Here is a 57,671-nt window from a genome sequence, read left to right on the forward strand (position 1 = left end):
GGCCACCGAAGAAGTGGTGACGATGTTGTTGGTTAGCGTAATGGCGCCTGCTCGGGTGAGGCCCCGGCCCTGGAGCGTGGCATTGGTCAGTAAGTTGATGCCGCCATTGCCAAGAATAATGCCTTTGAAGGCCGCATTAGCCCCGATATCAACTTGCCCGTTCACCACCCAATAAACGTTTTCCCACGCCGTGGAATTGATGAGTCGCACGTTGGAGGCGGCCGCAACGGAAAGCGGGCCATCAATTTTAATGATAAATACGGCGTTGGGGTTACCCTCTCCGTCCAGGTTCATATTGCCTGCTAGGGCAGTGGCGGCACCGATGCGGTAGGTTCCAGCGGTAAGCACCTGGCCGCTGCCTAAGGGGGTCGTGAGCACGTTCCCGGAAGCAAAGTCTGCCAAATAAGCGTAAGCGCCGTCTACATCTTTGGCAGCATCCTCAGAAATCAGGTCTACGACGTGGCTGGTGCCCGTCAGGACTCCGGGCGGAAAGCCGGTCAGTGTTCCGGCGTTGGTGCCAATATCCCCCGTAACCGCGGTTGTGCCCGTGCTACCAAAATTGCCAATGGCCGTGAATAAGGCAAAAGAGCCGGCCGCCCCCAAAGCAACAGTTTGCCCAAAGCTGTCCTGAGCACCGGCCAGCAGGCCGATTGAAACCAGAGCAGACATTATTAATTTTTTCATGTTGATTCAAATTTTAACAGCCTAATGTGTTGGCTCATAGCAAGGCCCTCAGATGGCAAATGCCCTCCGCAAAACCTTAGTATCCGTTGTGTAATGGTATTATTGGCTTAGGGCTGCGGCACGGAGGCCCGCCCCACGCAGACCTGCGCGGCTGGGGTGCCCGACTGGAGCTGCGTAGCGCCAAACGTGGCCGCCGAGCTAAAATCCCCGCCCACGAACACCTCGCCGCCCGGGGCCAGGGCCAGGGCCTGCGTCTGGTCGGCGGCCGCCCCGCCACCGGCGGCCAGGCCCAGCCAGGCGCCCTGGCGGTCGAGGTAACCCACAAACACGTCCTGCTGGCCCCGGCTGGTGAGCTCAAAGGTCCCACCCTGAATGGTGCGGCTGAAGGTGCCGGCCACGTAGAGCTTGCCCATTTTATCCAGGGCGATGCCCGCAATGCTCTCCAGGTAGTCGCTGGCCAGCACGGCCACCCACTGCCACTGGCCCGCGTCGTCGAGGCGGGCCACAAAGCCGTCGTCGCTGGAGTTGCTGGCGATTTTGGTTTCGCCAAACTGCGCATTGCCCGAGAACGAGCCCGTAACGAAAACCCCACCGGCGGGGTCGGCGGCAATGCCTTTGCCGTAGGCCGTGTTGGTGCCGGTGGCCGCCGTGGCCCACAGCCACTGCCCGCGGCGGCTGAGCTTGCCCACGAAGGCATCGTCCATGCCCTGACCGGTGAGCACGGAAGCCCCAAACCGGGCGCTGTTGCTAAAGTAGCCAGTCGCGTAGATATCGCCGGCCGCGTTGATTGCCAGGGCGCTGGTTTCGTCATTTTCGGGGCTCCCGGCCCCAATGGCCCATTGCCAGGTGCCGTTGGGCGTGAGCGCGGCCACGAAGGCATCTTCTCCGCCGTGGCTCACCAGCCGGTGGGAGCCGAATGCAGCCGTTTTGGCAAACTGGCCGCCCACCACCACTTCGCCGGTGGCGCTGGTGGCCAGGGCGCAGGCGCGGTCCAGGCCGCTGCCGCCCACCGCCGTGGCCCACTGCCAGGTGCCCTGCGGGCTAATCTGGGCTACAAACACATCCATACTGCCCTGGCTGGTGAGCGCCACCGTGCCCAGGTGCACCTGGTCGCTAAAGCTGCCGCTGATGAAGATGCGGCCGGCGGCATCAATGGCCACGCCAGCGGCATTGTCGCTGCCAGTTCCGCCCACGGCCACAGCCCAGTCCCAGGTGCCGGCCGGGGAGAGCTTGGCCACGAAAACATCGCTCCGCCCCTGGCTCACCAGCGTGGTGTTGCCAAACTGGATGCTTTCCGTAAAAAATCCTACTTGATACGAATTGCCCTCGGCATCCACCGCTAGGCTTTTGAGCTGGCCAATGCCGCTGCCCGTCGACTGCGCCGCCCACTGCCACTTGGGGCTCTGGGCCTGGCTGGGCCGCGCTACCAGCAGTGAGCAAAGCACTACCGCCAGTCCGGCCCCTTTTAGCAAGCTAAACCTCCATTTTTTGGCTAATTTGGCACTTACTGCGTCGTAATGCCGGGGGGTAGCGGCATGAGCGGGGAAAGTAAAGTATGGTTTCATAGGGAACGGAGTTAGGTGGAGACAAAATTATTTGTTCCCCTCCCCGCTATCCCGCAAAAGTTCTACCCGAAATGCGGTAGCTCCCCCACCCCAACGCTATGCGCCACCCCTGCCAATAGGCGTGATGATTTTACGCGCCGCCGCCGGCACCGCTCTGTTTCGTTCCTGCACGGCCGCCCGGATGGCGTCCTCGTCGAGCGGCTTGTGGATGACGCCCTGCACCAGCGCGTGGCCCCGGGCCTTCTCCGTATCGACCAGGGCCAGCGAGGAGGTGAGCAGATAAATCCGGCACCAGCCTTTCAGGGGGGCGGCGTGTGGAGTCAGCGCTTCCAGAAATCCCCACCCGTCCATCACGGGCATGTTCAGGTCGAGGAAGATGAACTCGGGTGGGTCAGAAACTATGCGGGGCAGCAGATACGCCAGGGCTTCTTCGGCTCCCATAAATGGGATAATCGGGGCCAGGAAGCCTTCCAGGCGTAGCGTTTGCTCGGCTACGAACAGGCTGACGGCATCGTCGTCGATGAGGTAGGTGAGCATATGAGCAGAATTAGCGCTTATCCAGATAAATGGTGAAGCGGGTCCCGAAGTTTACTTCGCTGGTTACCTCAATCTTGCCGCCCATGGCCTCGACGTGGGTTTTGACGAGGAACAGGCCGATGCCCCGGCCCTGCTGGTTGGTGTGGAAGCGCTTGTAGAGTTGAAAAACGTCGGAGCCGGCCTTGAACATGTCGAACCCGGAGCCGTTGTCGGTGAAGGTGATGGTGGCCCCGCCGTGCGCCCCGGTGCTGCACACAATCTCGACCTGCAAGGGGCGTTGCTCGGACCGGTACTTGATGGAGTTGGACAGCAGGTTGTAGAAAATGCTGTAGAGGTAGGCCCGGTTGCCCCGGGTGATGAGCTGTTCTTCGATATCCAGCGCTACCTGGCCGCCGCACGCGCGCAAGGCATCTTCCAGGTCGCGCACGGCTTGCTGGCAAACGTCCTTCATCACCAGGGGCTCCAGCGCCAGCATATCCTTCTTGTCCCGGATGGAGAGCACCAGGTTCAGGTCTTTGAGCACATCGTCGGCCTGCACCATGCTGTGTTGCAGGTTGGTCAGGGTCGTAGCAAACACGTCCGTGTTTTTGTCCACCTTCAGCAGCACCTTGGCCAGCCCCAGGGCGTTGGCCAGGGGTGCCCGCAGGTTGTGCGAAATGACGTAGGTGAACTGCTGCAGGTCGCGGTTGTGGCGGTACAAATCCTGGGTCATGGCGGCTTGGCTGGCTTCCACTTCCTTGCGGTAGGTGATGTTTTGCTGGATGGCCACGTACTGGGTAATTTCCCCCGCTTCGTTGTGAATGGGCGTGATGTCCATGGCAAACCACAGCTTCTTGCCCGACTTCTTATAGTTAAGAATAGTGGCCGAGAATGGCGCGGGCTGCTGCATGCGCTCCCGGATGAAGCTCACCGTGGTGGGGTCGGTTTCGGGCCCCTGCAGCACCGCGCCGGGCGTGCGCCCCACCAGCTCTTGCCAGCTGTAGCCCGTGTGCTTCATGAATGCCTCGTTGACCCACTCAGTACGCCCCTGCGCATCGGTGATGACCACGCCATTATCGGTGCCACGGGCCACCAGGGCCAGTAGCTTGAGTTGTTTTTCGTCTTCCACTCGTTTGGTAATGTCGGTAAAGAGCACCGACAAGCCATCGGCAAAGGGATATGCTTTCAGTTCCAGCCACAGCTGCTCTCGCTCAAAATAGGCTTCAAACCGCACGGTTTCACCCGTGTCGATGGCGCGTTGGAAGTGTTGGTAATAAACACCGCCCGCTTCTTCGGAGAAAAAACGCCAGAAATTGATACCGAGCCCCCCCTCTCGGCTTATTCCCAGCAGCTGCTCGGCCTGGCTATTGATATAGGTCAGCTTCCAGTCTTTATCGAGCGAGATAAAGGCGTCGTTGATGCTTTCCAACAAGGTGTTGAGCTGTGCGGCCTGGTGCTTGATGAGGCGCTGGGCAGTGGCCATTTCGGTGATGTCGCGCACGGTGCCGTGCACACTGATAAGCTCGCCGTTGACCACCAACGGAGTCTTGGTCACCTTCAGCGTTTTTTCCGCTTCGCCCTCAATCTGCACCCGCGTTTCGAATGCCACTTTGGCCCCCCCGGCAGCTTCAAGATGCGCCTGCTCGAACAGCGGGCGGACCTCTTCGGGCAGCAAGCCGGCCAGCGGCAGGTTAATAACGTCCTTCTTGGCCTTTTTCAGAAAAGTGAGCAAGGCGGGGTTGGCATCAAGAATCCGGCCGTCGGGCGTCAGAAACACCGTCAGGGCCGAATCGTTATCAAACAAGGCCCGAAAGCGCTGCTCGCTTTCGGCCTGCGCCAAGCTGCTGAGCTTGCGCTCCGTGATGTCGCGCGAGTTGACGATATAGCTTTGGTTGCCGTCCTGCACGAGGGCACTCACCGACGTTTCCAGCCACCGCCACTCGCCACTGGCGGCACGGAAGCGGAAGTCGGGAATTGCAACAACGTCCTGAGTGGCCAGCAGCGCGAAGCAGGCCAGCCCCATCGCCAGGTCGTCGGGGTGAAAAAAGTCGAACCCTGAACGGCCCACCATTTCCTCGGGCCGGTAGCCCAGGATGCGCTGGGTAGCGCCGCCCACATACGTGTACACCCCCTGCTCGTCGACAATCCCCACCATGTCGAAACCGTTTTCGATGATGGCCCGGTGCTGCAGTTGCTGCTCGCGGGCTTGCTGAGCGGCCTGGCGCTGCTGGGTGATGTCGCGCCCTACGCAAATCAGCAGCTCGTCGGTGGCCGCCCGCAGCGCCGACCAGGCGATGTGGACTTCTTGGCCGTTTTTGCTCAGGCAGCGGCTTTCGAACCCCACCGGGTCGGCATGACCAAAGGCGACCAGGAATTTTTCCAGGGCGGTGGCAACGTCATCGGGATGGATAATCTCGGAGAGGTGCTTGCCTATCATTTCGTTCGTGTCGTATCCCAGGGCCCGGTGACAGGCGTCGCTCACCTGCCGAAACTGGCCGTCGGGGCTCAGCGCACAAATCATGTCCGGGGAAGAGCTCACCATGGTTTTCAATATTCTGAAGTCTTTTGGGGTGCTCATCGGAGTTGGTTGAGGAATTCATCGTGCGGGGCCACTACTCCTAACGGGAACGGTCCATTTCGGCAAGGTAACGGCGCGGGCACCGCTTCCTTGCATTAAGCGCAACACAAATGAAAGCCTACCCAAGCCGAAGGCGTTCAACTATTCAGCTGTTAATCACTAATTTTTCACTGGCCGGTACTGGCTTGGAAGCAGCGCGCAAGCCCCCCCGCCTCTACTGACTCGCATAAACTATAAACTGTGGCCGGACGCTCACGCCGCGCCGTTCTCCAGCCAGTACCGGTACGGTCATTGTTCGGGGCGCATTGTTGGAACTCATTGTTGGGACTAATTAGCAACTGGCAAAACGGAATGGCCGGCCGTGGGCCGATAGCAGGGCTGTTACAAAATTCCGTCCTTGCGTGCTCACTTTCCGGCAAAAAGCCTACCCTAGATGCGGGTGCTGTCCTACCAGCTCCTTCCTGCTGCTCCATGGGGTATTTTCGAAAAGGATTCTTATTTTGAGAAAGGTACCCCTTTCGTACTTCCCCCCCATCCCGTTGTCCAAGCTGCGCCCTGAAGGCAGGTTTCAAGGCGGTCGGTCATAGGGCCGGGATTAGCCGGTTACGGCTTCCTGTTTTTTTGCAGGTTCTCCTATAAGGCATCGGCGACATCCTGAGCGACAAGCAATTCTGCCCCTCACCGTCCGAACGCACGTCAAGCACGTCTACCGCAAAATGCTCGTCAACTCTCGAACCCAACTCCTCTCCCAGCACCTAATTGGTGTAGTCCCAATAAAGTCATTTCAACGGTGCAGCCAGTGGCCGAAATAACCAAAAAAGGGCTGGCCACTGGCCAGCCCCTTTCAAGCGGAATGTGGACATGCACCACCTTCTTAGTTAACCACCAGGCGCTGGCTCAAAGCACCACAGTGTAAGATGTAAAGGCCGGCGGGCAGGCCTTGTAATGATATTGAAGTATCGGCATCGGCAAGCGGCTGGGTGCGCACCAGGCGGCCCGTCGCATCAAAAAGCTGCATAGGAGCCGTGGGTACTGTCCCCAGAATGCGAACCGACACGTTGCCGTGGGCGGGATTGGGGTAGGCCTGCAGCTGTGGGGCGACGTCCGCCTGGCCCAGCAGCACCGAGCGCACGGGCGAGTAAGAGGCCTGGCCGTTGGTGTCTACCTGGCGCAGGCGGTAATACAGAAGGTTAGCGACAAAAGGCAGCCTGGCATCGCGAAAGCCGTAGGTGTGCGCGGTGCTGCTGGAGCCCGCTCCGGTCACGGTGCCCAAGGTCGTGAAGGTTGTTCCGTCCAGGCTGCGCTCCACGTCGAAGTGGTCGTTGTGCAGTTCCTGGGCGGTGGTCCAGGCCAGCTGCACGGCCGTCGTGCCTTCGGCTTTGGCCGTGAAGGCGCTCAGCTCAACGGGCAGCGGGGTGGAGCCAACTAGGGCAGCTCCGAAAATGGTGGACTGCGCCGGGCCTTTGTAGTTCTCGGCGTTGTTGATGAAGGTGGTCGAGTTCAGGTTCGTGCTGTTGTAGTCGAACACGTAGGCGTAGTAGGTCGTGTTGGCCGCCAAGCCGGTGATGGTGGCCGTAGGTGCGCCACCCGAGAATACGACGTAGTATTTGTTGCCCTGCGTGTCCTGCAGCGTGCTTTGGCCGACACCTTGGTAAGCGCCGTTGCCGGCATTGTAGTCCGTGCCATCCACGGGCAGCACGTCGGGGAGCACCAGCGTGGCGCTCGTGCTCACCAGCACAATGTGAAACTCGCCGTAGCCCGAAAGCCCGCTGTCGGGGTTGAAGGTGATGGATGCCGAAGCCGCGCCCGTGGTGCGGGCCGCCGTGAAGGGCGTGTCGCGCGTGGGCTCCGTGTCGATAGCCGTGCCACGCAGCTTGTTGGCATCCACGCCCGCCAGGCCGCTCACGATGGTGGTAACGGTGTTGGCCGGTGAGGCCGTCACGTCGGGCGTCAGGTATTGCAGCACGGCCTGGGCCGCTCCCACGCGGCTGGGCGCATAGGCCACGTAAATGTCCTGGTCGATGATGTTGGTAACCGGGTCCGGGGTGAGCTGAATGAAGCTGGTGCTCGGGCTGGTGGGGTCGGTGTAGGTGACCCCGTCAGTTGAAATCTGGAACTGGGCATAGCCGTTGGGGTTGCCCAGCGCGCCGGCCGACTCGCCCGAAACCAGGATTTTGGTGGGGCTGCGCAGCAGCTCCGCATGAATGCGAATAAGCTGGGGCGCGGTGCGCACAACGGACCCGATAACCAGCGGGCCTTCCGGGCTATATACTGTGCGCGATTCGATGGTGCCGATGCTGTTGGCCCGCACAATGGCGGCTATCGATGTGGCCGGGGCGCTATCGAAGGTAATGCCCGTGCCGCTTTCCGTGCTCGCCACCAGCGGCACGTAGCGGATGTACACCGTCGTGTTGCTCACCGTGCCACCCACTGCCGCAATGGCGATGGAATTGCCCGTAATCGTGCCCACTCCACCGCTGCCCAGGCCGGTAAACGCGGCATCAAGCGACACCTGAAAGTTGTTCGGGGCCTTCACCGCAATGTCCTTCACGAGGAAGCTGCCGCTCACCACCAGCGTCTGGCTGGCCGAGGCTTTTTCCGGCACTGTGTTGAAGGGCAGCAAGGGCTGGCCGCCGCTGGGGTAGCCCGGCGTTATGGGGTTGCTGGGCGGCGTGCTCACGGTAAACGTGGAGGACGTATTGGTACCCGTGAATGGGTTGTTGGCCGTCACCTGCACCACGTTGTTGGGCGCGGCTACGGCCGCGCCGCTGGTGGCCGTAATGGTGCCCGTGAAATTGCTCTTGCTCGGAATCGGGCCCACGATGCGGGCTTCGAGGGTAGTTTCGGGCACCTGGCCGCCCACCGGGGTCAGGGTGAGCGAGGTCGTGAACGGGCTATTCGCCACCGCCGGGTTGCGAATCTGCACATTGCCCGAAGTGGTGCCGCCGGTGAGCGCCGTTGCCACCGTAATAGCCGTGCTGCCGAGGTTGCCCCCGCCCACCACAAACGTCAGCACCTGGCCCGACCCGCTTTGGGAAACCGAGCCAAAGGCCAGCGTGGCTGGGTCAACAAACACATACGGTCCGGCCGGAGACGTACCGGCCACGGCCACCGTTTCGGAGGCCGTGCTGCCGCCGCTGGGGGTCGAAACCACCACGTCGGCGGCGTAGGTGCCCGTGCCATCGGGCCGGGTGCCGGAAGCCACCGGCGCAAACCGGACATCAACCGCCGTGGCGCTGAGCGTGCCCGCTGCAGGGCTGAAAACAAGGTTGCTGGTGGAGAAGGCATTATTGCCCGTGCGCAGTTGGAAGCCCTCGGGCGCGGCTATCGTCACGTTGCCCGTCAGGTTATCGCCGCTTACCAGAAACGACTGGAGCACCGAGGTGCGGTTAACCGGTACGTTGCCAAAGCTTTGCAGCGGCAGCGTGTTGCCCGGGGCCGGCTGCACCGTTACGGACTGGGCCCGCAGAGCCGCCGGCAAAAGCAGGCACAGCAAAAAGAAGCCAAACAGGTGCTGCCAGCGAGCAGCCCATACACTCAGGTATTTATTTTTCATCGGAAATAGCTAGAAATAGAATGTGGAGTTATTGAATCACGAGGCGTTGGGGCCGGCCTAAAAAGCCGGTGGCCTGCACTTGCAGCAGGTAGATGCCGGCCGGCAAAGCAGCCGGCAAACTCACTTCCGGGGCCGCCCCCGCGCGCAGGGTTTGGGCATGCACCCGGCGGCCACTCAGGTCGGTGAGCTCCACCCCGACATCGCCACGCACTGCGGCTGGGAGCGCCAGGGTTACCCGGCCATGGGCGGGGTTGGGGAACATGGTGAACTGGTCGGCCACGGCCGTGGCAGGGGCGATGGCTAGCGGGCCACTGGTCAGGAACACCGAGGCCAGGGACGAGTAGCGGACCTGCCCGGCCGCGTTGGTTTGGCGCAGCCGGTAGTAGGCTTGGCCCGGACTCTGGGCGCGCTGGTCCTGGTAGGTGTAGGTGCGGGACTGGGCCGTAAGGCCCTGGCTGGCCACAAAGCCAATCTGCTGCCAGGTGCCCGTATTACCCCATTGTTCCACGGCGTAGCCGTAGGTATTGGTTTCGTTATTGAACATCAACGTCAGGGTCACCGTGCCAGGGCGCGGCTGCACGGCATAGAAAGCAACCATCTGCAGCTGTAGGGGGTTGACGGTGCCAGAAAGCGACCCCAAGGTGTAGGCCGCAAACCCACTAGCGGGCTGCGCCGACTCCACGGAGCCCGCCTGTAGGTTGCCGCTCAGGCCACCATTGCCCGCCGTTTGCCATTGGGTGCCGTTGAAAGCTGCTACCTGCAAATCGCTCGAAAAATCATCAATGCCGCTACGAATGGCATGTTCCCAGTAAAGCCGCACGCTCACCGCGTCGGCGGGGGAATCGCTGGTCAGGGTCCAGTATTCTACCTGGCTTACTTCGCTCAGCGGCGTGGCAGCCGTGCGGTTAGCAAACCCCAGGTACGCATATGCGGCGGTAAACGCGGAGGTGGCCGTGGCGGGTGGCGAAATGCCGAGACGCGCCCACTGGCCATTTTCGCCTATCGGAAACACAAACGCCTGCTGCCCTACTTTGCGCAACGGGCCATCCACGTAGGAAGTGGCGGTGCCAGCCGTGGCGGTGGCCTGCTCCGCCAGGGTAAGCAAGTTGAGGGCCGTGGTGTGTACCAGCCCATTGGTGAGGGTAAGGGTTCCAGTCAGCATGAGCGGGGCACTCAGCGTGAGCACCTTGCCGAAGCTGTCCATGGTCAGGTCGCGAAGGGTGGTAACGCCATTGTTGTTCAGGGTCAGGCTTTTGGCGATATTGATACTTTCATCGTACCCCGCCGCTTCCAGGTTTACCGTGCCGTTTTCGGTTACCAGAGCTACAGCCTCCGTCAGGGGGCCGGCTGCGCCGGATTGGGGGCTGTAGTGGTCCGCGTTGAGGTAGTCGAGGGCGGGCTGGAAGCCGGTGGCCGGGTCTGCATCCGCCGAAGAGTTCAAAAAGGGAGAATAGTCAATCAGGCCCGTGGGGGCCATGGCCGAGCGTTGGGCGAAGCTAGTGGCGGGGCCGCCCAAGGTCACAACCAAGCCGCCAGTACCGGCCGCACCACGCACGCCAGTGGCCGTGTTGGCTCCGAGCCAGTTCAGCGACGCATCGACCGGGTTGGTCAGGTTGACGGCCCGGATGGCGGTGGCGCAGCTGTCGAGGCGGTTGCCCCGGATGCTGTCGCCCGACGACACCACCAGCCAGTTGCGGCTCACGTCGAAAAAGGCCGTGTAGCCCGCGCTGTTGGCCGGGCGGTCCTGCACCTGCACGGCCCGCTGGCATTGCGCCACTACGTTGCCAAACACTTTGTTATTAGCACCTTCCAGCACCATACCAAAGCCGTTGATGTTGAACGACGTACTAGTGGCATCGGCCAGGTAGCCCCGCACGGTATTGCCTTCAATGAATGCGCCGCCCGTGACCAAATCGCCGGTGAGGCCGCCGCCAATCGTAATAACGTTGCGGTCGCGGTCGATGAAAGCCAGCCCGGCGTTGTCCTCGCCCAGGTTGGTGGGCGCGCCCACGGTGCGCACGATGTAGTTCTGGCGCACCACGAAGCTGCCCACGCCGCTGCGGCGGCCGGTGCCGGTGCAGGCCTTCAGTTCCATGCCGTTGGAGGCATTGTTGCGCAGGGCGTTGCCTTCGATGAGGGCAGCAAAGCCGGTGAAAGTACCGCTGCTGTTGCGCGGCCCGGCAGCGCCCAGCACGATTAGGCCGCCACCTGCATTCTGGGTAATCTGGTTGTTGCGCACCGTGAGGCCGCTCACGCTGCCGTCGTTGATGTCGATGCCACTGCGGCGGTTCATCTCGAACACGCCGTCTTCAATCAGGATGTCGGCCTTGGGGCCGTTCGTCAGGAACAGGCCCCGGCCCGCGCCGTTGGCGTTGGTATTGCCGGTTTCGGCGGTGTAGGCGGCCCGCACCCGGCGCAAGGTCAGGTCCTGCACACCATTTTGGCTGACCCAGAAAATGCCTTGGCGACGGTTGTGCACGGTTTCCACGTCCTCCAGCAGGATATGAGCCTGGGGAGCGGCGCCCGTGGCTTGAATACCATAGTCATAGGCCTGAAATGTGATATCGGCTACCGTGAGCAGAGCACTGCTGCTGTTGCCGTTGGCGGCAATGAGCAACCCCGCTTCGCTGGTTTGGGTGGCGCTGGCCAGCAGGCCGCCATCAAAAATGGTGGCACTGCCGGGCCGGGCGGTGGCGGTACCTGTGCCTTGCAGGCTCACGGGCTGGTTCAGCACCACGCGCTCGGCGTAGGTACCGGCGTCGATAAAGATGGTTTGGGTGGTGAGGCCCGCCTGGGCCAGCGCACGCGCCACGGTGGCGAAGGGCGCGGCAGCCGAGCCATCGCCGGTGACATCGCTGCCGGTGGCGCTGGTGAATACATCGCCGGTAGTCGCGCCGTCGTTAACGTAAAGCGCCGCCGGGATGGTGGCTTGAGCCGCCGCACGGTGGCCCAGCCCTCCCACCAGCGACAAAGCCGCCAGCGAGGTTAATAGTAGCTGTGAATTCATGGTAGAGCAGTGTTTTTTCGGGGCGCTATTACCTGATTGCAAATAGATTATATCGCAACGACTGAATCAGACGCATCAGCGCAACGCGGTAGCGGGGGGAGCATTCAGCCTGGGTTGCCCAGTTGCTTTATAAGCCAAACGGGATCGGAGCCAACCGTGCTCTCCCTTGCGGGTGGCATAGCGGACGCTCAATTCAGGTGTGGGTGCAGGGGCTACACGGGCACCGTCAGGTGAAGCACCTGAACAACCCGCGGCAGCTGCCGCCGCTGGTGCCGCTCGTCCTGCGAGCGCCGCTGCTCAGCTTCCTGACTGGTGCGCAGGGCCAACATCTGCTCGGTGAAAACCTGGGCCTCCTGGGGGGTCTGAAAGCGCCGGGGGGTCATCCGGTAGCTGCGGCCGGTGAACTTGCGCTCTTGCAGCGGGCGCCACACTGTCCACGGCAGGAACCACAGCTGGCGACACTCCTCTACTTCGTAAGGCAGGACATTGGTGAGTGGCCGCGTCTGGGTAATGCGGAATTTATTCATAGCGTTAGGTTGGGAGCAGGCCCTTGGTTAGAAAGTAGAAAGAGGAAAATGCCGATGGTTTTGTGAGAGCGGGCACCAGGTTATGGCGACCGGATAATAGGTAGGCTGCTTATACCCGGCTAGCTGTTGGGCTTTGTGTAAATAAGCCTATTTTTACAAAGCCCAGACCACAGTAGCGACAAGCAATACCGCTGGCGATTTGCAGCCTGCAGCCATGCTAATCGTTAGTGTAGCAGATAGCCATTGCTCTGGTTTGAAAAAGCTAAATGCGCTGACTAGGCCTACGTGACATATCCGAATTGGTCGATTCTACCTTTTTCCGGGAATTCATCACCAATCTGGCATTAGACTAGGAACTGCTACCAATCCCACTAGCAGGCTTAATGGGCAGGGTATAGCAAGCCGTCAGAAGAGAGTAACAAAGCTATTGCGGCGGCCTCCCCTTGTATAAAAAAAGTCCTACCTTAAATGCGGTAGTACGCTCCTTTATCGCCGGTTTAATTTAGCCGTGAGGGCAATGCTCAACCGCATTTGCCGCTCCTTTAATCCAAGCCTACCATTTACGCAAAAAGAGCAGCAGAGCTGAAGTCTCGCGAATTCGCGGGGCCTTCAGTTCTGCTGCTCTGAATCAGTAATTGATTATTGGTATTTACTCTTGGCTTTGTGCCGTACGGTCAAACGTTGAGCTTGCGCGAATGAGGCAGGAGGCCGCTCGAATCGCTGGCATTACTGTTTTAGCAAGTGGCACACCAGTTTCAGGCTGCCCCGGCGAATGATAACCAGATATGCGCCATTTGGCAAACCGCTCAGCGGCAGCTCGTGCGCCCGCCCACCGGCCAACGTGTAGGCCTGCACCACCCGGCCGGCCATATCTACCAAGGCTATATCAAACGTAGCAGCTGGCAGGGCATTCAGGTTCAGTGTGGTATGCGTGTAAGCCGGATTTGGGAACAGACTAGGTGCTTCCGGGGCAAATACCACCGCCCGCACGGGGCTGTAGGTGGCTTTGCCCGAAAGGTCGAGTTGCTGAAGGCGGTAGTAGACGGTGCCAGGATACTGCCGTCCCACGCCGACTTCCGTGTAAGTGTATTGCTGGGACCGGGCGGTAGTGCCCGCCCCGGCCACAAAATCCAGCGGCACGAAGCGGGTCCCGTCAAACGAGCGTTCCACGCGGAAACCCTTGTTGTTCAACTCCTGGGCAGTGGTCCAGCTCAGCTTGGCATCGGCCCCTACCGCCGTGGCCACAAAGCGCGTGAGCTCCACCGGCAATGGATAATCGCCAATGCGCAGCAGCACGACCTGGGTAGTTACGCCGCCGTTGGCGTCGACGGTGGTGATGGTGACCGGGTAGGTGCCGGTCACCAGCAGAGTACGGGCGAACACGCGCACCTGACCAGCGGTGGGGTCGAGTTCCAGCCCATCGGGCAGGGTACTGCCGGTGGTCACGGTGGCGGTGCGTATGCCGTTATCGGTCACGGACGCGATGGCATCGTAAGCGCCGCCGTTGTCGTCAAATACATTGGCGATGATATCGCCGTTCTGGTACTGATTAGTGCCACCCTTGAGGGGCGTGCTGGTATAGCGGGCAGCATTGTCCTGGCCCACGGCAATGGTGTAGAAGACCGGGGCAGAGGTAGCGCCCTGGTTGTCGGTGGCCGAGTAGGCAAAGAAAGCGTTGCCCACGAAGGTAGCTACCGGGTCGAAGGTGAGGTTGGCCGCGTCGCTGTTGCTGATAATCTGACCGGCAGTAACCGGGCTTCCGTTGAGCGCGAGCACCCCGGCCGCAGTAGCCGGTAGCGCCGTGATGGTGAAGGCGGCCACGCTGCCATCGGGGTCGATGCCTTTGATGGCCGTGAGCACGAGCGGCCCGGCGGTGTTGCCCTCTGGCGCTTGCAGAATGTTAGTCACGGTGTTGGCCAACGGCATTTGGTTGGTCAGGGTCGTGGTGAGCGAGGAGCTATTGTTGGCGGTGGTGCCGGCGGGCTCCGCCGTGCCGCTGCTCACGCTGCCTACTACGGTCGAAGCCGTGGTGGGAAGAACAAAGGCAATGGTGTTCGTGACTTCGCCGGCTTTGCCCACGGCCTGCGTGGCAATGGTAGGGAAGCTCACCAGGCCGGAGGCCGCGTCGTAGCTGCCGCCGCCCGAAACCGTGACGCCGCTCAGGCCGGTGGGCAGCTGCACGGTTTGGGCCACAGCGTTAGCTGGGGAGGGGCCCTGGTTCAGCGTTACCACCGTGTAAGTGGTCAGGGCACCGGGCAGCATGGTGGCCGGGCCGCTCACGGAGGTGGCAATGTCGGCCACCGGCACAATCGTCACGCGCACCACCTGGCTGTTGTTGGCCGGCGTGGGGTCCGACACGTTGCCGGCCACACTGGCCGTGGCCACCAGCGGGTCGTTGCCGGGGTTGCTCACCGTGATGGTGTAGGTGAGCGTGGTATTGGCCGGCTGGGCCGGGGCGAGGGGGAAGGTCACGGCTCCGCTGGCGGCATCGTAGGTGCCGCCACCCGATACGAGCACGCCACTCAGGCCGCCGGGCAGGCTCACCTGCGCCTGCATGTCGGCCGCCGTGCCGCTGGTGTTGGCATTGGTGGCCGTCACGGTCAGCACGATGGGCTGGCCGGCTTGCTGCGACGTACGGTCGGCCGCAATGGTGGCCTGGAAATCCGTCTGCGCACTGGTAATGGGCGACACCAGCAGATAGGCAGTAACCGCGTTGTTGGTCAAGTTAATGTCGTTGGTGGTACCCGGAACATCAGCCGCGGCCGACGCTCCAACCAGGGGATTCGACGGCGAAATCACGGTAATGGTGTTCGTAACTACCCCTGTCACGCCTGCGGCTTGGTTAGTGATGGTGGGGAAGGTGACAATGCCGGTGGTGATATCATACACCCCGCCGCCGCTGGCCACCACATTGAGGCCGGTGGCAATACGCACGCTGGTGTTGACAACGGCCGCCGGAGCCGGCCCGTTGTTCGTCGTTGAAACCGTGAAAACCACCGGGTTGCCCACCACATTAAGGGAAGGCCCGGCAATGGCCACCGATACGTCCGAATTCCACTTAACCAGGGTCGCCACCTGCGACGAGTTATTAGAAACAACGCCATCGGGGGTGCTGCTGGTTACGGCGGCCTGGCTCAGCACCACGCGCGGGTTGCTGGCATCGGTTGATTTAAAAGCGGGGGCCACGTAGCTGTACGAGTAAGTACGCACTTCGCCCACGGCAAGCTGCGCCACGGTGGGCCAGGTGATGAGTCCCGTGGCAGGGGCATACACGCCACTGCCCGTCGTCGTCACCTCCGCCGGTGCCAGGCCGGCGGGAATGCTCACCGTTTGCACCACGTTGGTGGCGGGGGCCGCGCCGTTGTTGCGAGTGCTCACCGCGAACACCGTAATCTCCGTAGCCGAAGCTATGGCAGGCCCGATGATGGTCGTGGCCACATCGGTGGTGCTGATGATATCTACGTTGCGTATCGCCTGGTTATCGGCCGGGACCGGGTCGGCGGTGGCGGCGGTCACGCTGGCCATTGCTACTAAGGGGCCGGCAGCCGGGGCCGCAAGCGTCACGGTATTGGTGACGCTGCTACCACTGGCCAGGGTAGCTAGGGCCGGAAAAGTGACGATGCCCGTGGCCGCATTGTACGTGCCGCCACCCGAAATGCTACCGCCCGAGATGCTTAGGCCGGCGGGCAGCGAAAGCTGCTGCACCACATTTTGGGCGGGGCTGGGGCCATTGTTGCCGGTAACCACGGTAAAAATAACCGGGGCACCGGGGGCCACGTTCTTACTCGAAATGCCGAGGGTGTTATACACGTTGGCCCGGGGGTCGGTGGTAGCCACGGCCGTGGTTCCGGTGGTAGCCGGGGCCGAATTGTTGGCCGTCGCGCCGCCCTCGGCGGTGGCGGTGCTGATGCCGGCCGTGGCCGTGAAGCCGCTGGTCGGCATCACAAAACTAACGGTGTTGTTGACGCTGCTTCCGCTGGCCAGCACAGCCACGGGCGGGAAGGTGGCAATGCCGGTGCCCGCATCGTAGGTGCCCTGGTTCGAGAGAAATACCCCAATAGCCGCCAGGCCCGTGGGCAGTTGCACCGTTTGTACCACGGCGGCCGCCGGCGATGGGCCGTTGTTGGCGGAAATCAGGCTATAGGTCACTAGGTTGCCAGCAAGAGCCGAAGCCGGGCCGCTGATGGCCGTGGCCACATCGGCGAGGGGTGTAACGGCAATGGATGCGGCGGCCTCGTTATTATTGAAAAGGCCCGACGACACCGCACCAACGCCGGAGGTGATGCTGCCGCTGCTGCTGACCGGACCGATGGCAGGGGCCAGAAAAGTGACGGTAGAAGGAGCCGAGCTACCGTTAGCCAAAGTAGCCAGCGTGGGGTAAGTTACGAGGCCCGTGAGTGCATCGTAGCTTCCACCGCCGGTGACCGACACGATGCTGAGGCCCGGCGTGAGCTGGGCCGAACGGGTGACGTTGACGGCATCGCCAGGGCCGAAATTGCGGAAGTTGAACGTAAACGACGCCTGCTGGCCCGGCACAACCGCAGCGGCCGAAACCGTGATGCCGTCCGTCGTGGCATCAGCCGCCGAGCTGTTGGTAATGGCGAAGGAGAACGTATCGGGGGCAGTGGGGGCACCGGTGCCCCCTACCCCATCTTCCGGCGAAGTAGTGGTGATGCGGGAAACGATGGCCGTGCTGCCGCTCGTATTCGACGCGGTATAAGCAATGCGAAACACGCTGACATCGCGGCTGTTCCACGTAGCCACGCTGCCGAAGTCAATTATCCGGGTGTTGCTGTCGAAGGTAGCGCCCTGCGCCGTGAGGGCGCTCAGCTGAGCAGCGGTGAGCGAAGAGCCCGGAGGCAGGGTCACCGTGCGCGTCACGTTGAGCGCGGCGGCGGGGCCGTTGTTGGCAAACAGCACACCGTAAGTACCCGAAGCCCGTCCGGTGGTCGTCGTTCCCAAGCCGAAGATGACCCCTACCACATCGGCAAAACCGGTAACGGTGGTGGTGGCCGAGCTGGTGTTGTTGGTCGTCACCGGCTCGCCTGTCGCGGTGGCGATGCTGGCCGTAGCCACCACGGCGGCCGTGCCGGGCGCGGTGTACGAGATATTGAACTGGCTGCTGGTGCCGGCGCTCAGCGCCGACACTCCGGGATAGGTGATGGTCACATCGCCGGTCGTGGCATTGGCACTGATGGTGATGCTGCCGGGTGCCACCACGTTGGTTACCACATCGCCACTGGCGTTGCTGCCCGACGACAGGGTGACCACGCGGGTCACGCTGCTGGCATCCGCGCCGCCATTGTTGGCGAACACCGCCGATACAATCACGGTCTGGGCCGCCGTGGCCTGGATTGGGGCTGTCAGCACGGCCGTCACATCCGCGCTGCAATTGATGCCTGCCGTGCTCCCGGCAATGCTGTTGCTGATTTGGCTGTTGGCAATGCCGGTGCCACCGGCGCTGGCCCCGTAGGCCGCGCCGCCGGTGGTGGTGCCACTGGTACCGCTGGCCACGCTGCTGCTGGCCGGTGCCGCGTTGCTTAGCACCACGCCGCCGCCGCCGCCGCCACCGGGGCCGTGGGCGGCGGCCGCACTGTTGCTGCCGCCGTTGCCGCCATTGGCCGCCAGGCTGAGGCGGTTCAGGGTAGCGGGGTTGTTCACCGTCACCAGCACTGAGCCACCGGCCCCGCCGCCGCCGCTGCCGTCTTGCACCACGGCGCTGCTGGCCGCTGCACCATTAGCCAGTACGGCCCCTACGCCGCCCACCGAGCCCGCGCGCACCAGCACGATGCCGCCCCCGGCCGCGCCGCTGCTGGCATAGCCCGGGTTCGAGCCACCGCCGCTGCCGTCGTTGCTCACGCCCGCACCGCCGCCGCCGCCCATAATCAGGCGGCTGCTGCTGATGGGGTTGAAGCCGCCGCCGGTTTCGCCGCCTACGGCTGCATTGCTGCCAGCCGCGTTGCCGCCGCGTCCGCCGCGCGAGGCATTGGCCCCGCCGCCGCCGCCGGAATTCTGGGTGTTGCCGGAGCCGGTCGGGCCGGGGTTGGCATCGGTGCCGCCGCCGCCGGCATTGCCGGGCGCGCCACGGCCGGCGCTGCCATTGGGGTAGCCATCGAATCCTGTATCCAATAAGTCGGTGCCGGTGTTCACGTAGCGCGGCGTACCGGCAGTGCCTTCGCCCTTCATGGCGTGAGCCCCCAGCGTGGTACCGACCGAGGCGGGCGCAACGGTGCGGTAGTCGGTGCCGCTCAGGCCGGTGGTGCCGGTCAGCATCTGGCCCGCCCCGCCCCGGAAACCTTTGCCGGAGGCATCCAGACTGGCGCCGCTGGCGAAGGTGAGCTGGCCGGTTACGTCCAGCGCCAGCACGCCGCCGGTGCGGCCGTCCCAGGCTTTGGGGGCCACGGTGCCGCTCACGGTCAGGTTCTGGTACTGCGGAATGCGCACCACCTGGAAGCGCCGCTGGCCTGCCACCGAGGTAGCGTTGGCGTTGTCGTAGCTGTATTTCAGGCCGGAGCTCACCATGACGGTGCCTCCGCCGACGGGTACTGCGCTGGCGGCCACGGCGTATTCGTAGCGCCCTGCCGTAAAATTGGCGTTGTTCAGGGTATTGGAGGCGAAGCCACCCGCCACGCCGTCACCGTACGAATCGGTATTGGTCGCGTCCACTTCCGCCCCCTGCATCTGCATAATCAGGAGCAGGTCGCCGGCGGCGATGGGCGTGAGGGTGCTGCCGGTGGCCGCTCCCACCGTGAAGGCGGTAGCGCCCACGGCCACCGTTTGGTTGGCGGCCGGATAGTAGGTGTTGGGGTTGGTGCTCAGGGTGGGCGAGCCATCCTGGCCGGGAGTGGCGCAGGCGCTGGCCAGGCCCGCCGGCCCAATGGGCAGCACCGTTACCGCAAGGTTGGCGGCCGGGGCGGTGCCGTTATTGTTGGCCGGCGTGGGGTCGGCGGTGTTGCTGGTATTGGCCCCCGTGAGGGTAAAGCTGGCGGGAGCCGCCTGGACCAGCAGCGTCAGGGTGTTGGCACTGGATGCCCCGCTGGCCAGCGAGGAGATGGTATTAAAGGTCACGACGCCCGTGGTAGGGTCGTAGCTGCCGTTGGTCACCGACACGGTACTGAACGGCGGCTTGTGCGACAGCGTGATGGTGGGCACCACGCCGGTGGACGCGGCCGGCCCGTTGTTGGTGGTCGTTAGGTTATAAGTCTTCGACTGGCCTTCCACGCCCGAAGTCGAGCCGTTCATGGTCGACACCAGGTCGGCCCCCGCCGTCACGGGCACGTAGTAGGTCGCCGTGTTCGAGCTGGTATTAGCGTCGTCGGTGGCTTTGTAGGTGAAGCTGGCGCTGCCAGCAAACGTGCCGTTCGGCACGAAGGCAAGCTGGTAGCCCGGCGCGGCCGGCGTGGCCGAGGTTGGCACCGTGATAACCTGGTTCAGCGTGGCCGCCGTGCCATTCACGTAGAGCGTGCCCTGGACCGCCGGGGGCAACGACAGTACGGTGAACGACATGATGGTGGTGTTGCCGGTGGTCGCGTCCGGGTCGTTGGCGTTGAACGAGGCCAGCGTGGTCTGGCTGGTAGTGCTGCTCAGAATGGCCGGCGCGCTGGTCACGTTGTTGGCCACCGGAGTCCGGTTCTGGGCCGTGGTCAGGGTCGCGGTGTTGTTACCGGCCGTGGGGTCGTCGGCCGTTGAGGTGAAGCCCGACGTAGCCGTCACGGCCACCGTGGCGGGCATTGTGTAGGTGATGGGCTGGGCTACCGAATTGCTAGCCGCCAGGTTGCTGATGACAGGCAGCGTGAGCACGCCGGTACTCGTGGCGTAGGTGCCGCCCGTCACGCCGCTCAGGCCCGTGGGCAGCTGCACCGTGGGCTGAATGTTATTCACCGCATCGCCGCTAACATTGAGCGTGGTGGCGGTGAGGGCCACCGTGCTGCCGGCCTGCGCCCGCACCGGACCACTAAGGGTGGTCTGGATATCGGCCTGCGCGCACCAGGCAAAAGACGTAAACACAATGCCTTGCAGCGCCGGGTCGGCCTGCGCCGAGGTATTGCGGTAGGTCAGTACCAGCCGGGTGATGGCCGACGGGAAAGTGGCAATGATGTTGCTGGTGGCCAATCCATCGCTGGTAGCTGTACCGGTAAAGGTGTTGTTGCCGTTGCCACCGTTGTTACTGTAGGCGTTGGATGCTCCCGCTACGGCGCTGGCGGCCGGAATGACGACGAGGGTATTGTTGACGTCGTACCCTTGAATAACCAGCTGGTCGATGAATCCTACGCCGGTATCGATGTCGCCGGCCGTCAGGGTGAAGTTGCTCACCGGCCGGCTGAAGGCAAACGTGAGCGTGGCCGTAGCCGCCGCGCTGGCACTGTAGTCCTCCAGCCAGGTCAGGCCCTTGCTCGGTAGCCCCGCCTGGTCGGCGATGCCCAGCGTGTTGGTGGTGCCGGCCGATGCCGCGTAGCCGGAAGTAGTAACGCTAACGCCCCCCACGCTCACCGTGCGGGGCACTTTCCAGTCTTCACCAGTAGTGCGGGCGTAGTAGCTCAGCAGGTTGGCCTGTCCCACGCCGGCTCCGCAGGTGGCTTTGCTCACCGGAATGCCGTAGGTCACGGGGGCCGAAGCCGTCGCGGTGTTGTCTTTGGCCTGGTACTGAAACACGGCCGTGCCAAAGTAGCCGGCCGCCGGGTCAAAGGTCAGATTGCCCGCATCGGCGGCCGCAATTACCGTAGCCGTGGTGACGGTGGTGAGGCCGTTGATTTTCAGTACCCCGGCCGCTGCGGGCGGCAGCGTCGTTACCGTATAAGAGGCAATGGAGCCGCCGGCATCGGCATCGGTAGCCGTCAGGGGCACCGCCAGCCGGGTGTCGGCGTAGGTATTCAGCAGAATTTGCGACGTGCGGGCATAGGCTACCGGGGCCGCCAGCACTTTGTTGGCACCGGTGCCCTGTTTGGGCACCACACCCGTGCCCACAGCAGCAGGCTGGCGCGCCGATGAAGCAAGCGCATCGGTGTCGGAATGAGCATGTGCCAGCCGCCCGGCCAGCAGCAGTCCACCCAGCAGTACCAGCTTTATCAACGCACCCAACGCGTTGCGCACTTGCTGCACTACTTTTTCAGGGGCTCGAGAACCGAATAAGTGCGTTGTAGGCCGACTGACTTGTAAGTGTAAATTCATGCAAATAAAAGATTGAGATTTATAATTACCCTATTGATTACAAGCAGAATGCCTACTGCCACATTCTCATAAATCGTCAGGACAGGGAGAGGTACATTCACCGGCACAAAATTCCAGCTTAGCAGACAGGTTATCCCCTAAAAGTCCTACCCTAGATGCGGGTGTTGCCATGCCCCTCTCTTCAGGAGCCCCCGCCAGACTGCGGCAATTATTAATATATTTTAAGTCTTTTTTGAACGTAGCTACGCTAATTTCCTTTATCACAATTATGGAAATCAATTAAATAAATATTTCTACTGAGCGAGCATTAGACAATGTATTCCAGATGGCTTAGGTAGCACCTCCCGCAAATAGGGTAGGCCCGCATTCGGCAACCATCTTGGGAAACGCCTAATTTCGCATTCTCACCGAGGAGCTTTTTGGTGCTTGCGCGCAGGCATGCGCGCCCGAGCCAGGCATTCAGTAAATTCCATGTATCCAGTGTATTGACCTGGGTTAAAAATCAGATTCTACACAAGCAATTCATGGATTTAATCACGCTGGCGGTTGTAGAGGACGACGCGGTGCTGGTGAAGGTGCTGCGGGCCTACTTCGCTCAGCAGCCCGACATCCGCCTCGTGTTCGTAGCCGCCCGCGTCGAGGACCTGCTCGAAGAGCTCGACGAGGGCCTGCTGCCCCGCGTGCTGCTGCTCGACATCGGCCTGCCCGGCCTGAGCGGCACCGAGGCCCTGCCCCTGCTCAAAGACAAGTACCCCGCCCTGGAAGTCATTATGTTCACCGCCTACGACGACATCGAGCACATCTACCAAGCCCTGTGCTGCGGCGCCACCGGCTACCTAACCAAGGGCTCCCCCCTCGACCAGCTCGGCCCCGCCGTGCGCGAAGTAGCCCGCGGTGGGGCGCCGATGAGCCGCGCAGTCAGCCGCAAGGTGCTGGGCCACTTCCGTCCCACCCCCACCACCCACACGGCCCTGCTCACCCCCCGCGAGCAGCAGGTCCTGCAGGGCATCGTCGACGGCCTGAGCGACAAAGAAATCTCCACCCGCCTCGACCTCTCCACCCTCACTGTCCGCACCCACGTCAAGCACGTCTACCGCAAAATGCAGGTCAACTCCCGAACCCAGCTCCTTAGCCAGCACCTCAGGGGAGTCATTTAATGATTTCCGCCCTGCTGCCGTGTATTCTGCCCCTATTTTTCAGCTTCTTATGTATTCTGTGACCCCTACGTTGCGCGCCGGCGATACCGTCACCATCCCTGGGTCTGCTCGTGCAGGCCTGACTGATTATGCGGTGGTAGTCGAGGTATTAGCCGATGGAACCGTCGAACTGGATAATGGCCACGCGCTGTCGGCGAATGTGCTCGTTCCGGTTGCCAATGGCGAGGAATGGCTGCCGGTAGCTGGTTTTGCCGACCGTTACCGGGTTTCCTCTCATGGCAAAGTGGTCAGTTTGCGGTATAAGCGTACCACGCGGGCACGCCTGCTACGGCCATTAGGCGCAAGCCGCTACCCTTCCGTCACCTTGTGCTGTGAAGCTACCATAGCGCAGGTTGGCCTCAATCGTCTGGTTGCTCAGCACTTTTTACCTCCCCCAGTTGATGCTCGCCAGACATTCGTGCTTCCCCGCGACGGCAATCATCTCAATCTACGAGCCGATAACCTGCAATGGGTTTATCCGTGTGCATTAGAAGATGAAGCCACGACTGCGTACCTGTACAACTGTGGTGAGCTGCATCATAAAAGCCGGCTTAGCACGGCCGAAGTGGCGCAGGTGCGCCACCTCGCCGCGCAGGGCACCACGCAAAAAATCCTCGCTCAGCGGTTCAACATGAGTCGCCCGGCCATTTCCTTAATTGTAAACAGGCACACCCGCCGCTACGCCTAGCAAGGCCGTCATCTACTGGGATATAATCCCGCCACCGACTTCTCTTGCTGTTGCTTTGTGTGCTTGGAGCGCGCTTGCTCGGCCACGCCCAAGCCCACCAGCCCGCGTTGTTTCGCGAAACAACGCTGCCCGAACCGGGGAGTCCCCGCTGGTTTCGCTTGAACCGGGCCCTCAGCTATTGCGTCCGCAGAAAAGGCGACAAACTGGTTACGAGCCTGGGCAAGGACGCGCGTACCACGCAGTTGCGGATTGCCGGCGGGGAACTTCGGGGAGCGGACTACGGCGAATTTGGCGGGCGCCTGGTTTTTCAGCCGACGGATAAAAAAGCTACCCCGGTGGCGATAAAGCAAGGGAATGTGCGCCTGCTTTTTCAACGCGACGGCACGGTGTACTTTATCGAAGGCATGGCCCACTTGTCCAGCAGCAGCGGCGCGTTGTACCAGTTGACCGGCACGTCCCCCGGGTTTGGCTACACCAAGCTGGCCGACTTTGCGGATGCGCCCGAAGCGTTTTGGGTGGAAAACAACACGGTGTACATCGCCCAAAGCCGGGGCTTTGCCGTGGTGCAGCAAACCTTTTGGGGCGGACTCTACCCCAACTCGGTTGCCGTCTTTGGGGATACGGTGTATGTCGGCATGCGGGGAGGGTACGCTCAGCTGGTGCTGGCGAGCAAACAACTCAAGTTTTTTCAGCACTTGCCATAGCCGTTTAGGCCTTTTCGTTCATAAAAACGGTTGCTCGCGCAAAGTTGTCGGTTGGGATGTGCGCGACACCATGCCCGACCAGGGCCGTCAGCATACGGGCACCCGCTTCAAAGGCCTGCTGGTGTGCCACGGGGCCCGATAAAGCATGAGCCGACGCGGCAACTACTATGACAACGCCCTACCGGGCACGCCCCCTGCCGAATCGTTTTGGAGCGGGCCCAAGGCTGAATGGCCCAACAGCGGCCATCTCCCTGGCTAGGAAAAAGCCAAGCCTGAAATCAGCGACCCCGTGCCCCATTACAATTCCGAGCGCCTCCACTCAGCCCTCAGTCATTACTCGCCCAACCGCAATTGCAGACCACGCTCCACATCAGCCGGGTTTGGTTAGGCCACCTCATGATTTAATAGAAAACTAAATTATATATGATATATAATATGTTAAGTCAAAAACATTAATATTATAATTGCTTGCTATTCAGCAAATAATGCTTGAATACCCGGCGCATGCTGCTGCATAACCGTTGCTTTTTATTGTTCACTAACTACTTGTTTCCCATGCGACACTTATCCTTTATTCGCTTCCGGCAAGCCCGTGCGCGGTGCCTTTTCATGGTTCTTTCCATGTCTTTGTTTGCGTATTTGCCTGCCCTCCAGGCACAACCCGGCGGGCGGGTGGCCGCTGATGAGCCACCCGTGCCACGGCTTTTGGAAATGCCCGGCCTCCTGAATACCCCGGCCGCCTTCCCTGCGAATGCCGCTCGCTCAACCGGCGTATCTGGGCCAGTAACAGAAGAATGGGTGGCACGCTACAATCGGCTAAAGACCAATGGGACCACTGCGGTTGCCATCGCACTGGACGCGGCGGGGGATGTCTACATAACCGGCGAATCATACAACGGCACTGACTCAGACTTTGCGACCATCAAGTATGCGCGGGCAACTGGCAAACCGGTGTGGATAGCCCGCTACAATGGGGCGGCGAATGGCAACGACTACCCCACGGCCATTGCCGTGGACGCTGCGGGCAACGTCTACGTGGCGGGCTACTCGGGCTTGGGCATCAACAATGATTACACCACCGTCAAATATTCCGGGGCGGCGGGCCAACAGCAGTGGGCGGCCCACTATAATGGGCCCGCCAATGCCGACGATAAAGCCCGGAGCATATCCGTGGATGCGGCGGGGAATGCCTACGTAACCGGCAATTCCTACAATGGCAGCAACTACGACATCGCCACCATCAAATACGCCAGAGCCACCGGCCAGCCGCAGTGGGTTTCCCGCTACAATGGCCCCGCCAACGGCGGGGAGGCTGCGGCGGCCGTGGCCGTAAATGCGGCGGGGGATGCGTATGTCACGGGCGGTTCCTTCAATGGCGTTAGCTCCGACTATGTTACCATCAAGTACGCCAAAGGCACGGGCCGCGTGCGGTGGGTCTCCCGCTACGATGGACCGGCCAATCTCGATGACCGGGCCTCAAGCATATCCCTGGATGCAGCGGGCAACGTGTATGTGACCGGGGGCTCGCAGCCCACCAACGGCCGTTATGACTACGCCACCATCAAGTACGCCAAAGCCACCGGCCGGCAGTTATGGGCGTCGCGCTACAATGGCATGGGCAACAGCGACGACTTTGCCACGGCCATGGCCGTGGACGCGCAGGGGGCGGTGTACGTAACCGGCGTCAGCGCCAACCCGGTGTCTTCGGATTTTGCCACCGTCAAATACGCGAGCGCGACCGGCCAGCAACTGTGGGTTTCCACTTACGATGGGCCCGACCAGCGCTTCGACCAGGCCAGCGCCATCGGATTGGATGCTGCGGGCGAGGTTTACGTAACCGGCTTGTCCTATTCTGACACCCCCCGCATATCGGTGGATTACGCTACCGTCAAATATTCCGGGGCGTCAGGCCAGCAGCTATGGGCGGCCCGGTACAACGGGCCGGCCGGTCGTGACGACTACGCAACCGGCCTGGCCGTGGATGCCGCGGGAAATGCCTACGTGACGGGCTTTGCTGACGGCGGCGACAGCTACACCACCATTAAGTATGCCCGAAGCAAAAAGGGGCACGATTGCGACGACGCGGTCACAAAAACCGACCGCTCAACCGTCGCGGATGCGGCCCAGCCACTCGTCGCATTTGAGGCCTTTCCTGTTCCGACTCACGGCCAAGCGGTTATCCGCTTTCAGTTGGCGGCCGATTCTCCGGTGTACCTGGTGCTATATGACCAGTTCGGCACTGTGGTGGGCACCCTTTACGAAGGGATTGTCGCCGCTGGCGTTGCCCAAACCCTGGCATTGCCCACCAGCCTACCCAACGGCGTGTATCTGTGCCGCTTGCTCTACCCGGGCCATGCGGAGAGCCTACGAATTGAAGTGCAACAATGAGGGCACCCGGGCAAGGCGGTCACACGCAGGACATCTAATCCTGCTGCCGTGGTGGCAAAAACCAAGCGGGGCGTTACCCTCTACGCAAGTACGAGGAGAGTCTCAAAATACCGCCCTAAACTGTCCTACTTAGGTGGACCACCTCAGTTTTTGGCTTGCAAGTTTATGACCCATACTTCGTGAGCCGCTCAACCAGTCCGGACTCGGACTCGAGCAAACACTATAAATCAGGCAGCATGTCTACCGACTACAGCCAACATACTCCCATCAAATTTCAGCTATTTAGCCCAAGTGTTTATGAGCATATATCGGCTAATTCTACATAAAACCGGGGGCAAAACCGGGGGCTAATCAATAAAAAACCCTCATTGCGCAGTGCAATGAGGGTTTTCGTGAGGCGTATTGGGCTCGAACCAACGACCTCCACCGTGTCAGGGTGGCGCTCTGAACCAACTGAGCTAACACCCCGGAACCGGCCCTGCTAGTGGGCCGCCGCTCCAAAGGTAGCGCCGCATGGCGAATGCAGCGAAAGGAGGCCTCTTTTTTTCTGCAAATAGGGCCTTCAGGCAACCTTCTGGTCCCGGCAAAGTATAGGGGCAAACGGGAATAGTAATCTTCCCCGGCTTCTGGCCCATTACCTCACTTCATTTCACCCATGAAAAAGACTCTCCTATTGTTGCTGCTGGCCGTTACTTCAGCTTCTTCTGCGTTTGCCCAGGCGGCTCCCGGCGGTGCTACTTCTTCCAAAGACTACACCGGCGGCAAAACCACCGACTCGCGCAATACCGGCTTCGGCGTGAAAGGCGGCTATAACCTCAACGGCCTGCGCGGCGATGACATTAAAGGCATCGACCGTAACTCGCACAGCGACTTCCACGCCGGCGTGTTCGGGCAGTTTGGCTTCGATGACTTCTCTTCGGTGCAGGTGGAGCTGCTGTACTCGCGCCTGGGCTTCACGGGCAATACCGGCCCCGGCAAGGCCCAGCAAACCTACCGCACTACCTATCTACAGTTGCCCATCATGTACGTGGGCAACTTCACCGATAACCTGAGCTTCCACGTGGGTCCGCAGGCCTCGCTGCTCATCAATGCCACAAAAGACGGTTCGACTCTGGGCTTAGCCGACAATGGCTTCAACACCTTTGATTTTGGCGGCGTGGGCGGTTTGGAGGCACGCATTGGCCCAGCCCGCGTAGGTGCCCGCTACAACCTGAGCCTGGGCAAGGTATTTGAAGACAATATTCCAGCCGGCAAAGCCATCGACCCGGCGTTCGGCAACGCCAAAATCTACAACAACCTGTTGCAGGTTTACGTGGGCATCGGCTTCACGCAATAGGCTCACAGTCTTTAGCATCGTTAAAAAAAGGAAGCTCCGCAAGGGCTTCCTTTTTTTCTTCCCCCTCACTCTTCCCATTGCCATGCCCGCTGCCGCTCCTGCCGTCGATATTGCCAGCCTCTTCATGGCCCGCGAACTGCTGCTGGGCCGGGGGCTGGCCGTGCTGGCGGCCTGGGTGCTGCTGAACCTGGTGGGCAGCGGCTACTACCTGGCGCATAGCGACCGGCGGCACGAATCCTTCTACTTCCACGGCATGAACGTGGGCTGGGGCCTGGTGAATGCCGGGCTGGCCGCGTGGGGCATTCTGCACCTGCACTTTGTGGCCCCCGCCGGCCTGGTGCCCGCTGAGTTGCTGCAATCCCAGCTCTTCAACGAAAACCTGTTTTTACTCAATGCCGGGCTCGACGTGGCCTACATCATGACGGGCTACTACCTGCGGGCGCGGGCGCTGGTGCCGGGACAGACGCGCCCCGTGCGGCTGCTGGGCTTCGGCCGCTCGCTGTGGGTGCAGGGCGGTTTTTTGCTGGTGTTTGATGCCACGATGTGGAGCTTGGTGCACTGGGTAGGGCGTGACTGGTTTCAACTGTTGGGCTGAGATTTATTTCATCCCAAATTGAGACTGGCGGCCCATTTTGAGAAAACCCGGTTTTCGTTCGTGTGGCAATTGGTACTGCAAGGCGACGAAAAAGACCGGTTCGACGGAAAACCGCCCCCTTGAAAACACGGTCAGCGGAGCTTTGCGTAGCTCTCTCGCCGCTGCCCCCGCCCAGGTCTTCGGGGAAGGCCCGGTTTTCAGCCTCCTGCTTATGCGCTTTTTCTGCTCTATTCTCGTCTTTTTTTGCTTGCTGCTGACTGTTGGTGCGCAGGCTAGCACCCTCGACCGGGTAGAGGCCGTGGTACTCTCATCGCCAGCCGGCGGCACGCGCCTCAATGGCATTCTGCGGCTGCCCGTTGGGCCCGGCCCTTTCCCGGCCGCCGTGCTGCTGCCCGAGCACGAAGCCGGCACCCTGCCCCCCAGCGAGGCCGATAAGCAGCTGATGAGCAGCCTGGCCGACTACCTCGTGAGCCAGGGCATGGTGGTGCTGCGCCTCCAGGAGCGCGGCCCCGGCGAAGGCCCCGGCACGGTGGCCGACCGCTCGGCCGATGCCCTGGCCGCCCTCAACTACCTGCGCACCCGGCCCCAGGTTGATGTGACACGGCTGGGCCTCATCGGCCACGGCGAGGGCGGCAACGTGGCGCTGCTGGCCAGCGCGCAACTGCTGGCCCCCACATTTGTGGTGGCCCTGGCAGCGGCTGGGCTGCCCGGCCGCGAGCTACTGGCCGCCCAGCCCACCATGTACGGCAAGGTGCTCGGACAGGACTCGACCGATGCGCAGCGCCAGCGCAAGTACCTGCTCGACCAGGTGGCCGCCGAGCAGGAAGCCGCCAAGCTGCGCGCCCACGGCTCGAACAGCGCCCAGGTGCAAACTTACCTCGACCAGCAGCGCCTGCGCCAGAAAATGGCCATGCGCCGCGACGAGGAAAACCTGGTGAAGCACCAGCGCGCCATGCTGGAAATAGTACGCCAAACGCCCGATAATGCCCAAGCCCAGGCTATTCTCAGCAACATGCTGCGCCAGCGCTACCCCGGCATCGCCCCGCGCGATGTGCAGGCCAGCGTGCAAACCCTGACTACGCCCGCCTACCGCAACTACCTGGCCTTCGACCCCGTGGCCGCGCTGCCGAAGGTGCAATGCCCCGTGCTGCTGCTGCACGGCGACGACGATGCCGAGGTGAACACGCCGGTCAATCTGGCCCTGCTCAAAAAAGGCCTTCGCAACAATGCCCGTGTGACCGAGATGCACGTGCCAGGCCTCAACCACGCCTTGCAGTTGAGCAAAGCGGAAGCCGCCGGAATGTCGCCCGCGCCCATCTCGCCCGATGCCCAGGCCGACATCTACACTTGGATTATGAGCCAGAAATAGCCCTGGCGACTTCCAGACTTCATCCCTAAAACGGAGCAGTGAAGCCCGGCAATTTGGTTTGTCGGGCTTTCCCATTGCTTGCGGGCACAGCTGGCTTGGTCAGCAAAGTTGGGCCGGTGGTCGGGCGGGCGCGAGGCTAGGCCGATTACGGAGAGTTGAAGTCGACTTTTTGCAACCTGCTTTCGTATCGGTAAACGGCTCGCGTACAAACGCGGAGCACTGCTATTGTATATGAATAGATTTTTGCCCGGCCGGGCAGCTCTGCTGCTGGTACTACTGAGCGTGGCGGCCTGCAACTCGAAGAAGAAAGACGACGAAGCCGGCGGTCCCGGTGGCAAGGGCGGCAAAGACGGCGGCCCCGCCCCCATCAAGGACTACCCGGTGCTGGTGGTGCGGCCCGATACAGTGACGCTGTTCCAGGACTACCCCGCCACCATTCAGGGGCAGCAGAACGTGGAAATCCGGCCCAAGGTGGACGGATTTGTGGAAGCCATTTACGTGGATGAGGGTGCCAGTGTGAAGAAGGGCCAGAAGCTCTTCCACATCAGTGCGCCGCAGTATGAGCAGGAAGTGCGCACAGCCCGCGCCGGCATCAAAACCGCGCAGGCCGACGTGGACGCTGCCCGCATGGGCGTGGCCAAAGTGGCCCCGCTGGTGGCCAAAGGCATCATCAGCAAATACCAGTTGGAGGGCGCGCAATACACGCTGGAATCGAAAGAAGCCGCACTGGCGCAGGCCCAGGCCACGCTTTCCAACGCTAATACCAACCTGGGCTACACTACCATCACCAGCCCGGTGGATGGCGTGATGGGCACCATCCCCAACAAAATCGGCAGCCTGGTGAGCAGCACCTCGGCCGACCCGCTTACCACCATTTCCAGCACCGGCAACGTGTACGCCTACTTCTCGCTCAGCGAAAAGGCGCTGCTGGATTTTGCCCGCCGCCGCCCCGGCAACACCCTTCAGGAAAAACTCTCAAACGTGCCCGACGTGCTGCTGGTGCTGGCCGACGGCAGCGTGTACCCCTACCACGGCCGCGTGAAAACGGCTATTGGTCAGATTAACACCGAAACCGGGGCCAGCAGCTTCCGCGCCACCTTCCCCAACCCGCAGGGTTTGCTCCGCAGCGGCAGCAGCGGCTCAGTACGCACACAGCACCCAATTGATGATGCCCTCATCATCCCGCAAAGCGCTACATATGAGCTGCAGGGCAAGCGCTTCGCCTACGTGGTGGGCCGCGACACGGCCGCGCACGCCGCCGCCATCACGGTGGTGCCCACGCCGGATGGGGCCTCGTTTGTGGTGCAAAAGGGCCTGAAAGCGGGCCAGCAGGTGGTGCTGGAGGGCATCAGCGGGCTGAAGGAGGGCTCGAAGATTCGGCCCAAAGTGGTGAAGGCAGTGCCGAAGGAGGATGTGGCGGGCGGGTAGGCAGGAATAGTCTGAACCCGCCTTAGCCGTCATGCTCATCTGGCGTCCGCGCAGTCGAAGCATCTCTACCGCGCAAGTAAATCAATCGACGCAACGAAGCGATAGAGATGCTTCGACTGCGCGGACGCCAGATGAGCATGACGTTCCGACTTATAAAAAGCTACCTGATACCCAGTAGAAGATTATGCTAAAAGTATTCATCGAGCGCCCCGTGCTTTCCACCGTTATTTCGGTGATAATCGTGCTGCTTGGCGTGCTGGGGCTGTTGCAGCTGCCCATTGCCCAATATCCCGACATTTCGCCGCCCACCGTGCAGGTATCGGCCAGCTACGCGGGCGCCAATGCCGACGTGGTGCTGAAAAGCGTGCTGGTGCCGCTGGAAGAGCAGATAAACGGTGTGGAAGGCATGACCTACATGACGTCCTCGGCCACTAATGAGGGCGCGGGCAGCATCCAGGTGTACTTCAACGTGGGCACCGACCCCGACCAAGCGGCCGTGGACGTGCAGAACCGCGTGGCCAGCGCCACCAGCCTGCTACCCCAAGAAGTGACCCTGGCGGGCGTGACGGTGCGCAAGCAGCAGAGCAGCAACCTGCTGATTTTCGCCCTCTACTCCGATAACCCGGCCTACGACCAGACTTTCCTGCAGAACTACGCCCAGATTAACATCGTCCCCCAAATCAAGCGGGTGAACGGCGTGGGCAACTCCAACGCCTTCGGCTCGCGTGACTACGCCATGCGGGTGTGGCTGAAGCCCGATGTGATGGCCATTTACGGCCTCACGCCGGCCGATATCTCGGCCGCGCTGGCCGACCAGAACGTAGAGGCTGCCCCCGGCAAATTCGGCGAAAACTCCGACCAGAGCTTCCAGTACGTCATCAAGTACACCGGCAAGCTGCAATCGGTGGAGCAGTTCGAGAACATTATCCTCAAAAGCACCGGCCAGGGCCAGTTGCTGCACCTCAAGGACGTGGCCCGGCTGGAACTGGGCGCTCAGGCCTACAGCAGCAACAGCGCCACCTACGGCAAGCCCTCGGTGGGCATCTCGGTGAACCAGACGCCGGGCTCCAACGCCCGCGATGTAATTGAGAAGTCGCTGGCCGTGCTGAAAGAGGCCGAAAAGTCGTTTCCGGCCGGCATTCACTACACCAATCTGGTCAACATCAACGACTTTCTGGATGCCTCGATTGATAAGGTGATTCACACGCTGTTGGAGTGTTTCGCACTGGTGTTTCTGGTGATTTTCATTTTCCTCCAGGATTTCCGTTCCACGATTATCCACGGCGTGTCGGTGCCGGTTTCTATTATCGGCACGTTCTTCTTTCTCAAGGTTTTCGGATACAGCATTAACCTGCTCACGCTCTTCGCGTTGGTACTGGCCATTGGCATCGTGGTCGATGACGCCATTGTAGTAGTGGAGGCCGTGCACGCCAAGCTGGAGGGCGGTTATACGTCGCCGCGCAAGGCCGCTATTGATGCCATGAACGAGATAACCGGGGCCATTCTCAGCATCACGCTGGTGATGGCGGCGGTGTTTCTGCCGGTCACGTTCATTTCGGGGTCGGTGGGGGTTTTCTATAAGCAGTTCGGCATCACGCTGGCCATTGCCATTCTGATTTCGGCTGTGAATGCTTTGACCTTGTGCCCAGCGCTGGCAGCGCTGTTTCTGAAGCCGCCGCACCACGAGGGTGAGGCCAAAGAAAGCAAGGACAATCCGGACCCGAATGCGGCCAAAGACTCCAAAGAAGCCCCGAAGAAAAAAGGCTTCATGCAGCGGTTCAGCATCGCCTTCAATGCAGCTTACGATGCGCTGGTGGGCAAATACACGAAGGCCGTTACGTTCCTTTCGGCTCGCAAATGGATATCCTTGATTGCGGTGGCGGGCTTCGGCGCGGGCCTGTATTTCCTGATGACAACCACGCCCAGCAGCTTTGTGCCGAACGAGGACATGGGCACCATTTTCGTAAACGTGAGCCTGCCGCCGGCCTCCACGCTGGAGCGCACCACGGCCGTGAATACCGAAGTCGATAGCCTGATTCGGACCATTCCGGCGGTGCGGGGCACGCTACGCATCACGGGCCAGAACTTCCTGGCCGGGCAGGGCAGCGCCTACGGCATGGTCATCGTGCGCCTCAAGCCCTGGGACGAGCGCAAGGACACGAACAACGAAGCCGTTATCAAGGAGATAACCAAGCTCACGGCCCACATCCGGGCCGGCGATATTCGCAGCATTTCGCAGCCCACGATTACGGGTTTTGGGGCCACGGGCGGCTTCACCTTTCAGCTGCAGGACAAGGGCGGGCACACCACGGCCGAGTTCTTCAAAGTGGCCCAGGATTTCCTGGCCGAGCTCAACAAGCGGCCCGAAATCCAGTACGCCAGCACGGCCTTCAACCCCGGCTTCCCGCAGTACCAGATGGCCGTGAATGTGGCCAAGGTGAAGGCCGCCGGCCTCACCGAAAAGGACGTACTGAACGCCATGCAGGTGTTCTACGGCGGCTCCTACGCCTCCAACTTCAACCAGTTCGGCAAGCAGTACCGGGTGATGGTGCAGGCCGACTCAGCCTACCGCGCCAACCCGGAGGGCTTGAGCAAAGTCTTCGTACGCAACGCCGCCGGCGTGATGGCCCCACTCACCGAATTCGTGACCCTGACCCGCATCTACGGCCCCGAAAGCCTCTCGCGCTTCAACCTGTTCACGTCGATATCGGTGAACGGCTCGCCCAAGGAAGGCAGCAGCTCGGGCGAGGCCCTGATTGCCATTCAGGAAGTGGCCCAGAAGCTGCCGGCCGGCTACGGCTACGAATTTTCGGGCATCAGCCGCGAGGAACAGGGCAGCGGCAAGCAGTCGCTCTACATTTTCGCGCTGTCGCTGGTGTTCGTGTACCTGCTGCTGAGCGCGCAGTACGAGAGCTATATTCTGCCGTTTGCGGTGCTGTTTTCGATTCCGATTGGCTTGTGCGGCACGTATTTGTTCGCCAAGATTTTCGGCATCGACAACAACATCTACCTCCAGATTTCGGTGATTATGCTCATCGGCCTGTTGGCCAAAAACGCCATCCTCATCATCGAATTCTCGCTGGCCCGCCGGCGCGACGACGGTATGGAAATCATGGAAGCCGCGCTGGAAGGGGCCAAAGCCCGCCTGCGGCCCATCCTGATGACCTCCTTCGCCTTCGTATTCGGCCTGATGCCGCTGCTGTTTGCCAGCGGCGCGGGGGCCAACGGCAACAAGAGCATCGGGGCCGGGGCCATCGGCGGGATGCTGTTTGGCACGCTGGTCGGGGTGTTTTTCATCCCGGTTTTGTTCGTGGTTTTTGAGGGCTTACAGGAAAGCATCAGCGGCCCGCCCAAGACCAAGGAGCAACTCGAAAAAGAGGAAACCGAAGGCGGCCCGCCCGCTAAGGACGGCGAGAAGAAGCCGGAGGAGGAGGCGCAGCCTGCGCTGGCGTAGCGGTTGCGCTGCCGCTTCAGCCAACCGCGTACAAGTATTAATTCCATTGCTATGACTGCCAGCAAATTCCTTCGATTATTTTCTCCCGTGCTTGCGCTGGCGGCGGGCTGCCAGCTGCTGCATCCCTACAGCCGCCCCGAGACGGCCACCACCGGCCTCTACCGCGACGCGGCCACCACCGACACCACCACCCTGGCCGCCCGCCCCTGGCAGCAGCTCTTCACCGACCCGCAGTTGCAAAAGCTCATCACCGAAGGCCTCGCCAACAACCGCAACCTGCAAGTGGCCCTGGCCCGCATCGAGCAAAACCAGGCCCTGCTGGCCCAGAGCCGCGCCGCCTTTCTGCCCAGCCTCAGCGGCCGGGCTACCACCACAATTTCGCGCATCGGTGGGGCTTTCGTGAGTACCGGCACTGGTGGTAGCAGCACCACTACCACTGGCGGCACGGGCGGGACCGGGACTGGCGGGACTGGAGGAACTGGTGGCACCGGAACAGGCGGTACGGGCACGGGTACCGGAACCGGAACCACCACCGGCACGACCACCACCGACCAATCTTCCGTCGTAACCGGCGGCACGGCGCACCAGTACCTGCTGGGCCTGAGCAGCAGTTGGGAAGCCGATGTGTGGGGCAAGATGCGCAGCACCAAACGCTCCTACGCCGCCGCCGTGCGCCAGAGCGAAGCCTACCGCCGCGTGGTGCAAACCCAGCTCATCGCCGATATCGCCGATAATTACTACGCCCTGCTGGCCCTCGATGCCCAGCTCGACATCACCCAACAAACCGTCCAGAACCGCATCAAGGACGTGGAAACCATGCGCCTGCTGCTGGAAGGCGACGTGGTAACCGGGGCCGCCGTGGTGCAGAGCGAAGCCCAGCGCTACGCCGCCGAAGTCACCATCCCCGACCTCCAGCGCAACATCCGCGAGACGGAAAACCTGCTGGCCACGCTGCTGGGCCGCACGCCCGGCCCCGTGGCCCGCGGCACGCTGGCCGCTCAGGATGCCGCCCCGTCCCTGCTCACCGGCGTGCCCGGCCAGCTGCTGCGCAACCGCCCCGACGTGCAGCAGGCCGAATTCGCCTTCGAGTCCACCTTCGAGCTCACCAACGCGGCGCGGGCCTACTTCTACCCCAGCTTCACCATCACGGCCAACGGCGGCCTCACCAGCACCACGCTCACGGATTTGTTCTCGCCCACGGCCGTTTTTGCCAGCATCGTGGGCGGCCTGGCCCAACCCATTTTCAGCCAGGGCCTCAACCGGGCACGCCTGCGCCGGTCAGAGGCCTTGCAGAAAGAATACCTCTATACCTACCAGCAAACGATGTTCGTGGCCGGCCAGGAGGTTTCCAACGCCCTGTTCTCCTACCAAAGCGCCACCGACAAAGCCCGCCTGCGTGCCCTGCAGCTGGAGTCGCTTCGCAAGTCGGTTGAATACACCCAAGAGCTGCTGCGGGCCGGCTTTGCTAACTACACCGAGGTGCTCACGGCCCAGCAAAACCTGCTGCAAGCGCAGCTAAATGCCGTGAACGACCAACTGCAACAGCGCCAGGCCGTGACGGATTTGTATCACGCGCTGGGCGGCGGTTGGCGGTAGTGGTTTGGTTTTTGGGCCTAACTAAACAAAAAAGGAACGTCATGCTGAGCGTAGCCGAAGCATCTCTACCGCATAACTAATCCAATTGATAGGGATTACTACTGCGGTAGAGATGCTTCGGCTACGCTCAGCATGACGTTCCTTTTTCCGACGTTCTGAGGAGACGTTCAATCAACGCCACCCGAAACCCGGCCTAATTCTGCCCGCCGTGCTGGGGCTCCAGCATCTCCTCCACAATCTTCTTATTGAAGGCCGGAATGTCCTCCGGCTTGCGGCTGGTGATGAGGCCGTGGTCGCACACCACTTCCGAATCTTCCCACTGGGCGCCGGCGTTTTTGAGGTCGGTATGCACGCTGGGCCAGCTCGTCACGCGCTTGCCGCGCACCACATCGGCTTCCACCAGCAGCCAGGGGCCGTGGCAGATGGCGGCCAGCACCTTGCCCGAGCCGGCAAATTCCTTCACGAAAGCCACCACGTCTTTGTTCACGCGCAGGATGTCGGGGTTCATCTGGCCGCCGGGCAGCACCAGGGCGTCGTAGTCGGCAGGCTTCACGTCGGTGATGACTTTATCAACGTCGACTTTATCGCCCCAATCTTTCTTGGGTCCGTCCCAGCCCTTGATGGAGCCGCTTTTGAGGGAGATGACGTGGGTTTCGGCGCCCTCGCCTTCGAGGTATTTTTTGGGCTCGTCGAGCTCGGCTTGCTCGAAGCCGTCGGTGGCAATGATGGCAATTTTCTTGCCCTTGAGTTTGTCGCTGCTGAAGATGCTCATAGTGTTTTGGAAAGTAAGAATACAGGCCCGGAAGAATGCCCGGCCGCCTGAGTTTACGCTCCAAAAAGCACCAGGTTTAGCAAAATTCGGGCTTTCTGAGCCGCATTGCTGCTAAGCAGAGCCATAGGAATTGCATAAGGCACTGGTCGCATTCCCCTCATCGCCCCAATCCGCCTTGGGTCAGGCCGTCCTCACCGATACTTTCCGGGGCAATGGCGTGGCCGTGCCCATCGCCAACATGGCCGCCGGCCTCTACCTGCTCAGTGTGCAGGCCGATGGCACCGCCCCCGCCACCCAGCGCGTGACGGTGGAGTAGTAGTTGTTTTTTTGTCATTGAAACGGCCCGTCTGGAGATTCCAGGCGGGCCGTTTTTGGTTCGATTAGCTAATTTGGGTAGCTATGCCCGCGCTGAACCGATTCTCCCTCTCCCCAAGGAGAGGGAGAATCGGTTCAGCGCGGGCATAGCTACAGTGGCATAGTGCCTGTGCATATTGCGCGCTACAGTGCACTAGACAAGCTATACCACCATAAGTTTGGAATTGGAGAGGCGTCTCGCGGTGGTTGCTGTCGCTCGCGAAGCTAGTATCGCTGCCATAATGGGCCCAATGCCGAAAAGTTAGCCGCACTCCTAAAGGTTTAGCTGTTTATCCGCTACACAACCCGCATGCCTTGAAAAATCCCTGGTACACGATTTAGTGGAATTGGCTATTTATTGTCACTACATTAATTTCTCTTTCAACCAAGGCTGTAAGCGGCGTTCTAATGCCCAACCCAAGAATATCACAAGCACTAGGTATAACAATAAACGCACTAAAAAAGAAGTAGCCGTTCCACTAAATGTTTTTACTTGATGAAATAGAAAGAAAAGGGGGAAATGAATAATGTAGATTCCGTATGATATATGGCCCAATGGTGTAAGCTTTTGAATTATAGCCTCTCCCAACAATGTGGAATGGTGGCGCAGTAAATAAGCTGCTATGGCTAACAAATAGAAAACAGCAGATATTATCACCGTATTAAACAGCTGGGTTTGTTGAATTTTACCAGAATATATATACGATAAAAAATATAAACCTGGCGTCGCAAATGCTGCTAATTCCATCCATCGCCTCCCAGGCATAGTTCGGTTCGTAAAGCAGAGAAGCAATGGAACACAGTATAACAGAAGGGAGAAGTCAGAGAATACAATAGCGCGGTCGAACCATGAGGGGGCCTGGGCTTCGGTTACGTCCAATTGGAGGCTGTGTAATGCGCTAAACATAAGGTTCATGCGCTGAAAGGATAACATAAGTAGCAAAAAAGCCAGCATCGTCCCGAATTGCAATGGGTTAGTGCTTTTAGGCATTCTGCTAAGAAATTGACCAAGAAACCAAAAGACGGCGCCGTAGGCATAAGATACCAAGATAATTGGCTGTATCGCCAATTGACTAAGAATTAGTCCAAATGCTAAAAATGCCACTGCTACCCAGCCTGGAGCCCACCTTCTGGCCGAGACAACTAGAAATAGCACATAATAGAGTATCTCATAACCCAATGACCAAATAGGGTTGTTATATGCTGGCACTTTCACCACCAAGCCTTGTAAGAAAAGCAAACATCCGATTATCGTACCCGCCCCAGCAGGAGTGTGGTACATGACCGCTACGGAAAACGTAGCCGCAAGCGTGAGCAGATACAGCGGATAAAGCCGCACTATTCGCTTCTTCAAGTATAATTTCCGCCCACTATTAGTGGTGATTGGCTTGGAATTAGCCAAGCCGATTACATACCCTGATAGCATAAAAAACACCATCACGCTCAAGTGCCCTGGAGGTGCATACTGCCAAAAGCCAGAAATATGGTAGCTAGGGTCCGGAGTTGGGCCATTTCCTATTGAGTGCTCAAATACTACGAGTAGAGCAGCCAGACCGCGCAACGCTTCTAATGAATAATCAAAAATTGGACGCGATATGTCTGCGCTAGATTTTGATTCTGTCGAAGATTTTAATGCAGTATTAACGGCATACGGGTTTGCGTGAATGGCCATATTTACTTTTCAAGAATCGGAAAGGATGTGTTTCGGCAGAACCGCAAGTATGCCCGATAGCCCATAAGCTAACTCAAGCCTTATGTGCTGCGAATCTGCTGGGTAGAATAAAAAAAGCCCCTTATCCTCGGTAGAGGGACACGGAGCTTTTGCCATAAAATGTAGTAGGCAACTAAACCCGTAGACTGCGTAAAGGTAGGAAACTGCTTCTAGGCAATTGATTTTATTTTTTTAGCAAATTGATTTTTTTCTAATATTAAACTGCGGCCGCGGCCGCTCCGCCGGGTCCGTCAGCCAGGCCCACACGTCGCAAGCCGCGTAGTAGTCGGCCAGCGCCCCGTGAGCAGCACCTTGGCCATGGGCGCGTCGGCGTTGCCATAGTCCTTCACCACGGCTTCCTCGGTGCACACATCGTCGATGCACAGGTGGCGGCCGTCGCCCCTGCCCAAGGCCTGCTGCTGCTTGCGGCTCTCCTCACCGGCCCGGTAGGCCGACTCCACGGCTTCGTCCGACGTCATGCGGTACCCACGGATGGGGTTGGCCGAGAACATTTTCAGCAGCATCGTTTTGCCTACGGGGCCCAGCATGCACAGTCCTTTGCGAATGTCGAGGCCGTGCAGCCCCATCGCCTTGCCCTGCGTGAGAAACGCGGCCTCGTCGCCGGCGAAGTAGTACACCAGCAGGTCAAACAGCTTGCCGCCGTCCGGCGTGAGCGAAAACTAGAGCGGCGGCATCAGGTGGGCCGTGAGCTGCTGGCCTTTGGCCCACGCCCACCGGGCCAGCGCGCCGGCGTCCCACGGCATTTTCGGCAGCTCCCGGGTGGCCCGCTCAGCAGCGGCGCGCTGGGCCGAAACCGACGAGGCGCTGCACACGCGCTGCTGCATCGTGTACAGCGCCTCGTCGGTTTCGGCCGTGGTGAGCAGCACCTGGTCGCGGTCGGGCAATTCCGGCGGGTCGGTGCTGTTGTCGCGGCGCACGTCGTGCCAGGTGTCGGTTTTGGGGTCCTGCACTAGGTCCGTGTTCAGCGCCCGCTAGCTAACGAACGCCTGGTAGAGTTGGCCCCATTTCTCGCCCCGGGCCTGGTGCAGGGCGTAGTTGACTTGGCCGGACTGCAGCTCGATTTCGTCAGGCAGCGGAGGTGCGGTTGCGCCCGCCGGTGTAATCCGAAGCAGAGCGGGTGTTGACGCGGCTGGCTGCCGCAGCCGGGCCATTGTTGCACCGATTGGAAGTGCCATGGGATTGCTGATGAAGGGCGAGGTTTTTCCGGCCGTTGGCAATGGAATCCGTGATGATTTTCAGGGCGAGGGCTTCGTCGGTGTCGGCGAGTGAGCTTGATGAGGGCTTCTTCTTCGTAGCTGTCGCCCCGCAAGGGCTTTTCGAAGTCAATCATGTGCTTGCGCCACTTCACCCACGTGGCCCGAAACTCGTCGGAGTCGAAGGGCAGGTGCAGTTGGGGCAGGAAGGACCCCGCGTCGCGGCCAAAGGGGCGGGGTTGGGGCTGACGCCGGGGTTTTGAGCTACCGAATTTCAGCTTCGAGCTCTCCTATTTTTTTGAGTTCAACCCGCACCCGTTGGGAGTCTTGTGAGTCTAATTGAGAATAATGAGAGTCTCCAAATTACGCGCGAGGCGTTTTGACTATAGTCATGGTCCATTTTGGCTATAGGGAGGAGAACCATCAGGGCGAAGCAGGACACCGCAGGAGAATCCGCTCCAACCCGGCTTCTACCTTGGCCAGCCAACGCCATTCCCACCGCCATGCGCCAACTCCTCCCGGCCCTGTTCCTGTTCCTCGCCGCCGCGCCCGCCCACGCCCAGGTAAAAGCCAACGACACCACCACGCCGCTCCACCTGCTAAAACCCGACTATCCCGTCCCCTACGGCCAGACCAAAGCCGAGGACGTGAAGCAGGTGCTCGACCGCGTGTACGCCTACCTCAACGCTGCCACGCCGGCTGAGCTGGTCGATAAAAAGACCAACGCCCCCATCACCGACCGCCGGAAATTCAACCCCGACGCCATCATCAAGCCCGGCGATTTCCGCCTCACCAGCTATGAGTGGGGCGTGACCTACGCCGGGATGCTGCGCGCCTCCGAAACCACCGGCGACCCCAAATTCGCCGCCTACACCCGCAGCCGCCTCACCTTTCTGGGCGAGCTGGTGCCCTACTTCCGCGCCTACCAAACGGCCCACCCCGAGGCGGCCACGCCCGTGCGCTCCATCGTGCAGCCCCACGCCCTGGATGATGTGGGTGCCATCTGCGCGGCCATGATAAAGACCCAGCGCCTCGACCCCACCGCCAACCTGCGGCCGATGATTGACCCGTTCGTGAGCTACATCATGACCAAAGAATTCCGCCTCGCGGATGGCACGCTGGCCCGCAACCGCCCCCAGCCCAACACCCTCTGGCTCGACGACCTGTTTATGAGCATCCCGGCCCTGGCCCAGATGGGCAAGCTCACCGGCGAGGCCCGCTACTACGACGAGGCCGTGAAGCAGCTCACCCAGTTTGCCCCGCGCATGTTCGACCGGCAAAAGGGCCTCTACATGCACGGCTGGGTGCAGGGCATGGCCGAGCACCCCGAGTTCCACTGGGCCCGCGCCAACGGCTGGGCCATCCTCACCACCGTGGAACTGCTCGACGTGCTGCCCGCCGACCACCCCGGCCGCCCGGCGGTGCTGGAGCTGCTCCGCGCCCACGCCCGCGGCCTGGCCGCCCAGCAAAGCGGCACCGGTTTCTGGCACCAGCTCCTCGACCGCCCCGACAGCTACCTCGAAACCTCGGCCACGGCCATCTACGCCTACGCCATCGCCCACGCCGTGAACCAGGGCTGGCTCGATGCCCCGGCCTACGGCCCCATGGCCCTGCTGGCCTAGAACGCCGTGAGCACCAAAGTCACCCCCCAGGGCCAGGTCGAAGGCACCTGCGTGGGCACCGGCATGGGCTTCGACCCGTCTTTCTACTACTACCGCCCCGTGAACGTGTACGCCGCCCACGGCTACGGCCCCGTGCTGCTGGCCGGCGCCGAAATCACCCAGCTGCTCAAGCAGCACCCGTATGGGATTAATGACAGCTCCGTGCAGATTTTGAAGTAGGCCGGGTAATATTTTAGAGTACGGTCATGCTGAGCGCAGCCGAAGCATCTCTACCGAATGATTTTAGCTCAACAAAGCAATAGAGTCAGTTCAACAAATTACGCATTACATTCCAACGGCTATTTAACTATTTCCAACTGCGCAATTCCTCATCTCTAATGAAAACGCTGCTTCTTGGCTTCGCTTTTTTGATAGCTCTGACAGGGTTTGTATGGAGTCGTTACCATAATAAATCGCATCTGCAATTTTCGTTTCCATTACGCGCTAATAAAGCGCTGTTCATTGAGCAATACAGTGCCGGGTTGGCTAATAACCTAACTGCTGAATACTTGACAGACTCCACTCATTTCAGAAAATACTTAGGCACCTTGGATGATGAGAGCGAAATAATATCTGTAGTGGTTCAAGGCGACCAAATTGTAGTCGATAGAAATAGCAACTACCGGAACTCTGAAATGCACGAGCCGAGCAAAATCCGAGAAACTGTTTACAGTCTCCGCGCCTTGCAAGAAGCTCATGAATTTGAATAGGAGGACTTCTGCGACGCGCCGCCTAACTATTATCCATTCCCATGAAAAAGCTTCTATTGTTTCTGCTGCTCCTGCCGGCCCTGCTGCCCGCGCAAACTCCGGTGGCGTCGGACAAGCCCCTCAACATCTTTACCCTGGGCGACAGCAACGGCACGTTTCCCCACAGCTGGCCCAAGCAGCTGGAGCTGGCCCTGCCCCGGGCGCAAGTCTTCAACCTCAGCAAATCGGGCCGCACCATCGGCTTCGTGAACAACGGCGACAGCACGTTGAATTCGCTGCTGGTCATCGACGAAAATCTGCGCAAAGCCGCCGAGTTTACCAAGGACCGGCCGTTCGACTTCGTAGTGCTGGAGCTGGGCACCAACGACGCCAAAGCCGTTTTTGCCGAACGCCAAAAAGAAGTCCCGGCGAACCTGGAAACCCTCATCAAGAAAATTAAGAACTGCCCCTACCCCGCCATCAGCAAAGCCCGGATTATCATCATCTCCCCGCCGCCCTACGGCACGAAAGCCGAAGCCCTGCCCAAGTACCAGGGAGGCAACGAGCGGGTCCGCCACATGGCCAAAACTTTCCAAAAAGTGGCGCACCGCACCCACTCCCTCTTCGTGAACGGCTACCAAACGCCGGGCCTGGACATCAACACCATGACCGCCGACGGCCTGCACCTGGATGCCACCGCCTCCCGGCTGCTGATAGCGCCTGTGCTGGCCATTATGGCGCGGTAGGTTATTTAACAGCGGTTTTGCAAGTAGTGTACATCTGAACGACGTAGGGGCGGGGCCTGCCCCCGCCCGCCATTGAACGGAATCGTCGCGTGGTGCGAACGGCGGGCGGGGGCAGGACCCGCCCCTACCTCCGACTCTGAAATGGCCTTAAAATGTGGTTGCGGCCTCACTTCACGGCCACGTCCCACACTTTGGCCATGCGGGCTTTGCCGGCCGGGCCTTCCACATTCAGCACCACGATGTACTTGCCGGCATCCTTGTAGCGGTGCACCGGGCTTTGCTCGGTGGAGGTGGTGCCGTCGCCGAAATCCCAGTGCCAGCGCTTGATGGGGCCCCAGCTTTCGTCGGTGAACGTGACCTGGCGGTGGGCCATGTCCGTTACTTGGGACGACCATTGGGCCGCTAGTTTCGGCAGGTACTGCGCGGCCAGCGGCAGCAGCGTGAAGACGGTACCCAGGCTGGAATTGCCGTACATCTTGTGGTTTTTCGAGAGATTCCAGAAGCCTTTTTTGCTTTCGTCGGCCACGTCGTCGTAGTCAATCACGGCCCAGGTGAGACCGATTTTCTTGCCCTCCATCAGCACCGATTCCACGGCGCGGGCCGGCCCTTCGGCCCCGGCGTAGTCAAAGGGCGTAATCCAGAACTCGGCCGTGAGCTTGCCGGGTTGGCCGGGTTTAAAATCGTAGCTGTAGGCGATGTTGGAGTAGGGCAGCTTTTTAATCCAGGGCTGCGCGCCCCAGGCCAGGGCCCAGTCTTTGCCCTCGGCGGGCATGAAAACATGGTAGTTCTGGGCGTGCACGCCGTGGAAGGTGAAGTAGCGTTCCATCAGCGGCAGGTCCTGATTGGGGTGCATTTCGGCGGTTAGCGGGCCGCCGGAGAGGTCGCCGTCTACCACGATTTCGAAGGTGTCGTTGTGCAGGCCCGGCAGGCTGAAATCCCAGTAGTTGTCGTAGGCTTCGTAGAGGAAATAGAGGCGGTTGAGGCCCGCCACCCAGGCCACCCGCACCTTCACGGCGAGGTTGGTGGAATCAGGTTTGGGGTAGTGGCCGGAGTCGTCGCGCAGCTGGTCGGTGCCCACGATGTACTCCTTCGGGAACGTGGCCCAGTCGTCGGCCTTGCCGTCGATGCGGGGTATCATGTTGGCCGGGAATTGGTAGACTTTGAAGCCCCGGTCTTCCTGCGCGTGGGCGGCGGGGGTGAGGGCGCAGAGGACGAGGGCGAGGAAAATTTTGTAGCAGCAGGAGCAGTTTGTTGCAGCGTTCATTGGTTGACTGGCTTGTAGCGTGGACTCTGCGAGTCCGCGCTACGGTTCTAATATTTCCGCTTCAGCCACGCCTCGGGCACCGGAATCACACAAATATTCATGCTCCGCCCATCAGCCGAAAGCATGGCCGATTGAATCTCAACCCGCGTCCCATCGGGGCTCATGGTGGGGTGCGGGTGGTCGGCGGCGGTGGTTTTGTGGCCGGTGGAGAGCAGCAGCATTTCGCGGGTATGCCGGTCTATCAAATAAATATTGCGGGCGAAGTCGTCGCCCACCGCCCAGCGGCCGTCCGGTGAGCCGCTGACGTGCCAGAGGCCGCTGCCGCTGGGCGTCTGGCCCACGATGGTCATTTCGCGGGTGCGGTGGTTCACGATGGCCAGGCCGGTGGGCTTTTCGCGGGTGCCGGATGGGCCCCAAGCGGCCTCCTGACCGGGATTGGCCCCGGCTACGGGCGTGCCGGGGGCCACGTCTTTGGCCACGGCCGGAATGGGGCGGTGGCCCATGATGGCAAAGGCCGTTTCGTCCTTCGTAATCACGGCCTCGTGCGTCACCCACTCATATTCTGCCTCAGGATAGAGGGGGCGCAGGCCGCTGCCGTCGGCCTGCACCGTCCAGGTGCGCTGGGGCGACTTGCCGCCCGTTTCCCAGCAGAATACGATTTCGCCCGGCACCCAGGGGTTGGTCTGGATGTGCCCAATCTGGAACGGTACCGACACCACGTATTTGATGGCCCCGGTATGCACGTTCATGGCCGCGATGCCGGCCGGGCCCGCGCCCATGTGGCGCGGGCCAAACTCGGTTTCCAGCTTGGTGCCGGGGGCCAGGTGGCGGGCGGCTTCCTCCTTGCCCACGCGGAAGTAGGCCCAGTTTTCATCGCCGTCGAGGGCCATGTCGCCGCCGGCTTTTAGCTCGGGCGGCGTGGTGCCGCAGATGCGTTGGTAGGCGCTGGCGGGCTGCATGTGGCCGGCCTTGCTATCGGCGAAGACTTTGGCAAGGTCCACTTCCACGATTTGCAGGGCGGCAGGCTCTTTGCCGCCGTCGTCCGCGCCGTTGGGGTTGCGCATGAAATAGAGTTTCATGGCGTGGCGGGCCACGTTGAGCATGCCGGTGTAGCCACCCTCGCTCACCTGCACGATTTCGCCGGTTTTCTCATTCACCGCCATCGCCTCGTTTTTCGCCCGGCCGGAGCGGAAGATGAGCCATTGCAGGTCAGAAGTCCACTGGTTGTGGGTTTGGTAGATTTTGGAATCGCCGGCCGGCGTGCTGGTGAGGAAGGTGAGCGGCGTGCCGGTTACGGGGTCTTTGATGACCTTCTTTTCGGAAGGGAAGCGGCGACCGATTTGGGCGTGGGCGGTGGTGGCGAGGAGGAGGATGGCGAGAATTAAAGTGTGTTTCATAAGTAGGGTGCGGGGTCGTACCTGAAAGGCTTGCCCCCGCCCGTCGTTGAACGGAATCGTTGTGACGGCGCGGGGGAATTGGTATTTGGCGCGAACGGCGGGCGGGGGCAAGCCCCGCCCCTACCTCGTTCTGGTGGATTTTTTCAGCGGCTCACTGTCACTAATAACCAGCCCGCGCACGCCCTTCAGCACCAACCCGGCCTTATCGGCCGAGACGTTGCGCAGGCGGGCCCCGTCCACGTCCGTCAGCATCAGCGCGGGGCGGGTTTCGGCCCCCAGCAGGTGAATGTTCACGTCGTGCAGCTCGATGTTTCGGGCGTGGCGGATGTAGAAGCCGTAGGCCGGGCCCACGCCCAGCTTCTGGGGCTCGGGGTAGCCTTTCTCATCCTCCGGCAAGTCTTGGATGGCAGCAATCGAAGCCGCGTCCAGCGGCCGGTACCAGATGCTGATGTTGCTCAGCCGCACATCCTCGATGGGGTGGCCGGGCACGCCGCTGATGAGCGTGGCAAACCGCGAATCGGCATTATAGACCGTGATATTGCTGATGTTGATGCGGCGCAACGCCCCCGTAACCGTGCCGGCTGGCCCGCGCAGCCGGCTGCCCAGCCGCAGGAAAATGGGCGAGTTCACCACATCGCGCATCGTGATATTGGTGATGGTCACGTCTTCGAGCAGGCCGCCGTCCACGGTTTCCAGGGCCAGGCCGCGGCAGTAGGTGAACACGCAGTTGCTGATGGCAATGTTCCGAAACCCGCCGTTCGATTCGGTGCCGAACTTGATGCGGCCGGTGGGGCCTTCGTGGTCGGGCACGAGGGCGGCTTCGTTGCGCCGGTAGGTGCCGTTGAGCAGGCTCCCCCGGTCGAAACCGCTCACCTGGCAGTTGCTGATGGTCACGTTTTCGGTGAGGCGGGCGTAGCCGAGGGCGAAGGAGCTTTTCAAGCAAATGCCGTCGTCCCAGGGCGAATTGACGGTGCAATTGCTCACCCGCACGTTCTGACAGCCGTCGATATCGAGGCCGTCGCGGTTGGTGTCGAGCTTCAGGTTATCGATGGTAAGATTATCCACCCCCGTCGCCAGCAGCGCAAAATGCCCGCCCTGCCGCACCGTAAAATCCTTCAGCAGCACGTTGCGGCACAGCTTCAGGGCAATGGCCTTGTTGCCCACGGGGGCCTGGTGCGGCCCCTCCCGCGTGAGGCCCAGCCCATAAATAGTGCCCGGCCCGAGGATGGAAATGTCCACCAGATTTTCGCCCCAAATGAGGCTATTGTGCCAGTGGCTGTGCCCGAAATCCTGAAACTTGTCGTTGGCCGCCGGCTCCGGCGCATCGTAGCCGACAGCGCCCACGGGCGCGGCCGCCAGCAGTACGGTGCCCTGGTCGAGATATAAGGAAATATGGCTTTGCAGCCGAATGGAGTAGCTGCGGTAGGTGCCCGCCGGGAAATACACCGTGCCGCCACCCGCCTTCGCCGCCGCCCCAATGGCCCGGTTGATGGCGTCGCTGTCGATGGTGGCGCTGTCGCCCTTCGCCCCAAAATCCCGGACGTTGAAGCCGCCGGCGGGCGGGGCGGCGGCAACGTTTCGGAAGCAGCTGAGCAACAGCAGGAGCAGGAAAGCGGCGCGGTGTAGCATGGGCGCAAGCACCGGGTTTTTCGGGCCGCAACCCTCCTGTACTGTGCTGAGTGGGGGGAGGTGACAGCTGTAGGGGCAGGGCTTGCCCCTGCCCGCAAAGGAGAGGGGAGCCATGTAGGGTGCGGGGCTTGCCCCCGCCCGGACGTTGAACGGAATTGTTGGAACGATGCGAGCGTCCGGGCGGGGGCAAGCCCCGCCCCTACACCTGTTGATTTTAGAATGTTTATAGTTTATACATTCAATAATAAAGTTGCTTTAGATTAATTAATAGCTGTTTATATAAATCCAATAGTTAGTAGAATTTAATACTTAGTTAAGAAAAGTAATTACATAGTTGCTATTTTCCATTGATGGAAAACAACAACTATGTAATAAAAATCAATAGCTATTGATTGGAATCAGCTAACTAGAAAATAAAATTTATCAACTATTAACTGGATGAAACTAAATAAGTATTAATTATTGATAATAAACGACTTACTTTAGCCATCATCCTTCCTTCTTTTCTCTTTTCGATGGCGGTTTCAGACAACGCGGCACGGCGCGGCTACATCGTGGCCGATGCGACGATGCACCAGGACCAGCGCACCATGCACGCGCACTACCTCAATCACGAAGCGGCGTTTCGGGCCTTCAACCCGGAGTTTGACGCGGGCTTTGGGGGGCGGTGGCTGGCGGCCGTGGAGGCGGCCGAAGCAGCCACCGGCCACACCGAGCGCACCGGCGCGCTCATGGAGCTCACCGCCGGGCTCAGCGCCACCATGGACCAGGCCCGGCAGGCCCTCCAGCGGCTGTTTTATTTCGTGGGGCAGGCCTTTCCGGACAATGGGGGCCACCTCGACCAGTATGGCCGGCGCGGCTACCTAGCCGCCCGCAAGCAGACCGATAAGATGAGCGGGCTGCTGCAAATGGCCCTGGCGGCGGCCACCCGCGACGCGGCGGCGCTGGCCGCCAAGGGCTTTTCGGCCGCGCTGCTGGCCGAGCTGGGGGCGCTGGCCACGGCGCTGCCGGCGGCGGCCTCGGCCAAGGCCATCCAAAAAGGCACCAATGCCGAGGACCGCGCCCGCTACGTGGCGGCCCAAAATGCGGCCTACGCCTACGGGCAGGCCGCCAGCGCGGCGGCCAAAATCTGCTTCACCGAGCGGGCCACGGTGGCCCTGTTCCGCCTCAGCGGCCCGGCCGCCACGCCCCCGGAGCGCCACGCCATCACGGCCCCGGCGGGCGGCTCCAAGGCCGTGGCCTTTGCCACCGCGCTGCTGCCCGATACCCCACTGCGCCTGCGCCTGCCCGCCCCCAAAAAGGGCCAAACGGCGACGGTGTACCGGGTTTCGGCCCCGGATGAGCCGCTGGTGGGGGGCGTGCTATTGGCCGCCGGTGAGCGCCGGCTTGATGTGCTGGCCGGCGAGCTGGGGCCGGCCGGGCAGCTGCTGGTAGTGCTGAGCGGCGGGGCCTACCCGGTGCGCGTGGCGCTGGCGGTGCGGTAGGGTGCGGGGCTTGCCCCCGCCCGTCGTTGAACGGAATCGTTGAAACGGTACAGACGACCGGGCGGGGGCAAGCCCCGCACCCTACCCTAGCTGCAAGCCCTCGGCCGTGAAGCGCCGGTAGATGCCGGATAGAATCTCGCTTTTGGTGAGCTGCTCCTGGCGGATGTTGGTAATCCAGAACAGGACTTTCAATTCGTAAACCTGGCCGTTGATGCTGCTGAGCAGGATTTCGGGGGGCAGGTTGTGCATGGTGTAGGGGCTGGTTTTGATTTCTTCCTGGATGAGCTCGCGGGCTTTTTGGAGGGTGGTTTGGAGGTCGTCGGTGCCGGGGGTCATCTTCAGTATCAGGTCGACGCGGATGTGGTCGTTGGTGCGCGTCCAGTTGATGACGTGGTTGGAGAGCAGGTCGCCGTTGGGCACGATGATTTCGGAGCCGGTGACGGACGTGAGCTTGCTGGACCGAATGCCGATGTCCTGCACGCGGCCCGATTTGCCGGCCACTTCAATGAAATCGCCGACGTGAAACGGGCGCTCGAAAATCAGGATAATGCCGGATACGAGGTTGTTGACGATGCTTTGCAGGCCCAGGCCGATGCCCACGCTGAGCGCGCCGAACACGATGGCAATTTTGCTGAGCGGCAGGCCGGTGGCGGCGGTGGCCAGCGCGAAGCCCACCAGCACGAGCAGCAGCCGCAGCGCCACCAGCCAGGAGCCGCGCTTGCGGGCATCGGAATTATCGTCGCCCACCTCGCCGAAAAAGTAGCCGATATACCGTTGCAGCAGGGCCGAAACGTAGAGAATGAGGAAGAACAGCAGGATGTTGCCGAAGGTGAAAACGGTGCTGCCGAGGGTGTGCGGGGCCGTGAGGGCCTGGTCGAAAAAGCCGTAGACGGCGTTGTACACGTTGAGGTTGGAGGTGAAGACCATCAGCCAGAGCACACCGGAAAGCACCGTGAGCAGGCGCATGAGCTGGGGCTCGATTTTGTCGTAGTCGAAGGCGGCGGTGCCGCCCTCGCTGCCCCGGCTGCACAGAATCTGGAGGTGGAAGGCTTCGGTGAACAGCTCAATGAACACGCCCAGCCCGATGCCCTGCGTGAGCCCGAAAATGGCCGCCGTGCTGAACATCTTGGCCAAACTGAGCCGCCCCACCACGTTGCAGATGATGGCGAGGCCATTGAGCCCGATGAACAGCCAGGAGATGGGGATGAGGAAGCGCATCTGGGCCAGGGTGTCGCGCAGCTTCCAGAGCAGCAGGGCGCCCACGGCCACGGCCAGCGCATTGAGCCCCAGCAGGCCCCAGCGCGCGCCCAGGCCGGTGGTGGCGTTGGCATTGGTGATGGATAGCCACACGAAAAACGCCACCATCCCCAGCCAGTACAGAAACAGCCGGCGCGGCCAGCTCCGCGCAAATACCGCCGTGAGGGCCACCAGGAGCAACAATTGCAGCACCGCCAGGTACACGGGCGGCGGGTGCAGCTCCAGGGCCGGGGCTAGGCTGAACATGACCACCAGCGTGGCCGCGATGGGGCCGGGCCGCAGGTAGTGGAAGGGCTCGGTGAGGACTAAATCCTGCCGGCGCACCCGGCGGTAGTTGAAGGACACCCAACCGTAGAACACCAGCCCGATGAGGGCCATGTAGGCCCAGTTGTCCCAGTTGTTGGCGAAGTAGTAGTTGATGATTTCGCGGCGGTACTGGCCGGCTTTGCGGGCCTTGGGGTCGGCGGGCGGGGCGGGCGTGGACTCGGCTTCCCAGAGCGGCGGGTAGCTCAGCTTGGTGCTGGTGCGGCTGTAGCGGCGCAGCTGGTCGCCCACCTCGTCCTGCAGTTCCATGCCCTGGATGTAGCTGGCGGCCACCTGCGTTTGCAGCTGCTTCACCTTGAGAAACCGCTTGGCCAGCAGCCCGCCGATGCGCTGCTGCCGGGCCAGCAGGGCCGAATCGGAGCGTTCCAGGGCCAGGGTGGTGGCATCGGCATTGGCAATGCGCGGGGGCGGCGGGGCAATGGTTTTGAGGCGGGCCTGCATGGCGGCCAGCTGCGTGTGCGCCTGGGCCAGCTCGGTGCGCCAGTCGGCCAGCTGCTCCTGGAGGGTAACGAGCATGAGCTGGCACATTTGTAGCTGCTTGATGTCGACCACTTCGCCCTTCTGCTTGAGGGTGTACTGGATGGCCTTGAGGTTTTCGACGATATCGGGCAGCTCTTCGGCCAGCGGGCGGGTATCGAACACCTGCCGCACCTGTCCCGAAATGCTGCTGAGCGTGGTATAGCCTACTTCGAGGCGGTAGGAATCGTCGTGGGCCACGGTGGTGTCCACGGCCATGCTGTCTTCTTTCACGACGGTGCTTTGGGCGTGGGCCGGGGCCAGCGCCAGCAGCCACAGCAGCAGCGGGAGGAGGCAGGTTTTTATCGACTTTGGGAAAGCCGATGAGGAATTTGGAACGGGCATACAGGAGCTTTAGACCTGAAAAGTACGCGCCAAAGGGTGGGCTTTATCCCGGCAAAAGATGTGGCCGGAGGTTCTGCCGCTGAACGGGGGCTTTGCATCGACGGGGCCGCACCAGCGAAAACCTGTGTGACATCTTTGCAACGCTCATCCCCTATTCCCGTCTGTCCCAACTATGATTCGAACTCTTCTTACCCTCCTCCTCTTCGCCGGCCTGGCCGATACTGCCACCGCGCAGTCCCTGTACCAGCCCCGCGACATTAAGGCCGCCTTCGCCAAAGGCACCCGCAGCCCCGACGGCCGCCCCGGTCCCAAGTACTGGCAGAACCGCGCCCGCTACGACATCACCGTGCAGGCCGCGCCGCCCGCCCGCGACATCCGGGGCCGCGAAACCATCACCTACTTCAACAACAGCCCCGATACGCTGAAGCAGGTGGTGCTGCGCATCATCCAGAACATCCACAAGCCCGGGGCCTCCCGCGACGGCGATGCCTCGCCCGACTACCTCACCAGCGGCGTGGTGATTGACACTTTCCGGGTGGCGGGCCAGCTCAAAGCCTTGCCCCAGAACCTGGGCACCGCGCCGGGCGTGCGCCTGCCCCGCCCGCTGGCCCCGCACGATTCGGTGAAATTTGCCGTGGCCTGGCACTTCCCCATATCGGTGGAAAGCGGCCGTGAGGGCATGATTGACCCCACCACTTACTTCTTGGCCTACTTCTACCCGCGCATCGCGGTGTACGACGACTACAACGGCTGGGACCGCCTGCCCTTCGTGGACAGCAAGGAGTTCTACAACGATTTCAACGACTACACCCTGCGCGTGCAGGCCCCGGCCAACTACATTGTGTGGGCCACCGGCACGCTGCAAAACCCCAAACAGGTGCTGCAACCGGCAGCCGCCAAGCTCTTGGCTAAGTCGATGACCAGCGACGCGGTGCTGCACATTGCCACCGCCGCCGATTTGGCCAAGAAAAACATCACCGCCCAGCAGCCGATGAATACCTGGGTCTGGACCGCGAAAGACATTTCCGACGTCACCTTCGGCCTGAGCGACCATTACGTGTGGGACGCTGCCAGCGTGATTGTGGATGCCAAGGCCAAGCGCCGCGCCAGCGTGCAGGCCGCTTACGCCGATTCGACGGTGGATTTCCGGCAGTCGGTGAAGAACGCGCAGTACGCGCTGGGCTGGTTCTCGAACCCCAATAACTGGCCCGGCGTGGCTTACCCCTTCCCCAAAATGACGGCCTTCCAGGGCTTTGCTGACATGGAATACCCGATGATGGTGAACGACAGCCCGCAGAAAGACCCCAAGTTTGCGCAGTTCGTGCAGGACCACGAAATCGCGCATACCTACTTCCCCTTCTACATGGGCATCAACGAAAGCCGCTACGCCTACATGGACGAGGGCTGGGCCACCACGTTCGAACTGCTCATCGGCCGCACCGAAAACGGCGTGGCCGAAGCCGACAAGCTCTACAAGATGTTCCGCGTGAACCGCTGGATTAACGACCGTGCCACGGCCGAGGACCTGCCCATCATCACGCCCAGCAGCGAGCTGCGCGCCGGCTACGGCAACAACGCCTACGGCAAGCCCTCGCTGAGCTATTTGGCCCTGAAAGACATGCTCGGCGATGCCCTCTTCAAGAAAAGCCTGCACGAGTACATGGACCGCTGGCACGGCAAACACCCCATTCCGTGGGACTACTTCAACTCGATGAGCAGCGCCAGCGGCCAGGATTTGAATTGGTTTTTCAACAACTGGTTTTTCACGAATAACTACATCGACCTGGCCGTGACGGCCAGCGGCAGCACCGTCACCGTGCAGAATATCGGCGGTTTCGCCGTGCCGTTTGATGTAGCCGTAGAGTACGCCGACGGCACCAAAGAGACGCTGCATCAGTCACCCGCCGTGTGGCAAGCCAACCAGAAGCAAGCGGTGATTACGGTGCCCAAAGCCGTGAAATCGGTGAAGCTGGACGGCGGCATTTTCATGGATGCCAACGAGAAAGACAACACTTGGGCGCAACAATAGCCAGCCATTTCGCACGCGCACTACCACCGCCCAGCGCGTAACAATTTCTTAACATTTTGGTAACATTGGAGAACCAATAGCTAGACTCCCGCCGTAAGTTGTGCTCCAAAGCCCCACGTTGTTGGTCAACGTGGGGCTTTTTGCAAACATCCAACCCTGGCTCTATGCTGCTAATTCTCCTCTTTCTGGCCGTGCTGCTGCTCACGTATTCCAACGGGGCCAACGACAACTTCAAAGGCGTGGCCACGCTTTGGGGCAGCGGCACGCTGGCCTACCGCCCGGCCCTGATTCTGGCTACGGTGGCCACGTTTGCGGGCTCCATCTGCTCCTATTTCTTTGCTGAGGAGCTTATTAAGAATTTCTCCGGCAAGGGCCTGGTGCCGGATGACATTATTCAGTCGGTCGATTTTATTCTGGCGGTGGCGCTGGCGGCTGGCGTCACGGTGCTGCTGGCCACGCGGCTGGGCTTTCCCATTTCGACCACCCACGGGCTGGTGGGCGCGCTGGTGGGCGCCGGGCTGGTGGCAGTGGGCACGGCCGTGAACTTTGCCAAGCTGGGCACCACCTTCTTCCTGCCGCTCATTCTCGGGCCGATTCTGGCCGTGGGCGTGGGCAGCCTGGTGTACGTGCTGTTTCACAGAGGCCGAAAAGCAGCGGGTATCACCGAAGAATCCTGCGTGTGCGTGGGCGACGTCTGGGTGCCGGTGGCCGCCGCGCCCACCAGCGCCTTTGCGGCGCTGCCCACCATTCAGGCCAACGTGGGCACCACGGCCGAATGCCAGAACCTGTATCAGGGCACCTTTATCGGCCTCAATTTTCAGCCCCTCATCAACAACCTGCACTACCTGAGCGCCGCTTCCATGAGCTTCGCCCGCGGCCTCAACGACACGCCCAAACTGCTGGGCCTGCTGCTGGTGTGCAAGTTTTTCGCCATGCCCGTCAACGTGGTGATTCTGGCCGTGGCCATGGCCATCGGCGGCTGGCTCAACGCCAAAAAAGTGGCTGACACCATGAGCAAGAAGATTTCCAAGCTCAACCACGGCCAGGGATTCACGGCCAATATGGTGACCAGCCTGCTCGTCATTTTCGCCAGCAAGCTGGGCCTGCCGGTGTCCACCACCCACGTTTCGGTAGGCAGCATCTACGGCATCGGCCTAGTGAACGGCACGGCCAACTCCAAGGAAATCGCCAAAATCGGCTTGTCGTGGCTGCTCACGCTGCCGGTGGCGGCGCTGCTGAGCGCGGGCTTCTACTTCGCCATTCACGCGCTGCTGCGCTAAGCTATTCCCCGGCCCGGCCCGCCGGCCGGAACGAGTCTTTTTTCATTGCAAAAACAGCGTTACCAGCCACGTTTTGGCTGTGTCATTTTTAATAATTAATGCTTTCACTTTTAACGCGTAGCTCAGTAGCCGTTCGCACAAAAACTGCTCTTCTTGCTGCCCTCCTTTGTGGGGCCAGCCCCTCCTTTGCCCAGATTGCGCCCACGCTCCCCCCGCCAACCGTGCCGCCGGGCATCCGGGACGGCCTCAAAACCTACCTCTCGCCCGACAGCGTCACGTACCTCAAGCTCAACTTCCTGGCCCAAACCTGGGTGCGGCTGAACGAGAGCAACCCGGGCACCACGGTGAACGGAGAGTTGGAGTCCCAAACCGTTGACATGGGCATCCGGCGGCTGCGCCTCGTGCTGAGCGGGCAGCTGACGCCGCGGCTGTACGTTTTTCTGCAATTCGGCCAGAACAACTTCTCGTATCTGTCGCCTCGCAAAACGGGCGCGTTTTTTCACGATGCCACGGCCGACTACGCCCTCATCAAAAAGCACCTGAGCCTGGGCGTGGGCCTCAACGGCTGGAACGGGCCTTCGCGGTTTGCCAACTCGTCCACGGCCTCGATTCTGGGCCTGGACCTGCCCATTTTTCAGGAAGCCACCAACGACGTGAACGACCAGTTTCTGCGCCGGATGGGCGGCTACGCCAAGGGCAAGCTGGGCAAGCTGGACTACCGGCTGGCCGTGGGCCAACCCTTCACGACGCAAACGGCCACCGCCGTGCCCGAGCCCATTTCGCGCAACTCCACTTATTCGACGCGCAACCCGCGCGCGGTGGTCCACAGCTACCTGATGTACCAGTTTCTGGATTCGGAAAGCAACGCCGGGGCCGGCAACGTGGGCTCGTACCTGGGCCGGAAGCGCATTTTCAACATCGGGGCCGGCCTAGTGCACCAGGGCCGGGCCATGTGGCACCGCAGCGCGGCCGGCGACACCATTACCCAAGCCATGAACCTGTGGGCGGTGGATGTATTTTATGACACGCCGCTCAACCAAGCCACCGGCACGGCACTCACGGCCTACGGTGGCTATTACCACTACGATTTCGGCCCCGGCTACATCCGCAATGTTGGACCCATGAACCCGGCCAACGGCGTGAAAGCCGGCCAGGGCTCCTTCAACGGGGCCGGCAATAATGTTCCGCTCCTAGGCACGGGCAACATTTTGTATGCCCAGGCCGGCTATCTGCTCCGGCGCAACCTGCTCGGCGGGCTCGGCACGCTCCAGCCCTACGCCCAGGGCCAGTGGTCGAACTACGACCGCCTCGCCGACCCGATGATGGTCTGGAACGTGGGCATCAACTGGCTCATCCTCGGCAACCTCAGCAAGCTGTCGGTCAACTATCAAAACCGACCCATCTTCACCACCCAACCCAACGGCGACATCACCGCCACCAGCCGGCGCGGCGAGTACGTGCTGCAATACCAGGTCGCCTTTTAGCGCGTTTGGGTAGTAAGTTGAGCTAAAAAGGCCGTCATGTTGAGCGCAGTGCTCAACATGACGGCCTTTTGGCTTGATTACAAGTCCTTCTCCCCTACTCGTCGCTCCCCGCGTTCCGCCGCTGCTTCTTCAGTTGCTGGCGCACCTCTTTCACGCGGTCGTCGAAGCCGTCGGGGTCGTAGTTCACGTTATCCACGTCGAGCTGTTCGAGCAGGTCCATCATGGCGTTGGCGTGGTCGGTGCGGGTGCCGGCGGGCATGGCCACGAAGGTCATTTCCGACCATAGCAGGGCCAGCAGGCGCGTACCGTCCTCGTTGCGCATCTGCATTTCGAGCACGAGGTTGGAATTATCGAAGTGAATGAGCTGGCTCAGGATGCGGACCTGCGTGCTTTGTTTGGCCGGCTTGAGGTAGCTGATGTGGTGCTTGGTGATGACCCAGGCCGCATTTTGCTCACGGGCCAGCTCGCCCATGTTCAGGGAATAATGTGCCGTGGTGTGGTCCTCGCGGGCGTTGAGGAAATAGTCGAGGTAACGCGCGTTGTTGAGGTGGCCCAGCATGTCGCAGTCCTGAAAGTAGATACGGTGCGTGGTTTCGGGCGTTTGGATGAGGCGGGGCATGGGTGGCGAGGGTGTATTGGGGAGGCAAAGGTCGGCATGACGTGCTTTTCTGCCCGCTCAATCCAAAAAATACTCGGCACGCCTAACACTTCGCGGAAATTTCCTTACCTTTTACCACCCAAAATTCCCGCCCCATGTTTTCGCTTACGCCCGCCCGCTCTGCCATCCTCCAGGCCCTGGCCGACACCTTCATTCCCGCCCTGCCCGATGGCAGCCCCGCCGGCTCCACCGGCCTGAACCTGGACAAGTTGCAAGAGGCCATTCGCGAACAGCCGGAAGGCGCGCAGAACGAATTCAGTCAACTACTCGACCTGCTGGAGAAGCCCCTACTGGGCCTCACCTGGTTCGGCCCGCTGAAACCCTTCCGCAAGCTGGATGCCGCCCAGCGCGAACAGCTGCTGCAAAGCTGGGCCGCCAGCAACGTCCCCCAGCTGCGCAAGGGTTTCAACGCGCTGCGCAAGCTGTGCACGCTGCTGTACTACGGCGGCAGCATGAGCGAGGTGCCGGCCGCCTGGGGCCGCCTCGGCTACCCCGGCCCCGA

The 57,671-nt window shown here is 61.2% G+C and carries 36 protein-coding genes, 1 tRNA gene and 1 pseudogene (2 of these 38 cut by a window edge); 19 read left to right on the top strand and 19 right to left on the bottom strand.

Going from position 1 to position 57,671, the window contains the following annotated elements; all coding sequences use genetic code 11:
• The 8 genes from ACYU70_RS13220 to ACYU70_RS13255 form a co-directional block, all read right to left on the bottom strand.
• Nucleotides 1–669: the 5' portion of an ice-binding family protein gene (locus ACYU70_RS13220; RefSeq protein ID WP_342301406.1), read on the bottom strand. It extends 576 nt beyond the left edge of the window; 669 of the gene's 1,245 nt are visible here — the first part of the coding sequence; it begins with the start codon at nucleotides 667–669; its stop codon lies beyond the left edge, outside the window.
• 122 nt (nucleotides 670–791) lie between these two features.
• The gene (locus ACYU70_RS13225; protein ID WP_342301408.1) at nucleotides 792–2,249 is read right to left on the bottom strand and encodes an NHL repeat-containing protein; all 1,458 of its coding nucleotides are present in this window, start codon (nucleotides 2,247–2,249) and stop codon (nucleotides 792–794) included.
• Between the two features lie 96 nt (nucleotides 2,250–2,345).
• The gene (locus ACYU70_RS13230; protein WP_342301410.1) at nucleotides 2,346–2,786 is read right to left on the bottom strand and encodes a response regulator; all 441 of its coding nucleotides are present in this window, start codon (nucleotides 2,784–2,786) and stop codon (nucleotides 2,346–2,348) included.
• 10 nt (nucleotides 2,787–2,796) lie between these two features.
• The gene (locus ACYU70_RS13235) at nucleotides 2,797–5,343 is read right to left on the bottom strand and encodes a PAS domain-containing sensor histidine kinase (protein ID WP_342301412.1); all 2,547 of its coding nucleotides are present in this window, start codon (nucleotides 5,341–5,343) and stop codon (nucleotides 2,797–2,799) included.
• An 874-nt stretch (nucleotides 5,344–6,217) separates the two neighbouring features.
• On the bottom strand, nucleotides 6,218–8,899 hold the full coding sequence (locus ACYU70_RS13240) for a T9SS type A sorting domain-containing protein (protein WP_460616019.1): 2,682 nt from the start codon (nucleotides 8,897–8,899) through the stop codon (nucleotides 6,218–6,220).
• Between the two features lie 28 nt (nucleotides 8,900–8,927).
• Nucleotides 8,928–11,906 carry a right-handed parallel beta-helix repeat-containing protein gene (locus ACYU70_RS13245; RefSeq protein WP_342298027.1) on the bottom strand — a complete coding sequence of 993 codons (2,979 nt, stop codon included), beginning with the start codon at nucleotides 11,904–11,906 and terminating at the stop codon, nucleotides 8,928–8,930.
• Between the two features lie 212 nt (nucleotides 11,907–12,118).
• Entirely contained in the window at nucleotides 12,119–12,433 is a 315-nt protein-coding gene (locus ACYU70_RS13250) for a hypothetical protein (RefSeq protein WP_342298028.1), read from the bottom strand.
• Between the two features lie 726 nt (nucleotides 12,434–13,159).
• Nucleotides 13,160–21,523 (bottom strand): T9SS type A sorting domain-containing protein, encoded by an 8,364-nt coding sequence (locus ACYU70_RS13255; RefSeq protein WP_342298030.1) that lies wholly within the window; start codon nucleotides 21,521–21,523, stop codon nucleotides 13,160–13,162.
• A gap of 602 nt (nucleotides 21,524–22,125) precedes the next feature.
• Between ACYU70_RS13255 and ACYU70_RS13260 the strand changes: the two genes are divergently transcribed.
• The 4 genes from ACYU70_RS13260 to ACYU70_RS13275 all read left to right on the top strand — a co-directional run bounded on the left by ACYU70_RS13260 (nucleotide 22,126) and on the right by ACYU70_RS13275 (nucleotide 26,577).
• Complete coding sequence (locus ACYU70_RS13260; protein WP_342298031.1) at nucleotides 22,126–22,758, top strand: response regulator transcription factor; 633 nt, start codon at nucleotides 22,126–22,128, stop codon at nucleotides 22,756–22,758.
• Nucleotides 22,759–22,807: 49 nt separating this feature from the next.
• Nucleotides 22,808–23,485, top strand: a complete 678-nt coding sequence (locus ACYU70_RS13265) for an NUMOD4 domain-containing protein (protein WP_342298032.1) — start codon at nucleotides 22,808–22,810, stop codon at nucleotides 23,483–23,485.
• A gap of 74 nt (nucleotides 23,486–23,559) precedes the next feature.
• Nucleotides 23,560–24,189, top strand: a complete 630-nt coding sequence (locus tag ACYU70_RS13270; RefSeq protein WP_342298034.1) for a hypothetical protein — start codon at nucleotides 23,560–23,562, stop codon at nucleotides 24,187–24,189.
• A 621-nt stretch (nucleotides 24,190–24,810) separates the two neighbouring features.
• On the top strand, nucleotides 24,811–26,577 hold the full coding sequence (locus ACYU70_RS13275) for an SBBP repeat-containing protein (protein ID WP_342298035.1): 1,767 nt from the start codon (nucleotides 24,811–24,813) through the stop codon (nucleotides 26,575–26,577).
• Between the two features lie 393 nt (nucleotides 26,578–26,970).
• Here ACYU70_RS13275 and ACYU70_RS13280 read toward each other — a convergent pair.
• Nucleotides 26,971–27,045 (bottom strand) — tRNA-Val (locus ACYU70_RS13280).
• A gap of 187 nt (nucleotides 27,046–27,232) precedes the next feature.
• Here ACYU70_RS13280 and ACYU70_RS13285 point away from each other — a divergent pair.
• The 6 genes from ACYU70_RS13285 to ACYU70_RS13310 all read left to right on the top strand — a co-directional run bounded on the left by ACYU70_RS13285 (nucleotide 27,233) and on the right by ACYU70_RS13310 (nucleotide 36,355).
• The gene (locus ACYU70_RS13285; protein WP_342298037.1) at nucleotides 27,233–27,913 is read left to right on the top strand and encodes a porin family protein; all 681 of its coding nucleotides are present in this window, start codon (nucleotides 27,233–27,235) and stop codon (nucleotides 27,911–27,913) included.
• Between the two features lie 82 nt (nucleotides 27,914–27,995).
• Nucleotides 27,996–28,508 (top strand): DUF6992 family protein, encoded by a 513-nt coding sequence (locus tag ACYU70_RS13290; protein ID WP_342298039.1) that lies wholly within the window; start codon nucleotides 27,996–27,998, stop codon nucleotides 28,506–28,508.
• A gap of 247 nt (nucleotides 28,509–28,755) precedes the next feature.
• The gene (locus ACYU70_RS13295; protein WP_342298041.1) at nucleotides 28,756–29,877 is read left to right on the top strand and encodes an alpha/beta hydrolase family protein; all 1,122 of its coding nucleotides are present in this window, start codon (nucleotides 28,756–28,758) and stop codon (nucleotides 29,875–29,877) included.
• 231 nt (nucleotides 29,878–30,108) lie between these two features.
• Nucleotides 30,109–31,305, top strand: coding sequence for an efflux RND transporter periplasmic adaptor subunit (locus ACYU70_RS13300; RefSeq protein WP_342298043.1), 1,197 nt, complete (start codon nucleotides 30,109–30,111; stop codon nucleotides 31,303–31,305).
• 184 nt (nucleotides 31,306–31,489) lie between these two features.
• Nucleotides 31,490–34,759, top strand: a complete 3,270-nt coding sequence (locus tag ACYU70_RS13305; protein ID WP_342298045.1) for an efflux RND transporter permease subunit — start codon at nucleotides 31,490–31,492, stop codon at nucleotides 34,757–34,759.
• A gap of 51 nt (nucleotides 34,760–34,810) precedes the next feature.
• Nucleotides 34,811–36,355, top strand: coding sequence for an efflux transporter outer membrane subunit (locus tag ACYU70_RS13310; RefSeq protein ID WP_342298047.1), 1,545 nt, complete (start codon nucleotides 34,811–34,813; stop codon nucleotides 36,353–36,355).
• Between the two features lie 193 nt (nucleotides 36,356–36,548).
• Here the strand turns inward: ACYU70_RS13310 and ACYU70_RS13315 are convergent, their stop codons facing one another.
• The gene (locus tag ACYU70_RS13315) at nucleotides 36,549–37,127 is read right to left on the bottom strand and encodes a type 1 glutamine amidotransferase domain-containing protein (RefSeq protein ID WP_342298049.1); all 579 of its coding nucleotides are present in this window, start codon (nucleotides 37,125–37,127) and stop codon (nucleotides 36,549–36,551) included.
• A 175-nt stretch (nucleotides 37,128–37,302) separates the two neighbouring features.
• On the opposite strand from ACYU70_RS13315, the gene ACYU70_RS13320 reads away from it, so the two are divergent.
• Nucleotides 37,303–37,443 (top strand): hypothetical protein, encoded by a 141-nt coding sequence (locus ACYU70_RS13320; protein ID WP_342298051.1) that lies wholly within the window; start codon nucleotides 37,303–37,305, stop codon nucleotides 37,441–37,443.
• Between the two features lie 402 nt (nucleotides 37,444–37,845).
• On the opposite strand, the gene ACYU70_RS13325 is transcribed toward ACYU70_RS13320, so the two are convergent.
• The 4 genes from ACYU70_RS13325 to ACYU70_RS13340 form a co-directional block, all read right to left on the bottom strand.
• Nucleotides 37,846–39,153, bottom strand: a complete 1,308-nt coding sequence (locus ACYU70_RS13325; RefSeq protein ID WP_342298053.1) for an acyltransferase family protein — start codon at nucleotides 39,151–39,153, stop codon at nucleotides 37,846–37,848.
• A gap of 290 nt (nucleotides 39,154–39,443) precedes the next feature.
• Nucleotides 39,444–39,830 (bottom strand): hypothetical protein, encoded by a 387-nt coding sequence (locus ACYU70_RS13330; RefSeq protein WP_342298055.1) that lies wholly within the window; start codon nucleotides 39,828–39,830, stop codon nucleotides 39,444–39,446.
• A gap of 42 nt (nucleotides 39,831–39,872) precedes the next feature.
• Nucleotides 39,873–40,163, bottom strand: a complete 291-nt coding sequence (locus ACYU70_RS13335; protein WP_342298057.1) for a hypothetical protein — start codon at nucleotides 40,161–40,163, stop codon at nucleotides 39,873–39,875.
• A gap of 21 nt (nucleotides 40,164–40,184) precedes the next feature.
• A complete protein-coding gene (locus ACYU70_RS13340) occupies nucleotides 40,185–40,388 on the bottom strand; it encodes a hypothetical protein (protein ID WP_342298059.1) in 204 nt (67 codons plus the stop codon).
• A 521-nt stretch (nucleotides 40,389–40,909) separates the two neighbouring features.
• Here ACYU70_RS13340 and ACYU70_RS13345 point away from each other — a divergent pair.
• From ACYU70_RS13345 to ACYU70_RS13355, 3 genes and pseudogenes are all read left to right on the top strand, one after another.
• Nucleotides 40,910–42,247: pseudogene (locus ACYU70_RS13345) on the top strand (glycoside hydrolase family 88/105 protein).
• Nucleotides 42,248–42,405: 158 nt separating this feature from the next.
• On the top strand, nucleotides 42,406–42,777 hold the full coding sequence (locus tag ACYU70_RS13350; protein ID WP_342298061.1) for a hypothetical protein: 372 nt from the start codon (nucleotides 42,406–42,408) through the stop codon (nucleotides 42,775–42,777).
• Between the two features lie 41 nt (nucleotides 42,778–42,818).
• On the top strand, nucleotides 42,819–43,502 hold the full coding sequence (locus ACYU70_RS13355; protein WP_342298063.1) for a GDSL-type esterase/lipase family protein: 684 nt from the start codon (nucleotides 42,819–42,821) through the stop codon (nucleotides 43,500–43,502).
• Between the two features lie 166 nt (nucleotides 43,503–43,668).
• On the opposite strand, the gene ACYU70_RS13360 is transcribed toward ACYU70_RS13355, so the two are convergent.
• The 3 genes from ACYU70_RS13360 to ACYU70_RS13370 all read right to left on the bottom strand — a co-directional run bounded on the left by ACYU70_RS13360 (nucleotide 43,669) and on the right by ACYU70_RS13370 (nucleotide 47,792).
• Nucleotides 43,669–44,766: a PKD domain-containing protein gene (locus ACYU70_RS13360; protein WP_342298065.1), complete on the bottom strand. Its 1,098-nt coding sequence runs from the start codon at nucleotides 44,764–44,766 to the stop codon at nucleotides 43,669–43,671.
• 47 nt (nucleotides 44,767–44,813) lie between these two features.
• Complete coding sequence (locus tag ACYU70_RS13365; protein WP_342298067.1) at nucleotides 44,814–46,163, bottom strand: TolB-like translocation protein; 1,350 nt, start codon at nucleotides 46,161–46,163, stop codon at nucleotides 44,814–44,816.
• 120 nt (nucleotides 46,164–46,283) lie between these two features.
• Nucleotides 46,284–47,792: a rhamnogalacturonidase gene (locus ACYU70_RS13370; protein WP_342298069.1), complete on the bottom strand. Its 1,509-nt coding sequence runs from the start codon at nucleotides 47,790–47,792 to the stop codon at nucleotides 46,284–46,286.
• Nucleotides 47,793–48,307: 515 nt separating this feature from the next.
• Between ACYU70_RS13370 and ACYU70_RS13375 the strand changes: the two genes are divergently transcribed.
• A complete protein-coding gene (locus ACYU70_RS13375; protein WP_342298071.1) occupies nucleotides 48,308–49,276 on the top strand; it encodes a hypothetical protein in 969 nt (322 codons plus the stop codon).
• An 81-nt stretch (nucleotides 49,277–49,357) separates the two neighbouring features.
• On the opposite strand, the gene ACYU70_RS13380 is transcribed toward ACYU70_RS13375, so the two are convergent.
• Nucleotides 49,358–51,718: a mechanosensitive ion channel domain-containing protein gene (locus ACYU70_RS13380; RefSeq protein ID WP_342298073.1), complete on the bottom strand. Its 2,361-nt coding sequence runs from the start codon at nucleotides 51,716–51,718 to the stop codon at nucleotides 49,358–49,360.
• A 172-nt stretch (nucleotides 51,719–51,890) separates the two neighbouring features.
• Here ACYU70_RS13380 and ACYU70_RS13385 point away from each other — a divergent pair, with 172 nt between their 5' ends.
• From ACYU70_RS13385 to ACYU70_RS13395, 3 genes are all read left to right on the top strand, one after another.
• Nucleotides 51,891–53,747, top strand: coding sequence for a M1 family metallopeptidase (locus ACYU70_RS13385; protein WP_342298075.1), 1,857 nt, complete (start codon nucleotides 51,891–51,893; stop codon nucleotides 53,745–53,747).
• Nucleotides 53,748–53,911: 164 nt separating this feature from the next.
• Nucleotides 53,912–55,027 carry an inorganic phosphate transporter gene (locus ACYU70_RS13390; RefSeq protein ID WP_342298076.1) on the top strand — a complete coding sequence of 372 codons (1,116 nt, stop codon included), beginning with the start codon at nucleotides 53,912–53,914 and terminating at the stop codon, nucleotides 55,025–55,027.
• 221 nt (nucleotides 55,028–55,248) lie between these two features.
• Entirely contained in the window at nucleotides 55,249–56,511 is a 1,263-nt protein-coding gene (locus tag ACYU70_RS13395; RefSeq protein ID WP_342298078.1) for a hypothetical protein, read from the top strand.
• A 94-nt stretch (nucleotides 56,512–56,605) separates the two neighbouring features.
• On the opposite strand, the gene ACYU70_RS13400 is transcribed toward ACYU70_RS13395, so the two are convergent.
• Complete coding sequence (locus ACYU70_RS13400; RefSeq protein WP_342298080.1) at nucleotides 56,606–57,130, bottom strand: acyl-CoA thioesterase; 525 nt, start codon at nucleotides 57,128–57,130, stop codon at nucleotides 56,606–56,608.
• A gap of 134 nt (nucleotides 57,131–57,264) precedes the next feature.
• Here ACYU70_RS13400 and ACYU70_RS13405 point away from each other — a divergent pair, with 134 nt between their 5' ends.
• Nucleotides 57,265–57,671, top strand: the beginning of a protein-coding gene (locus ACYU70_RS13405) for an FAD-dependent oxidoreductase (RefSeq protein ID WP_342298081.1). Its footprint extends 1,600 nt past the window's final position; 407 of the gene's 2,007 nt are visible here — the first part of the coding sequence; its start codon is at nucleotides 57,265–57,267; its stop codon lies beyond the right edge, outside the window.

Source organism: Hymenobacter segetis (assembly GCF_054776495.1).

Excerpts from the sequence above, each read along its gene's own strand:
- ACYU70_RS13225 (WP_342301408.1), bottom strand. The coding sequence starts at position 2,249 with ATGAAACCATACTTTACTTTCCCCGCTCATGCCGCTACCCCCCGGCAT.
- ACYU70_RS13230 (WP_342301410.1), bottom strand. The coding sequence starts at position 2,786 with ATGCTCACCTACCTCATCGACGACGATGCCGTCAGCCTGTTCGTAGCC.
- ACYU70_RS13235 (WP_342301412.1), bottom strand. The coding sequence starts at position 5,343 with ATGAGCACCCCAAAAGACTTCAGAATATTGAAAACCATGGTGAGCTCT.
- ACYU70_RS13240 (WP_460616019.1), bottom strand. The coding sequence starts at position 8,899 with ATGAAAAATAAATACCTGAGTGTATGGGCTGCTCGCTGGCAGCACCTG.
- ACYU70_RS13245 (WP_342298027.1), bottom strand. The coding sequence starts at position 11,906 with ATGAATTCACAGCTACTATTAACCTCGCTGGCGGCTTTGTCGCTGGTG.
- ACYU70_RS13250 (WP_342298028.1), bottom strand. The coding sequence starts at position 12,433 with ATGAATAAATTCCGCATTACCCAGACGCGGCCACTCACCAATGTCCTG.
- ACYU70_RS13260 (WP_342298031.1), top strand. The coding sequence starts at position 22,126 with ATGGATTTAATCACGCTGGCGGTTGTAGAGGACGACGCGGTGCTGGTG.
- ACYU70_RS13265 (WP_342298032.1), top strand. The coding sequence starts at position 22,808 with ATGTATTCTGTGACCCCTACGTTGCGCGCCGGCGATACCGTCACCATC.
- ACYU70_RS13275 (WP_342298035.1), top strand. The coding sequence starts at position 24,811 with ATGTCTTTGTTTGCGTATTTGCCTGCCCTCCAGGCACAACCCGGCGGG.
- ACYU70_RS13285 (WP_342298037.1), top strand. The coding sequence starts at position 27,233 with ATGAAAAAGACTCTCCTATTGTTGCTGCTGGCCGTTACTTCAGCTTCT.
- ACYU70_RS13290 (WP_342298039.1), top strand. The coding sequence starts at position 27,996 with ATGCCCGCTGCCGCTCCTGCCGTCGATATTGCCAGCCTCTTCATGGCC.
- ACYU70_RS13300 (WP_342298043.1), top strand. The coding sequence starts at position 30,109 with ATGAATAGATTTTTGCCCGGCCGGGCAGCTCTGCTGCTGGTACTACTG.
- ACYU70_RS13305 (WP_342298045.1), top strand. The coding sequence starts at position 31,490 with ATGCTAAAAGTATTCATCGAGCGCCCCGTGCTTTCCACCGTTATTTCG.
- ACYU70_RS13310 (WP_342298047.1), top strand. The coding sequence starts at position 34,811 with ATGACTGCCAGCAAATTCCTTCGATTATTTTCTCCCGTGCTTGCGCTG.
- ACYU70_RS13315 (WP_342298049.1), bottom strand. The coding sequence starts at position 37,127 with ATGAGCATCTTCAGCAGCGACAAACTCAAGGGCAAGAAAATTGCCATC.
- ACYU70_RS13325 (WP_342298053.1), bottom strand. The coding sequence starts at position 39,153 with ATGGCCATTCACGCAAACCCGTATGCCGTTAATACTGCATTAAAATCT.
- ACYU70_RS13340 (WP_342298059.1), bottom strand. The coding sequence starts at position 40,388 with ATGGCACTTCCAATCGGTGCAACAATGGCCCGGCTGCGGCAGCCAGCC.
- ACYU70_RS13350 (WP_342298061.1), top strand. The coding sequence starts at position 42,406 with ATGAAAACGCTGCTTCTTGGCTTCGCTTTTTTGATAGCTCTGACAGGG.
- ACYU70_RS13355 (WP_342298063.1), top strand. The coding sequence starts at position 42,819 with ATGAAAAAGCTTCTATTGTTTCTGCTGCTCCTGCCGGCCCTGCTGCCC.
- ACYU70_RS13360 (WP_342298065.1), bottom strand. The coding sequence starts at position 44,766 with ATGAACGCTGCAACAAACTGCTCCTGCTGCTACAAAATTTTCCTCGCC.
- ACYU70_RS13365 (WP_342298067.1), bottom strand. The coding sequence starts at position 46,163 with ATGAAACACACTTTAATTCTCGCCATCCTCCTCCTCGCCACCACCGCC.
- ACYU70_RS13370 (WP_342298069.1), bottom strand. The coding sequence starts at position 47,792 with ATGCTACACCGCGCCGCTTTCCTGCTCCTGCTGTTGCTCAGCTGCTTC.
- ACYU70_RS13375 (WP_342298071.1), top strand. The coding sequence starts at position 48,308 with ATGGCGGTTTCAGACAACGCGGCACGGCGCGGCTACATCGTGGCCGAT.
- ACYU70_RS13380 (WP_342298073.1), bottom strand. The coding sequence starts at position 51,718 with ATGCCCGTTCCAAATTCCTCATCGGCTTTCCCAAAGTCGATAAAAACC.
- ACYU70_RS13385 (WP_342298075.1), top strand. The coding sequence starts at position 51,891 with ATGATTCGAACTCTTCTTACCCTCCTCCTCTTCGCCGGCCTGGCCGAT.
- ACYU70_RS13390 (WP_342298076.1), top strand. The coding sequence starts at position 53,912 with ATGCTGCTAATTCTCCTCTTTCTGGCCGTGCTGCTGCTCACGTATTCC.
- ACYU70_RS13400 (WP_342298080.1), bottom strand. The coding sequence starts at position 57,130 with ATGCCCCGCCTCATCCAAACGCCCGAAACCACGCACCGTATCTACTTT.